General features: G+C 66.0%; 49 protein-coding genes and 5 tRNA genes (2 of these 54 running past the window's edge). 39 read left to right on the top strand and 15 right to left on the bottom strand.

Features of this window, described 5'->3' with window-relative positions:
- From HBF26_RS11190 to HBF26_RS11155, 8 genes are all read left to right on the top strand, one after another.
- Positions 1 to 385, top strand: partial view of a bifunctional aspartate kinase/diaminopimelate decarboxylase gene (locus tag HBF26_RS11190; RefSeq protein WP_167126551.1) — the end only. Its footprint begins 2,177 nt before the window's first position; the window shows 385 of its 2,562 coding nt (coding positions 2,178-2,562); the start codon falls outside the window, past its left edge; its stop codon occupies positions 383 to 385.
- The gene (gene murL, locus HBF26_RS11185; protein WP_167126039.1) at positions 382 to 1,731 is read left to right on the top strand and encodes a UDP-N-acetyl-alpha-D-muramoyl-L-alanyl-L-glutamate epimerase; all 1,350 of its coding nucleotides are present in this window, start codon (positions 382 to 384) and stop codon (positions 1,729 to 1,731) included. Before HBF26_RS11190 ends, murL begins: the two co-directional genes overlap by 4 nt.
- Complete coding sequence (gene murD / locus HBF26_RS11180; protein WP_167126037.1) at positions 1,718 to 3,070, top strand: UDP-N-acetylmuramoyl-L-alanine--D-glutamate ligase; 1,353 nt, start codon at positions 1,718 to 1,720, stop codon at positions 3,068 to 3,070. The genes murL and murD overlap by 14 nt, the downstream gene beginning before the upstream one ends.
- A gap of 776 nt (positions 3,071 to 3,846) precedes the next feature.
- The gene (locus HBF26_RS11175; protein WP_240151315.1) at positions 3,847 to 6,465 is read left to right on the top strand and encodes a TonB-dependent receptor; all 2,619 of its coding nucleotides are present in this window, start codon (positions 3,847 to 3,849) and stop codon (positions 6,463 to 6,465) included.
- Entirely contained in the window at positions 6,465 to 9,089 is a 2,625-nt protein-coding gene (locus HBF26_RS11170; RefSeq protein ID WP_167126034.1) for a beta-mannosidase, read from the top strand. Before HBF26_RS11175 ends, HBF26_RS11170 begins: the two co-directional genes overlap by 1 nt.
- Before the next feature lie 20 nt (positions 9,090 to 9,109).
- The gene (locus HBF26_RS11165) at positions 9,110 to 10,510 is read left to right on the top strand and encodes a glycoside hydrolase family 125 protein (RefSeq protein ID WP_167126545.1); all 1,401 of its coding nucleotides are present in this window, start codon (positions 9,110 to 9,112) and stop codon (positions 10,508 to 10,510) included.
- Positions 10,511 to 10,521: 11 nt separating this feature from the next.
- The gene (locus HBF26_RS11160) at positions 10,522 to 12,957 is read left to right on the top strand and encodes a GH92 family glycosyl hydrolase (RefSeq protein WP_167126031.1); all 2,436 of its coding nucleotides are present in this window, start codon (positions 10,522 to 10,524) and stop codon (positions 12,955 to 12,957) included.
- 109 nt (positions 12,958 to 13,066) lie between these two features.
- The gene (locus HBF26_RS11155) at positions 13,067 to 13,468 is read left to right on the top strand and encodes a hypothetical protein (RefSeq protein WP_167126028.1); all 402 of its coding nucleotides are present in this window, start codon (positions 13,067 to 13,069) and stop codon (positions 13,466 to 13,468) included.
- Here the strand turns inward: HBF26_RS11155 and HBF26_RS11150 are convergent.
- The 4 genes from HBF26_RS11150 to crcB form a co-directional block, all read right to left on the bottom strand.
- Positions 13,443 to 13,652 carry a hypothetical protein gene (locus HBF26_RS11150; RefSeq protein WP_167126025.1) on the bottom strand — a complete coding sequence of 70 codons (210 nt, stop codon included), beginning with the start codon at positions 13,650 to 13,652 and terminating at the stop codon, positions 13,443 to 13,445. The genes HBF26_RS11155 and HBF26_RS11150 overlap by 26 nt on opposite strands.
- 102 nt (positions 13,653 to 13,754) lie before the next feature.
- Positions 13,755 to 15,185: an MFS transporter gene (locus tag HBF26_RS11145; RefSeq protein ID WP_167126022.1), complete on the bottom strand. Its 1,431-nt coding sequence runs from the start codon at positions 15,183 to 15,185 to the stop codon at positions 13,755 to 13,757.
- Between the two features lie 50 nt (positions 15,186 to 15,235).
- Complete coding sequence (gene cfa, locus HBF26_RS11140; RefSeq protein ID WP_167126019.1) at positions 15,236 to 16,360, bottom strand: cyclopropane fatty acyl phospholipid synthase; 1,125 nt, start codon at positions 16,358 to 16,360, stop codon at positions 15,236 to 15,238.
- 23 nt (positions 16,361 to 16,383) lie between these two features.
- Positions 16,384 to 16,773 (bottom strand): fluoride efflux transporter CrcB, encoded by a 390-nt coding sequence (gene crcB, locus HBF26_RS11135; protein ID WP_167126016.1) that lies wholly within the window; start codon positions 16,771 to 16,773, stop codon positions 16,384 to 16,386.
- Between the two features lie 110 nt (positions 16,774 to 16,883).
- Here crcB and HBF26_RS11130 point away from each other — a divergent pair, with 110 nt between their 5' ends.
- Positions 16,884 to 18,152, top strand: coding sequence for a multidrug effflux MFS transporter (locus HBF26_RS11130; RefSeq protein WP_167126013.1), 1,269 nt, complete (start codon positions 16,884 to 16,886; stop codon positions 18,150 to 18,152).
- Entirely contained in the window at positions 18,115 to 20,487 is a 2,373-nt protein-coding gene (locus HBF26_RS11125; RefSeq protein WP_167126010.1) for a hypothetical protein, read from the top strand. The genes HBF26_RS11130 and HBF26_RS11125 overlap by 38 nt, the downstream gene beginning before the upstream one ends.
- A gap of 5 nt (positions 20,488 to 20,492) precedes the next feature.
- On the opposite strand, the gene HBF26_RS11120 is transcribed toward HBF26_RS11125, so the two are convergent.
- The 5 genes from HBF26_RS11120 to HBF26_RS11100 are packed head-to-tail and all read right to left on the bottom strand — an operon-like array spanning position 20,493 to position 23,515.
- Positions 20,493 to 21,032 (bottom strand): hypothetical protein, encoded by a 540-nt coding sequence (locus tag HBF26_RS11120; protein ID WP_240151299.1) that lies wholly within the window; start codon positions 21,030 to 21,032, stop codon positions 20,493 to 20,495.
- Positions 21,033 to 21,036: 4 nt separating this feature from the next.
- A complete protein-coding gene (gene minE / locus HBF26_RS11115; RefSeq protein ID WP_166699420.1) occupies positions 21,037 to 21,309 on the bottom strand; it encodes a cell division topological specificity factor MinE in 273 nt (90 codons plus the stop codon).
- 2 nt (positions 21,310 to 21,311) lie between these two features.
- A complete protein-coding gene (minD, locus tag HBF26_RS11110) occupies positions 21,312 to 22,124 on the bottom strand; it encodes a septum site-determining protein MinD (protein ID WP_167126007.1) in 813 nt (270 codons plus the stop codon).
- Between the two features lie 30 nt (positions 22,125 to 22,154).
- On the bottom strand, positions 22,155 to 22,925 hold the full coding sequence (gene minC / locus HBF26_RS11105; RefSeq protein WP_167126005.1) for a septum site-determining protein MinC: 771 nt from the start codon (positions 22,923 to 22,925) through the stop codon (positions 22,155 to 22,157).
- On the bottom strand, positions 22,922 to 23,515 hold the full coding sequence (locus HBF26_RS11100) for a GNAT family N-acetyltransferase (protein WP_167126003.1): 594 nt from the start codon (positions 23,513 to 23,515) through the stop codon (positions 22,922 to 22,924). The genes minC and HBF26_RS11100 overlap by 4 nt, the downstream gene beginning before the upstream one ends.
- A 191-nt stretch (positions 23,516 to 23,706) precedes the next feature.
- On the opposite strand from HBF26_RS11100, the gene HBF26_RS11095 reads away from it, so the two are divergent.
- The 7 genes from HBF26_RS11095 to HBF26_RS11065 all read left to right on the top strand — a co-directional run bounded on the left by HBF26_RS11095 (position 23,707) and on the right by HBF26_RS11065 (position 31,903).
- Positions 23,707 to 24,987: a sensor histidine kinase gene (locus HBF26_RS11095; RefSeq protein WP_167126000.1), complete on the top strand. Its 1,281-nt coding sequence runs from the start codon at positions 23,707 to 23,709 to the stop codon at positions 24,985 to 24,987.
- A complete protein-coding gene (locus tag HBF26_RS11090; protein ID WP_167125997.1) occupies positions 24,984 to 25,625 on the top strand; it encodes a response regulator in 642 nt (213 codons plus the stop codon). Before HBF26_RS11095 ends, HBF26_RS11090 begins: the two co-directional genes overlap by 4 nt.
- A gap of 251 nt (positions 25,626 to 25,876) precedes the next feature.
- Positions 25,877 to 27,259 carry an SRPBCC family protein gene (locus HBF26_RS11085; protein WP_167125994.1) on the top strand — a complete coding sequence of 461 codons (1,383 nt, stop codon included), beginning with the start codon at positions 25,877 to 25,879 and terminating at the stop codon, positions 27,257 to 27,259.
- 241 nt (positions 27,260 to 27,500) lie between these two features.
- A complete protein-coding gene (locus HBF26_RS11080) occupies positions 27,501 to 28,433 on the top strand; it encodes an ABC transporter ATP-binding protein (RefSeq protein WP_167022040.1) in 933 nt (310 codons plus the stop codon).
- Complete coding sequence (locus HBF26_RS11075; RefSeq protein WP_167125991.1) at positions 28,430 to 29,164, top strand: ABC transporter permease subunit; 735 nt, start codon at positions 28,430 to 28,432, stop codon at positions 29,162 to 29,164. Before HBF26_RS11080 ends, HBF26_RS11075 begins: the two co-directional genes overlap by 4 nt.
- 2 nt (positions 29,165 to 29,166) lie before the next feature.
- Positions 29,167 to 31,020, top strand: coding sequence for a GldG family protein (locus HBF26_RS11070; RefSeq protein WP_167125989.1), 1,854 nt, complete (start codon positions 29,167 to 29,169; stop codon positions 31,018 to 31,020).
- A 4-nt stretch (positions 31,021 to 31,024) separates the two neighbouring features.
- A complete protein-coding gene (locus tag HBF26_RS11065; protein ID WP_167125985.1) occupies positions 31,025 to 31,903 on the top strand; it encodes a cytochrome c oxidase assembly protein in 879 nt (292 codons plus the stop codon).
- Between the two features lie 31 nt (positions 31,904 to 31,934).
- Here the strand turns inward: HBF26_RS11065 and ppk2 are convergent, their stop codons facing one another.
- The 3 genes from ppk2 to hemA all read right to left on the bottom strand — a co-directional run bounded on the left by ppk2 (position 31,935) and on the right by hemA (position 35,256).
- Positions 31,935 to 32,705: a polyphosphate kinase 2 gene (gene ppk2, locus HBF26_RS11060; RefSeq protein WP_167125982.1), complete on the bottom strand. Its 771-nt coding sequence runs from the start codon at positions 32,703 to 32,705 to the stop codon at positions 31,935 to 31,937.
- A gap of 165 nt (positions 32,706 to 32,870) precedes the next feature.
- Positions 32,871 to 33,953 carry a peptide chain release factor 1 gene (gene prfA, locus HBF26_RS11055; RefSeq protein WP_167126540.1) on the bottom strand — a complete coding sequence of 361 codons (1,083 nt, stop codon included), beginning with the start codon at positions 33,951 to 33,953 and terminating at the stop codon, positions 32,871 to 32,873.
- A gap of 31 nt (positions 33,954 to 33,984) precedes the next feature.
- On the bottom strand, positions 33,985 to 35,256 hold the full coding sequence (gene hemA / locus HBF26_RS11050; protein ID WP_167125979.1) for a glutamyl-tRNA reductase: 1,272 nt from the start codon (positions 35,254 to 35,256) through the stop codon (positions 33,985 to 33,987).
- A gap of 101 nt (positions 35,257 to 35,357) precedes the next feature.
- Here hemA and HBF26_RS11045 point away from each other — a divergent pair, with 101 nt between their 5' ends.
- The 8 genes from HBF26_RS11045 (at position 35,358) to ychF (ending at position 43,055) form a co-directional block, all read left to right on the top strand.
- Positions 35,358 to 37,097, top strand: a complete 1,740-nt coding sequence (locus tag HBF26_RS11045) for a tetratricopeptide repeat protein (RefSeq protein WP_167125976.1) — start codon at positions 35,358 to 35,360, stop codon at positions 37,095 to 37,097.
- Positions 37,098 to 37,273: 176 nt separating this feature from the next.
- The gene (lolB, locus tag HBF26_RS11040; RefSeq protein ID WP_167125973.1) at positions 37,274 to 37,903 is read left to right on the top strand and encodes a lipoprotein insertase outer membrane protein LolB; all 630 of its coding nucleotides are present in this window, start codon (positions 37,274 to 37,276) and stop codon (positions 37,901 to 37,903) included.
- A gap of 45 nt (positions 37,904 to 37,948) precedes the next feature.
- On the top strand, positions 37,949 to 39,334 hold the full coding sequence (gene ispE / locus HBF26_RS11035) for a 4-(cytidine 5'-diphospho)-2-C-methyl-D-erythritol kinase (RefSeq protein WP_167125970.1): 1,386 nt from the start codon (positions 37,949 to 37,951) through the stop codon (positions 39,332 to 39,334).
- 65 nt (positions 39,335 to 39,399) lie between these two features.
- Positions 39,400 to 39,476: transfer RNA gene (locus HBF26_RS11030), tRNA-Gln, on the top strand.
- 51 nt (positions 39,477 to 39,527) lie between these two features.
- Positions 39,528 to 40,484, top strand: coding sequence for a ribose-phosphate diphosphokinase (locus tag HBF26_RS11025; RefSeq protein WP_338039667.1), 957 nt, complete (start codon positions 39,528 to 39,530; stop codon positions 40,482 to 40,484).
- Between the two features lie 80 nt (positions 40,485 to 40,564).
- Positions 40,565 to 41,203: a 50S ribosomal protein L25/general stress protein Ctc gene (locus tag HBF26_RS11020; protein WP_167125967.1), complete on the top strand. Its 639-nt coding sequence runs from the start codon at positions 40,565 to 40,567 to the stop codon at positions 41,201 to 41,203.
- 1 nt (position 41,204) lies between these two features.
- Positions 41,205 to 41,783 (top strand): aminoacyl-tRNA hydrolase, encoded by a 579-nt coding sequence (gene pth / locus HBF26_RS11015; RefSeq protein WP_167126533.1) that lies wholly within the window; start codon positions 41,205 to 41,207, stop codon positions 41,781 to 41,783.
- A 180-nt stretch (positions 41,784 to 41,963) separates the two neighbouring features.
- Positions 41,964 to 43,055, top strand: a complete 1,092-nt coding sequence (ychF, locus tag HBF26_RS11010; protein WP_167125964.1) for a redox-regulated ATPase YchF — start codon at positions 41,964 to 41,966, stop codon at positions 43,053 to 43,055.
- Between the two features lie 80 nt (positions 43,056 to 43,135).
- On the opposite strand, the gene HBF26_RS11005 is transcribed toward ychF, so the two are convergent.
- From HBF26_RS11005 to HBF26_RS10995, 3 genes are read right to left on the bottom strand one after another with little or no spacing between them, the layout of a single operon-like run.
- Positions 43,136 to 43,519, bottom strand: a complete 384-nt coding sequence (locus HBF26_RS11005) for an STAS domain-containing protein (RefSeq protein WP_167125961.1) — start codon at positions 43,517 to 43,519, stop codon at positions 43,136 to 43,138.
- Positions 43,516 to 43,935: an ATP-binding protein gene (locus tag HBF26_RS11000; protein WP_167125958.1), complete on the bottom strand. Its 420-nt coding sequence runs from the start codon at positions 43,933 to 43,935 to the stop codon at positions 43,516 to 43,518. The genes HBF26_RS11005 and HBF26_RS11000 overlap by 4 nt, the downstream gene beginning before the upstream one ends.
- Entirely contained in the window at positions 43,916 to 45,829 is a 1,914-nt protein-coding gene (locus HBF26_RS10995) for a SpoIIE family protein phosphatase (protein ID WP_167125955.1), read from the bottom strand. The genes HBF26_RS11000 and HBF26_RS10995 overlap by 20 nt, the downstream gene beginning before the upstream one ends.
- A 102-nt stretch (positions 45,830 to 45,931) precedes the next feature.
- On the opposite strand from HBF26_RS10995, the gene HBF26_RS10990 reads away from it, so the two are divergent.
- The 14 genes from HBF26_RS10990 to rpoC all read left to right on the top strand — a co-directional run.
- On the top strand, positions 45,932 to 46,417 hold the full coding sequence (locus HBF26_RS10990; RefSeq protein WP_167125952.1) for an acyl-CoA thioesterase: 486 nt from the start codon (positions 45,932 to 45,934) through the stop codon (positions 46,415 to 46,417).
- Between the two features lie 167 nt (positions 46,418 to 46,584).
- Positions 46,585 to 46,670, top strand: a tRNA-Tyr gene (locus HBF26_RS10985).
- Between the two features lie 17 nt (positions 46,671 to 46,687).
- Positions 46,688 to 46,761: transfer RNA gene (locus tag HBF26_RS10980), tRNA-Gly, on the top strand.
- 26 nt (positions 46,762 to 46,787) lie between these two features.
- Positions 46,788 to 46,863 (top strand) — tRNA-Thr (locus tag HBF26_RS10975).
- Between the two features lie 63 nt (positions 46,864 to 46,926).
- The gene (gene tuf, locus HBF26_RS10970; RefSeq protein WP_167125949.1) at positions 46,927 to 48,117 is read left to right on the top strand and encodes an elongation factor Tu; all 1,191 of its coding nucleotides are present in this window, start codon (positions 46,927 to 46,929) and stop codon (positions 48,115 to 48,117) included.
- A gap of 90 nt (positions 48,118 to 48,207) precedes the next feature.
- A tRNA-Trp gene (locus HBF26_RS10965) sits at positions 48,208 to 48,283 on the top strand.
- Between the two features lie 13 nt (positions 48,284 to 48,296).
- Complete coding sequence (secE, locus tag HBF26_RS10960) at positions 48,297 to 48,692, top strand: preprotein translocase subunit SecE (RefSeq protein ID WP_167125946.1); 396 nt, start codon at positions 48,297 to 48,299, stop codon at positions 48,690 to 48,692.
- Positions 48,693 to 48,700: 8 nt separating this feature from the next.
- Positions 48,701 to 49,261 carry a transcription termination/antitermination protein NusG gene (nusG, locus tag HBF26_RS10955; RefSeq protein WP_167125943.1) on the top strand — a complete coding sequence of 187 codons (561 nt, stop codon included), beginning with the start codon at positions 48,701 to 48,703 and terminating at the stop codon, positions 49,259 to 49,261.
- 203 nt (positions 49,262 to 49,464) lie between these two features.
- Positions 49,465 to 49,893, top strand: coding sequence for a 50S ribosomal protein L11 (rplK, locus tag HBF26_RS10950; RefSeq protein ID WP_045829444.1), 429 nt, complete (start codon positions 49,465 to 49,467; stop codon positions 49,891 to 49,893).
- Between the two features lie 3 nt (positions 49,894 to 49,896).
- Complete coding sequence (gene rplA / locus HBF26_RS10945) at positions 49,897 to 50,604, top strand: 50S ribosomal protein L1 (protein WP_167125940.1); 708 nt, start codon at positions 49,897 to 49,899, stop codon at positions 50,602 to 50,604.
- 342 nt (positions 50,605 to 50,946) lie between these two features.
- Positions 50,947 to 51,471, top strand: a complete 525-nt coding sequence (rplJ, locus tag HBF26_RS10940) for a 50S ribosomal protein L10 (protein WP_167027509.1) — start codon at positions 50,947 to 50,949, stop codon at positions 51,469 to 51,471.
- Between the two features lie 51 nt (positions 51,472 to 51,522).
- Positions 51,523 to 51,897, top strand: coding sequence for a 50S ribosomal protein L7/L12 (rplL, locus tag HBF26_RS10935; RefSeq protein WP_072324088.1), 375 nt, complete (start codon positions 51,523 to 51,525; stop codon positions 51,895 to 51,897).
- A 297-nt stretch (positions 51,898 to 52,194) separates the two neighbouring features.
- Complete coding sequence (rpoB, locus tag HBF26_RS10930) at positions 52,195 to 56,364, top strand: DNA-directed RNA polymerase subunit beta (protein ID WP_167125937.1); 4,170 nt, start codon at positions 52,195 to 52,197, stop codon at positions 56,362 to 56,364.
- A gap of 25 nt (positions 56,365 to 56,389) precedes the next feature.
- Positions 56,390 to 57,275, top strand: partial view of a DNA-directed RNA polymerase subunit beta' gene (gene rpoC, locus HBF26_RS10925; protein WP_167125934.1) — the 5' portion only. The gene runs 3,326 nt beyond the window's last position; 886 of the gene's 4,212 nt are visible here — the first part of the coding sequence; it begins with the start codon at positions 56,390 to 56,392; the stop codon falls past the right edge of the window.

Here is a 57,275-nt window from a genome sequence, read left to right as displayed (position 1 = left end):
GCAGTTCCAGCTGTGGATGGAGCCCGGCCGCTATCTCGTTGCGGACTGCGGCGTGCTGCTGGCGAAGGTCACGCAGGAGAAGGAAAAGGGCGCGAACACGCGTTACCTCGGGCTCGACACGGGCATGAACAGCCTGATCCGGCCTGCGCTGTACGACGCATGGCACGAGATCGTCAACCTGTCGCGCATGGATGAGCCCGCGACCACGATGTACCAGGTGGTGGGCCCCATCTGCGAATCGGGCGACATCCTTGGCTCCGACCGTCGCCTGCCGGAATCGAAGGAAGACGACGTGATCCTCGTGGCGCAAGGGGGCGCGTACGGTGCAGTCATGTCGTCGCGTTACAACCTGCGCGACGAAGCCGACGAGGTGCTGCTGCCGTGACGGACACCTTCATCGATCCACGCAACAGCCAGCAGTTCCGCTTCGTTCGCAACACGTTCGCCGACGGCGTCGCCGAACTGGTCTACGCCTTCGACGACGGCCCGGAACTGGTGGAACGCGTGACCTTCCCCGGCGCGCCGGCCGTGCCGCCGGAGCGCGAGGCCGCCCTCGCGGCGGCCCTGCGCCTGCTCCACCTCGTTGCCGGCGTCAGCTATTACAAGGCGGGCATTCCGGCAGGCATCGTGGTCGAGGGGCAGCCGCTGGACGAGCCCACGGCACGCCTGCTGGATGCGCTGTATCTGCACGGGCTGGCCGAGTTCGCGTACCGCAACCGGCTGGATCTGCGCGGGCGCATCGCGTTTCCTTTCAAGCGGCATGCCACGGTGCCGGCGACGGCGGCAGGACTTCCGCCGCGGTCGCTGCTGCCGATCGGCGGTGGCAAGGATTCCGTCGTGGCTGTCGAAGCCGTGAAGTCAATCGGCGCCGATGCCACGGCCACCTGGGTGGGCAACTCGCCGCTCATCGCGGAATGCGCCGCGCGCACCGGCCTGCCCACGCTGAACATCTCGCGCGAACTCGCGCCGGGGCTCTTCGAGCTCAACCGGCTGGGCGCATGGAACGGGCATATTCCGGTCACCGCCATCAACTCGGTCATCCTTGCGGTCGCTGCCATCCTCTACGGCTACGATTCCATCGTGTTCGCGAACGAGCGCTCCGCGTCGGTCGCCACGCTGGAATACGACGGGCAGGAAGTGAACCACCAGTGGAGCAAGGGCTTCGGCTTCGAGAAGAGCCTGCACGACTACCTGCATACGCATGTGGCCGCCGACCTCGACTACTGCTCGCTCCTGCGGCCCTGGTCCGAGCTGGCGGTGACGAGCGCGTTCGCGCGCCTCGGCGCGGAATACTTCAATGTGTTTTCCAGCTGCAACCGCAATTTCCGCATCCTCGGGCCCAAGCCCGCGGATCGCTGGTGCGGCCAGTGTCCGAAATGTCACTTCGTGTTCCTGGCGCTGGCGCCGTTCATGGCAAAGCCGCGGCTGCTGTCGATCTTCGGCCGCAACCTGCTCGACGACGACGCGCTCGCCGGCGCGTTCGATGCGTTGCTGGAATACAAGGACCACAAGCCGTTCGAGTGCGTGGGCGAGGGGGCCGAGGCACGTGCCGCGCTTGCCGCGCTGGCCGAGCGCCCCGAATGGCGTGAAGATGCGCTCGTCGCACGCTTCCGCACGGAAATCCTCCCGCAATTGCAGCCCGACGAGCTGGGGCTGGAACCGTGGTTGAAACCCGGCGCATCGCACCTCGTTCCGCAGCGACTGCTTGGAGCGCTGGATGCGCTGGGCTGAGCTGCGCGACAAGCGCGTCGCGGTGTGGGGGTTCGGCCGCGAGGGCCGTGCCGCCCTCGCCGCGCTGGCCCGGCACTTGCCCGGCCAGCCGGTGACGCTGTTCTGCAGCACCAGCGAAGCCGAGGCGGCGCGGGCCGCCTTTCCCTCGGTGGACGTTCGCGACGTGACGCCCGATGCACACGCGCTTGCCGCCTACCAGGTAGTGGTGAAATCGCCCGGCATCTCGGCATACAAGCCCGAGCTGCTCGATGCGCAAGTGCGAGGCACGCGGTTCACGTCGGGCAGCGCGCTGTGGTTTGGCGAACACGTCGATGCGCGCACGGTGGCCGTGACCGGCACCAAGGGCAAGAGCACCACGTCGGCCCTCATTGCCCACCTTGCACGATTCCTCGGCGTGCGCACCGCGCTGGCCGGCAACATCGGGATGCCGATGCTGGAACTCGACGATGCCAGCGCAGACCTCTGGGTCATCGAACTGTCGAGCTTCCAGACGGGCGAGGCCATGGGGGTCCATCTCGGCGTGGTCACCAGTCTGTACGAGGAACACCTCGACTGGCACGGCACGCGCGAGCGCTACGTGGACGACAAGCTCAAGCTTCTCTCGGCGTCGGCGCAGGTGCTGGTCAATGCGACGCAGCCGTTGCTGCTGACGCGCGCCCTGGATCATCCGGGCCTGCATACCTTCGGCGATGCATCGGGATGGCATGTGGCCGACGGCTGGATACGCCGTGGCGACGAGCAGGTCATCGAGGCCGCCCGGGTGGCCGCGCCAGGATTGCACAACGCACTCAACGCCTGCGCGGCGCTGGCGGTCCTGGAGATCATGGGTCTGGACGCCCGCGCGGCGGCGCCTGCGCTGTCCACCTTCGTCCCCCTGCCGCACCGGCTGCAGCCGTTGGGTACGCACGACGGACTCGACTGGATAAACGACTCGATCAGCACGACGCCCTTGGCCAGTCTGGCGGCACTCGAAACGATGGGTGGGAAACGCACCGCGCTCATCGTCGGCGGACACGATCGCGGTCTCGACTGGGTGCCGTTCGTGGAGGCGATGCGCACGGCCGCCCCAGAGGCCATCGTGTGCCAGGGCGCGAACGGCCCGCGTATCGCGGATGCCCTCGAAGAGGCGGGCGTGCCGGGCGTCTATCGCGCCACCGACCTTCCGGCCGCTGTGGCGGCGGCGCGTGCGGCGCTCGCAGGGCAGGGATGCGTTCTCCTCTCTCCCGGCGCACCGAGCTTCGACCAGTTCCACGACTACACCGAGCGCGGAAAGCGCTTCGCCGAACTGGCGGGTTTCCAGGCGAGCACGGCAAGCATCCAGGGCCTCGGCATCGCCTGATCGGCGCGTCGCGGTCGTCCATCTGCTTTTTTGCGCAGTTGGCGAGGCCGAGGCGACGGCGGCGCCAGCCGCTGGCCACACGCATTCGCCTTGGCGAATGAACCGATGCATGCGGCATGCGTCCCCGGCCTTCCGCGATGAACCGGAAAAATCTGTGCCGCGGCCCGACGGCCCGGGATCCCGCAAGCGAGGGGCATTTCACCGAGCATCAATTCGCCAATGCCATGTGAATTTCTCGTTGCAGTGCAACATCGAACGCAAATCGTCCGCTGCACGCACCAGCGGTTTCTGCATCGAGGAAAAAGCCTGCGCCCATAGTCGTTTACGTCCAGCGGCGGATGGCGATCGAACGCATGGATCGATCCAAACGGGACCTGAGAATTTGCGCAGCGCACTATTTTATTCAGGATGAAATATCTAGATAAATTAGCTAGTTAGATGATCGCCGGTAGCTTTAGATCGAGTTAAAAAATTGGTTGACAACGTTGTCAGCGCCCTCGGAGAATCAAGCACGTCATACCACTGCAACGACGACGGAACGCGCGCGGTGGGGCCATGCCCGCGCAGATCGCGGTCGCCGGAGTAAGCAGGGCCAGAACGAATCAACGGAAGCGAAAGACACCAACGCGGGCCCAGGCCGGCGCGGTGGCGTTCGCTTCGAGAAAAACGACATCCCCCAGTGCGGGAGCGAGCGCGCGAGCGCGCGTTTCCGTGCCGTTTCCTCTCCCAGGAGCAAAGAAGTGAATCACCGGATCAGCGCACTTTCCATGGCCATCATGGCCGGCCTGCTCGCCACGGGCAGCGCGATGGCGCAGGACGCGGCTACCCCCGCGCCCGCCACGAGCACCCCGGCGAAGCCTGCCGCCGCGGCGCCCGCCCAGACCGATGCACAGAACGCCGCGAGCCTCGAAGGCATCACCGTCACCGGTATCCGCGCGAGCTTGCAGAAGTCGCTCGACCTGAAGCGGAACTCCGATTCCATCGTCGACGCCATCTCGGCCGAAGACGTGGGCAAGTTCCCGGATACCAACGTGGCCGAATCGCTGTCGCACCTTCCGGGCATCAGCGTGGACCGCAACTTCGGCGAAGGCGACAAGGTCAGCATCCTCGGCACGGATCCGGCGCTGAACCGCCTGCTGCTGAACGGCCAGACGCTCGCCTCCACCAACTGGACCTCTGATCCGAACAATCCGGACAGCCGCTCCTTCGACTACAGCCTGCTGACCTCCGAAATCATCGGCAATGCGCAGGTGTACAAGACCCCGCAGGCGAACATCGACGAAGGTTCGATCGGCGGCACCGTCATCGTGAACACGCGTCGTCCGCTGGACCTCAAGGCCAACACGCTGACCGGCACGGTGAGCTACGGCTACAACGACCGCGCGGACACCGGCAAGCCGAACGCGTCGGTGCTCTACAGCTGGAAGAACAAGGACAACACCTTCGGTGTGCTCGGTTCGCTGATGCACTCCGACCGCATCATCGATCGCCAGGGCACCGAGATCTTCGGCTACCAGCGCGCGAACGATCCGACTGACACGAACCCCAACCACCAGTTCGCCCCGGGCGTCGTGCCGGCGGACCAGCAGCCGGTGTACCCGACCGCGATCAACACTGCGTGGTTCCAGCAGCGCCGCAAGCGCGACGGCGTGTCCACCGGCCTGCAGTGGAAGCCGAACGACAGCTTCGAGCTGAACTTCACCGGCCTCTATGTGACCGAGAAGTTCGACAACTACAACCAGAGCCGCTACGGCGACTGGTCGAGCTCCGCGCCGTATGCCACGTCGGCGAGCGTCAACAACGGCGTGATCACCGGCGCGTCGTACGGTCCGGAAGCGCCGACCTATCTCGACGGCTACGAGCGCGAGTCGAAGGTCAATACCGGTACGGCGCAGTTGCGCGCGGATTGGTATGGCGACGGTTGGCGCGCCTCCAGCCAGATCGGCTACACCGGCTCGACCGGTGGCTCGGAGGGCATCTGGAATGCTCAGGTGAAGAGCCTCGGCGGCTACGACTGGAATCTCGCCGGCGAGCATCCGCAGATCAATTACCACTTCCCGGACAACCCGTCGCAGGCGGTGCTCAACGGCGTGGGCTTCAGCCGGGCGCCCACCTATGATCGCGAGCGCTACTTTCAGGCCGACTTCTCGCACGATGTCACCTGGGGCCCGCTCAACCAGATCGAAGTGGGCGTGAAGGCCACCAACCATTACAACGGTCAGGACGCCTACGCCGCGCGCTTCCCGTCGCTCGCCGACATGGGGCTGGCGGGTAACACCCTGGCCGACTTCGCCGGCGGCCAGACCCCGGACGGCTTCCTCGGTGGCCTGAACGCCACGCCGAGCATGGCCAACTGGACCACCATCAGCAAGGGCGGGCTGAAGGACAGCGTGAACGCGCTCGTCGACCAGTACGGCGCGCCGATCGATCCGAAGGCCACCTACGCCATCCAGGAACAGAACCGCGCGTTCTACATCCAGGGCGATTTCGCAGGTGACAACTACCGCGGCAACCTGGGCGTGCGCTACTTCCGCACGCGCGACACGGTGGACGGTTACAACTCGGTGGGCACCGACACCTACGCGCCGGTGAACAAGCGCAGCGCGTACCACAACTGGCTGCCGTCGCTGAACATCGCGTACGACGTGGCGCAGGACCTGACCTTGCGCTTCGCTTACGCGCAGACGATCGCCCGTCCGCGCTACCAGCAGATGACCCCGTACGTGGCGCTCGACGACCGGAGCCTCACCGGCTCGCGCGGCAATACGGACCTGGGCCCGTACAAGTCGACCAACTACGACTTCTCGGCCGAGTGGTACTTCTCCGAGAACAGCGTGCTGGCTGCGGAACTGTTCTTCCGCCGCATCTCCGGCTACATCCTCAACACCCAGGTGCTGGAAACCCAGTACAACCTGACCAACCAGCGCGACGACGTGTACCAGATGCAGGTGCCGGTCAACGCGGGCGTGGCCAAGGTCAAGGGCGCGTCGATCAGCTACCAGCAGAATTTCGGTCTGGGCTTCGGCATGCTGGCGAACTACACGTACTCGGACGCGGACACCAGCAACGACTTCCCGCTGCCGTACAACTCGAAGAACTCGTTCAACCTGTCGCCGTTCTTCGAGCAGGGCCCGTGGAGCGCGCGCGTGACCTACAGCTGGCGCTCGTCGTACTTCACTTCGATCGCGGCGCTGCAGTCTCAGCAGATCACGGGTATCTTCAGGGAACTCGACGCTTCCGTCGGCTACCAGATCAACGACCACATGCGCATCTCGCTTGACGGCACCAACCTGCTCGACGAGACCTACCAGGTCTACGACGATCGCCCGAGCCAGCCGCTCTATTCGTACAAGAACGGCCGTACGTACACGCTGTCGCTGGGCTTCAAGCTGTGATGCGCCGCGCGTCGCTGGCACTGGCGTTCTGGCTTGCCGCCGGAGCGGCCAGCGCCAGCCCGCCGGGGGAGAAAGACCTTTCCTCCGGCTGGCGCTTCCGTCTCGCGCAAGGGACGGAAGCGGGCGCGCACGCCGAACTGAAGGACTGGCTCCCGGCACAGGTGCCGGGGGTCGTCCAGACCGACCTCCTGGCGCTGAAGCGGATCGAGGATCCGTTCTGGCGCGACAACGAGGCCGGCCTGCAATGGATCGGTCTTTCCGACTGGGATTACCGCCTGGACTTCGACGTGGATGCGGCCACCCTGGCGCGCGGCCACGTCGATCTCGTTTTCGACGGCCTCGACACGTTCGCCGAGGTTTCGCTCAACGGCAAGAAGATGCTGGTGGCGGACAACATGTTCCGCCAGTGGCGCGTGCCGGTGAAGGGCAATCTGCGCAAGGGCACCAACACGCTGGACGTGCATCTGCAGTCGCCCATCGCGCGCCTGCTGCCCTGGCTCATGAAGCAGCCGTACTCGCTGCCGGGCGAATTCGATTCCGCCTTCGGCGACGAGCCCAAGGGCAAGCAAACCTCCAATTACGTGCGCAAGGCCAATTACCAGTACGGTTGGGATTGGGGCCCGCGCTACGTCACCCTCGGCATCTGGCGCCCGGTGCGCCTGGAAAGCTGGGACACGACCCGGCTGGCGGACTTCCACGTGGCCCAGAGCCATGTGGATGCCGACAGCGCCAGCCTCGACGCACAGTTCGACCTCCGCGCGGACAAGGGCGGCCCGGTCACGCTCAAGATCGACTGGACCGCGCCCGACGGCACCCGCGGCCACGAGGAGCACGAGGCGACCCTCGCCAAGGGCGAGAATCACGTGTCGCTGCCCGTGTCGATCGCGCACCCGCAACGCTGGTGGCCGGTCGGTTACGGCGAGCCGAACCTCTACCGGTTCCACGCCGAAGTCACCGCCGACGGTGCCACCGTCGCCAGCGTGGACCGCGAGACGGGCCTGCGCACGGTGGAACTGCGCCGCGAGAGGGACCAGTGGGGCAGGGGCTTCGCCTTCGTCGTAAACGGCGTGCCCATCTTCGCCAAGGGCGCCAACCTCATTCCGTTCGACAGTTTCCCAACGCGCGTGACGCCGCAGCGCATGGAGGCGATCCTTCATTCCGCGAAGGACGCCAACATGAACATGCTGCGCATGTGGGGCGGCGGCACCTACCAGGACGATGCGTTCTACGCGGCCGCCGACCGGCTCGGCATCATGATCTGGCAGGACTTCATGTATGGCGGTGCCATCACGCCCTACGACCCGGCCTTCCGCGAGAACGCGCGCATCGAGGCGGTTGAGCAGGTCACGCGCCTGCGCGACCATCCGTCCATCGTGTTGTGGGCCGGTAACAACGAAGTGCAGACCGGCTGGGACGACTGGCCGGACCGCCAGGACTTCCGCAAGTTCGTCAACGCGGACGAAGTGAAGCGCATCGACGACGGCATGCGCGAGCTCTTCGGCAAGACCCTGCGCAAGGTCGTCAACGACCTCTCCCCGCAGGTGCCGTACTGGGCCAGTTCGCCCAGCACCGACTACGACGGGCCCGCCAACGTCGAGAGCGACGGCGACTTCCACTACTGGAAGGTGTGGTCGGGTTCGGAGCCTATCTCGCACTACCTGGACGTGACGCCCCGCTTCCAGTCGGAATATGGCTTGCAGTCGTTCCCGGTGATGGCGACCATCAAGGCCTTCGCGTCCGAAGGCGACATGCAGCCCGAATCGAAGGTGATGCGTGCGCACCAGAAGTTCGCCAACGGCGACGGCAACCAGCGCCTGCTGCTGTACATCCGTCAGGAGTACGGCGAGCCGAAGGACTTCCCGTCCTTCGTGTACCTGAGCCAGGTGATGCAGGCCGAAGGCATCGAGCTTGCTGCCGAACACCTTCGCAGCGCGCGCCCGCGCAGCATGGGCTCGCTCTACTGGCAGTTGAACGACGTGTGGCCCGGCGCCTCGTGGGCCAGCGTGGATTACTTCAATCGCTGGAAGGCGCTGCAGTTCCATGCGAAGCGCTTCTACGCGCCGGTGGACGTGGTGCCCCTGCGCCGCGACGGCACGACCGAGGTCTTCGCCGTCTCCGATCGCACCGCCGACTTCGCCGCTACCCTCCGCACCCGTGTGTACGACATGGGCGGCAAGCTGCTGCGCGAGTCCAGCCAACCGGTGAACGCGAAAGCGCTGTCGAGCACCAAGGTGACGACCGTAGCCGACGCAGCGCTTCTGAAGGGTGCCGATTCGCGCAAGACCGTGGTGTCGTTCGACCTGCTGGAGCAGGGCAAGGTCGTGGCGCATCACCTGCTGTACTTCGGCGCCGCCCGCACGCTGGCCCTGCCGAAGCCGGAGCTTTCCAGCCGCCTTCGCCAGGGCGCGAACGGCTATGTCCTCACCGTATCGGCAAAGCGTCTTGCCCGCGCTGTCTGGGTGGATACCGGCGATCTCGACGTGCGCCTCGACAACAACGCGTTCGACCTGTTACCGGGCGAAAAGGTCGACATCGCCATCGATGGCAAGGTCGACATCGATACGCTCCGCCGCACTTTGACGTTACGCTCGCTCGTCGACGCCCTGAAGGAGACCACGCCGTGAATCCGAACCGACGCAACCTCATGAAGTGGCTTTCGCTGGTGCCGACCGCGGCCGTGCTGGGCACTGGCGGCATGGCCGCCATGGCGGCCCCGCGCTTTCCGAGCAAGCGTCCGCCCGTGGGCAAACGCAAGTTCACCAGCGAAGCGGTCGAAGCGCTGATCGCGAAGACGAAAAAGAAGATCAAGGATCCCGAACTCGCCTGGCTGTTCGAAAACTGCTTCCCGAACACGCTCGACACCACAGTGGAAGTGGGACGTCTGGACGGTTACGAGGACACCTTCGTCGTTACCGGCGACATCGACGCGATGTGGCTGCGCGATTCATCGGCCCAGGTGTGGCCTTACCTGCCTCTCGTCACCAAGGACGAAGCGCTGCGCAAGCTCTTCCGCGGCCTCATCCGCCGGCAGGCGCGCTGCATCTCGATCGACCCTTACGCCAACGCGTTCCTTCCCGATCCCAAGGGCAGGAGCAAGCTCGACTGGGCCCAGGCGGACCTCCCCATGCTGCCCGGCGTGGGTGAGCGCAAATGGGAGATCGACTCGCTGTGCTACCCCGTTCGGCTGGCCTACGGCTACTGGAAGGCCACCGGCGATCGCGAACCGTTCGACGACGCCTGGCGTGCTGCCACGCGGCGTATCCTGGAGACGTTCCGCGAGCAGCAGCGCAAGGACGGCCACGGTCCATACCGTTTCCTGCGCACCTCGCCGAAGCCCACGGAAAGCCAGTTCCTCGACGGTTACGGCCAGCCCACGCGCCCGGTGGGCATGATCCATGCCATGTTCCGTCCCTCGGACGACGCGACGGTGTACGCGTTCAACATTCCGGGCAACCTGTTCGCCGTGGTGACGCTGCGCCGCCTGGCGGAGATGCACACGGCGCTGTACGGCGACCAGGCGTTCGCGAACGAATGCAAGGCCACCGCCGACGAGGTTGCCGCCGCGGTGGAGAAGTTCGGCACCATCCCGGACGCGGCCGGCGACTACTGGGCCTACGAAGTCGACGGTTACGGCAATCGCCTGTTCATGGACGACGCCAACGTGCCGAGCCTGCTCTCCCTGCCGTATCTGGAGTGCACGCCCCACGATGCGCGCTATGCCCGCACCCGCGCGAAGGTGTGGAGCCTGGACAACCCGTATTTCTTCAAGGGCAGCGCGGGCGAAGGCGTCGGCGGCCCCCATGAGGGCCTGCGCATGATCTGGCCCATGTCCATCATGATGAAGGCCTTCACCACGGACGACACCGCGGAGATTCGCCAGTGCCTGCACTGGTTGAAAACCACCCACGCAGGCACCGGCTTCATGCACGAGGCCTTCGACCAGGACGACCCGAAGCAGTTCACGCGCTCGTGGTTCGCCTGGGCCAACACGTTGTTCGGCGAACTGGTGGTCCACCTCGCCGACAAACATCCCGATACTTTGTAACTGGAGCAGTCATGGTTACCCGTCGACGTTTTCTGCAAGGGATGGCCGCCGTCACGGCCTTCGGTCAGCTCGGCTCCCTCACCGCGCTGGCCGATGGCGTGCAGGAAGGCCTCAAGACGCCCGCACCCGGCGGCGGCACCGCCGGGGCGGGTGTCCTGCGTTACGTCGACGTTTTCGTCGGCACGGGCGGCCACGGTCACACCTACCCGGGTGCGACGCGGCCTTTCGGCATGGTGCAGCTCAGCCCCGATACGTACAACGCGCAATGGGACGGCTCGTCCGGTTATCACCAGGGCGACGGTTCGATCATGGGCTTCTCGCACACCCATCTGTCCGGCACCGGCGCCGCCGATATGCTGGACTTCCTGGTCATGCCCTCGATGGGCCCGGTGCTGCTCCAGCCGGGCGACCGCGACTACGACGGCGTGAACTACGTGTCGCGCTTCGACGCGCAGAAGGTCAGCGGCGACAAGGCGCCGAAGGGCTACAAGACCGGTGTGAAGGGCTACCGCTCGCACTACACCGGCGAGCAGGCCCATCCCGGTTACTACCGCGCCAAGCTCACGCGTTTCGACATCCTCGCCGAGCTGACCGCCACGCTGCGCGCAGGCATGCATCGCTACACCTTCGGCAAGGACGGCGACGCGCACCTGCTCATCGACCTCACGCACGGTTTCGCCGATGCGATGGACAAGCCGGCAAAGGTCACCGACGCCGAACTCACCCTGGTGGGCAACGACACGCTCGTGGGTGGCCGTCGTGTGTGGCAGTGGGCCAGCGGCCGCGTCATCTACTTCGCGATGAAGGTCTCGCGGCCCATCGCAAGCGCCACCTTCTATTCCGAAGACAAGGCGCTGCCGAAGGGCAGCATCACGGCCAAGGGCGATCACCTGAAGGCCGCGCTGCATTTCGACAAGGCCTCGTCGGAGCCGCTCCTGGTGAAGGTGGGCATCTCCGGCGTCGACATCGACGGCGCCATGCGCAACCTCGACGGCGAGATGCCGGCCTGGGACTTCGACGGCATCCGTGCCTCGGCGGAAGCCGAGTGGGAGCGCGAGCTGTCGAAGATCCGTATCGACTCCGGTTCGGACAAGATCAAGCGCACGTTCTACAGCGCGCTGTATCACACGATGCTGGCGCCCACGGTGTTCAGCGACATCGACGGCCGTTATCGCGGCATGGACAAGGCGGTGCACACGCTGCCGGAAGGCCGGCACAACTACAGCACCTACTCGCTGTGGGATACCTATCGCGCCGAGCATCCGCTGCTCACGCTCTACCAGTCCGACCGCGTGCCCGACCTCGTGGACGGCATCGTGCGCAATGCCGTGGAAAGCCCCAGCGGGGCACCCGTATGGCCGCTGCAAGGTATCGAGACGGTCTGCATGATCGGCTACCACTCGGCCGTGGTGGTGGCCGAGGCGCAGGCGAAGGGTTTCAAGGGCATCGACTATGCGAAGGCCTGGCCGGTCTTCCGCCGCCGCGCCCTGCAGGACGATTACTTCGGGCTTCCTTACTACCGCAAGCTGGGCTTCATTCCGAGCGACAAGGAAGGGGAGGCCGTGAGCAAAACGCTCGAATACGCGTACGACGACTGGGCAGTGGCGCATATGGCCAATGCACTGGGTCACGGCGACGATGCCTCGGCGCTGCTGAAGCAGTCGAAGAATTACGCCAACGTGTTCGACAAGCAGACGCAGTTCGTGCGTCCGCGCGCGGCGGACGGTACCTGGATCGAACCGTTCGATCCGGTGTCCATCGGCCATTCGAACCGCTGGCGCGATTTCACGGAATCCAACGCCTGGCAGGCCACGTTCCTGAATCAGCACGACCTGTATAACTACATGGCGCTGTTCGGCGGGGAGCAGGCTTTCGAGAAGAAGCTGGACGGCCTCTTCAACGCCGAGCCCGTCCTGCCGGACAATGCGCCGCCGGATATCGCGGGCCTTGTGGGCCAGTACGCGTTCGGCAACGAGCCCGGGCACCATGTGCCCTATCTCTACGCGTACACGGGCTCGCATCACAAGACGCAGGCGCGCGTGCGCATGCTGCTGGAGACGATGTACCTGCCCGAACCCGACGGGCTTGCCGGCAACGAGGACTGCGGCCAGATGAGCGCCTGGTACGTCATGAGCGCCATGGGCCTCTACGCGGTCGATCCGGTGAGCACGAACTATGTGTTCGGAAGCCCGATCCTCGATCGCGCCGAGGTGCAGGTGGGCGAGGGCCGCACGCTGGTCGTGGAGACGAAGGAGAACGGGCCGGGCCGCGCTTACATCCAGTCGGTCACGTGGAACGGCAAGCCCTGGACGAAGAGCTGGATTCCGCACAAGGAACTCGTGGCCGGCGGCACGCTGAGTTTCGTGATGGGCGACACGCCGAACGAGAACTTCGGCAAGGCCCTGGCGGACCGTCCACCGTCGTTCGGCGAACCGGCCAAGGCCTGAGCCGCATTCACAATCGATAGACCCCCATGACGACAATCTCCCCTCGCCGGGAGGTTCCGGCGGGTATGGGGGGCTCGATATGTCGTATGTGGGACGGATGTATTTTCGGATGTACCTGCCCGCCGGCCTTGCGCTGGCGGCCGGTACCGTCGCCGCCGCCGCGTTGAAGGCCGTGCAGCCGGCGCAGGGCGACCTGGCCATCCTGTCGCTGTATTCGAACCTGCCCGCATGGGCTTTTGCCGGTGGCATCGTCCTGGCGCTGGCGATCGCAGCGATCCAGACGGTCCGGTTACGGTTGTGGGATCGTGGCGCCCTTCCCGGCTGCTACGTCTGCGGGTGCCTGCTTGCCCCGCCGCGCGCGGCAAGGCGTGGGCTGGGGATGGCGCGTCGGTGCCTGGGCTGCGGGAAACTCCATGGCGTGAACCACCACCGTCTGATGCCCCGGGTGGTGCCTCTGGCGGTGGCCGTGAAGGAGACCGGCCCGGTCAGGAGCGTACGTTCGTCACCGTGATGCGATGACCGAGGCGCTCGAACAGCGCGCGCAGCGCTTCGGCGTCTTCCACGGTGGTGTTTTCCTCGAGAGACAGCCACAGGGTGTCGCCCGAGAGGCCGTGGATCTTCTCGTTGAACTCGATCTCGATGGCGACCTTACCGCCGGGCTGGACCACCGACACGGCGAAATTTCGTTGCTGCACGCCTGCAATTCCCTGGTGAACGTTCGAGTGACTGGAGCGGCATTCTAGCCGGCCGCGCAGGAAAGTGCTGTCCCAAGCCTGGAAACGGGGTGAAGACCGGCGTCAGCTGTCGCCCCGGCCGCCGATGTGGCCGAGGGGCGTGGCGACGTCTTCCAGGGAGCGGCGTTCCGCCGCGATGCCGAGCCACCAGGCCGCGGCGGCCCCGACGAGCATGAGCGACGCGCCCAGGACATAGCCGCCGCCGATGGCGCCGCGTTCTCCGGTGCCGATGAGCGTCCCGAAAAGCCACGGGCCGGCGACCCCGCCGAGCGCCGTGCCGAATGCATAGAACAACGCAATGGCAAGGGCGCGCAGCTCAAGCGGGAAGCTCTCGCTCACGGTCAGGTAGGCGGAACTGGCCGCGGCGGAGGCGAAGAAGAACACGAGGCTCCAGGCGAGCGTCTGCGTGCGGGCATCCAGATGTCCATGCACGAAGAGCCACGCGGTGGCGAACAGCAGCAGACCCGAGAGGGCATAGGTGGCCGCGATCATCGGCCGCCGTCCCACTGTGTCGAACAGCCGCCCGAGCAGGAGCGGTCCGAGGAAATTGCCCGCGGCGAAGGGCAGCAGATACAGCCCGACCGCGGCATCGGCCACCCCATAGAAGCGACCCAGCACCAGCGCATAGGTAAAGAAGATGGCGTTGTAGAAGAAGGCCTGCGTCGCCATGAGTACCACGCCCAGCAGGGTGCGTTTCGGGTAGGTACGGAAGAGGGTGACTGCCACGTCGCTAAGCGACAGGCCGCGCGGCCGCAGGCGAAGACGGGGGAGGGCGGTGTCCGGGGGAGGCGCCTGGAGGCGCGTCTCGATGTCCGCCACGATGGCCTCGGCTTCCTCGACCCGCCCGTGCAACATGAGCCAGCGCGGGCTTTCGGGGATCCAGCGGCGCAGGAACAGGATGCCCAGGCCAAGCACGGCCCCGAGGCCGAACGTAAGCCGCCAGCCGATCTCCGGCGGCAGCCACCCGCTGTCGAGCAGCAGCACGGCCCCGAGCGCACCCGCGGCGGCGCCCAGCCAGAAGCTGCCGTTGATCACGAGGTCCGTGTGCCCGCGGTAGCGCGCCGGGATCAGCTCCTGGATCGCCGAGTTGATGGCCGCGTATTCGCCCCCGATGCCCGCGCCCGTCAACAGGCGGAAGAGCGCGAACGTGGCGAAGTCGGGAGACAGTGCGGTAGCGGCCGTGGCGCTGAGATAAAGGCCGAGGGTGACGGTGAATAGCTTCTTTCGTCCCAGGCGGTCGGTGAGCCAGCCGAAAAACAGGGCGCCCGCCACGGCGCCGACAAGATAAAGACTGCCGGCAAGCCCCACCTGCATGTCGCTGAGGCGCAGCACGGGGCTGGACTTCAGGGCACCGGCAATGGCGCCCGTGACAGTGACTTCGAGTCCGTCGAGCACCCAGGTGATGCCGAGCGCCGTGGCGACGAGGGTGTGGAAACGTCCCCAGCGCAGTCGATCGAGCCTTGCGGGGACATCGGTTTCGACGAGTTCGTTCATCGGCCCGAGCCTAGAGGCCCGCGCGAGCAGGTTCCGTCAACGCGGGGCGATCAACGCGGCACGCGGTACCCGCCCGGCACGCCCTCCGCCGAAAGGGTGAGTTGCCAGAGCTGGTCGCGCCGGCTTCGGAAGACGCCCGCCGAACAGCCGAGATAGAAGTGCCACATGCGGCGGAACCGTTCGTCATAGCTCGCCGAGAGGCGCGGCCACGCGGCGTCGAAGTTGTCGCGCCATGCCATCAGCGTACGGTCGTAGTCCGCGCCGAAGTTGTGCCAGTCCTCGACCACGAAGAGGCCCTCCAGCGCCGCGGCCACCTGGCTCATGGCGGGAATGACCGAGTTGGGAAAAATGTACTTCTCGATCCACGGGTCCGGCCTGCCGGGCGCCGCGTTGCTGCCGATGCTGTGAAGCACGACCAGGCCGCCGGGTTGCAGGCAGCGCCGCGCCACCTCGAACCAGCTGCGGTAGTTCTTTCCCCCGACATGCTCGAACATGCCCACGGAAAGGATGGCGTCGAAGCGCTCGTCGAGCTCGTGGTAGTCCTGAAGGCGAATCTCGATGGGCAGACCCTGGCACAGGTCCTGCGCGAAGGCCGACTGTTCGCGCGAAATGGTGACGCCCACACCGCTGACACCGTAACGCTCCGCGGCGAACTTCAGCGCCTCGCCCCAGCCGCAGCCGATGTCGAGGATGCGCTGGCCGGGCTTCAACCGGAGCTTGCGACAGATGAGGTCGAGCTTGGCTTCCTGGGCATCGTCGAGGTTCTGCGCCTGCGCCCAGTAGCCGCACGAATACACCAGTCGCTTGCCGAGCATGGCCTCGAACAGGTCATTGCCCAGGTCGTAATGCTGGCGGCCCACCTCCCAGGCGTGCTCGCCGCGCTGCATGTTGAGAAACCGGGCCTTCAAGTGCGCGATCAACGTGTCGAGCGTGCGCAGCGATTCGTCCAGGTGCGACGACAGAACCTTGGTGAAGAAGCCGGGCATGTCGACCACGTCCCACCAGCCGTCCATGTAGGACTCGCCGAGTCCCAGCGAGCCATGCGCGAAAACGCGGGCGTAGGTGCGTTCGTCGTGGATGACGAGATCGGTGGGGCGGCTGCCGCCGATGGTGACGCCGGCGTGTTCCAGCAGTTCCTGTGCGCGGGCCTTGAGGGAAGAAGAATCGTGGCTCATCGAGTAAAGATTCCTTGTGATCCTCAGAAGTGCCGCAGTACCCCGCGAGTGATCGCCAGGCCGGCGATCGTCATGGCGATGGACCCGGCCAGGTTGACCGATACGTGCGCCGCGAACCAGGCGTACTGCTGACGCAGCAGCAATGCGGAGGCTTCGGCGGAGAAGGTGGAGAACGTGGTCAGGCCGCCGAGGAACCCGGTGGCGACGAGCAGGCGCACCTCGACCGGCAGCGTCTGGAAATGGTCGAACACCCCGAGGGCCACGCCCATCAGCAGACCGCCCGTCAGGTTGGCCGCAAGGGTGCCGAGGGGAAGCGTCGGGAAGAGTGGATTGAAGGCGACCGCCAGCCACCAGCGAAGCCAGCAACCCAGCATGCCGCCCACGCCGACGGCCAGGAACCCGGTGTAGCCCACGATACCCCCACGAACGATCGATGGAACGATTATGCCCCCGCTGCCCGTCCGACGGCGAGCGCCATACCCTGCGGCTATACTGGCCGACCCTCCCACGGCCCAGCCGCGCCATGTCGCTCGCGACCCGCGACCCGCGTCGCCATCTTCCCCTGTTGCTCGCGGCCCTGTCGATGATCGGGCCGTTCTCGATCGATGCGATCTTCCCGGGCTTTCCGGACATTGGCCGCGACTTCGCGGTGGGCGACGTGGCCCTGCAGCAACTGCTCAGCGTGTATCTGCTGGCATACGCGGCGATGAGCCTGTTCCATGGGGCGCTGTCCGATGCGTATGGGCGTAAGCCGGTCATCGTGATCGCCATGGCCATCTACACGATGGCTTCCGTGGGCGCCGCGCTTGCCCCCAGTTTCGCCTTCCTGCTCGGTTGCCGCGTGCTGCAGGGGCTCTGCGGCGGCGCGGGCATCGTGGTGGGGCGCGCCGTCGTCCGCGACACGATGCACGGCGAGGAGGCCCAGCGGATGATGTCGAAGGTGATGATGATCTTCGGTATCGCGCCCGCCATCGCGCCCATCGTGGGCGCCTGGCTGCTGGGGATCGATGGCTGGCGTGGCATCTTCTGGGCCCTGTCGGGCTTCACCCTGGCGCTCACGCTCGGCGTTTCATGGTTCCTCGTGGAGTCGCATCCGGCGGAGAGGCGCACGGTGTTTCGGCCGCGTCCGCTGCTGGCGGGTTACATGCGCATCGGCCGCGACCTGCCGTTCTGGCCGTTGGCGATTTCCAGTTCGGTCAATTTTTCCGGCCTGTTCCTCTACATCGCTTCGGCTCCGCAGGTGATCCGCCATCATCTTCGCCTCGGCGCCGACGGATTTCCCTGGTTGTTCGTGCCTGTCGTGACGGGCATGGTTGCCGGAGCGTTCATTTCGGGCCGGGTGGCCGGGAGGGTGAGTGCCGCGCGGACGGTGAGCTGGGGCTATATGGCCATGTTGTCGTCGTGCGCGATCAGCCTGGTGCTTTCGCTGACGCTGGATACGCCGCGCGTGCCCTGGTCCACGCTGCCGCTGGCCCTCTACGGTTGCGGCGTGCAACTCGCGTTCCCAACGCTCACCCTGCTGCTGCTCGACCGTTTCCCGGAACAGCGCGGCGGTGTGTCCTCGGTGCAGGCTTTCTTCAGTCTGCTGATGACCTCGCTGGTGGCCGGCGTGCTGTCGCCGGCGCTGTCCGGCAGCATGCTCACCCTGGCCGTCGGGGCCACCGCGATGTGCTCGGTCGGACTCGGCGGATGGATCTGGTACGTGAGGCTGGAACGTCGCCGTCTGGCTGCGGCGACAGCTTGCCCGGCGGCAAGTGTCGTGTCGCAGATCGAGGGCAACGAACCGGGCTGAAGTTGCATGCAAAGTACGGCGTCTTTCCTGCAACTCACAGATTTCTTTCGCTTATCGTGTTTTGCCCCGAGAGGACGATCGTCGCTACACTCCGCCTGCGCAGGGCGTAGTGGTCCCACATGGAAGATCATCGCGAATGGAGTTCGCCATGCCGTCGTTCGTCTCGAGGTGCATGCTTGTCTTCGCGATCTGGGCCGTCGCGGGTTGTGGACTCGCACGGCCCCCTCCGTCGGCGCCCGGCGCAGAACGTGTCGGTGCGCCATTGGCGTCAGGCGAAGGGCACATCGCCGGTGCGGGAGAAGAGGCGGCCTCGCAATTGAACGCCTGGTACCAGCGGCGCGACCACGACTGCGGCGGGCCCACACTCCCCGCGTTCCTCTGCAGTGGCGTGACCTTGCGTGGGACCATGACGAGCGCGACCTTTCTTCCTTGGGATCCCAGCCCCGGCGCCGTGGCAAAAGGGGGTATCTCGTTTTCCTGGTTCCGGATCGACGCGAACATCCCGAATACCTTCACCCCCAACGGCTTCATCTTCTACCCCTCCGCCTATGCGCCCGTGGGAAGCGCCACGATCGAGGTTCTTTGTGCGTTTCCCTTCGATGGCTATACGTCCGAGCGGCCCCTGCAAGGTTGCGGGATGTGGCCCAACTTCCCTCGCAGCGCGCCGTGCCAGGACTTGGCTATCCATACGGCGGAAGAGTGGCTGACGAACTACTTCACGCCGGGCCATTCACGGCATTCGCACCAATGTGGCTGGGATGTCCGGGTCGGGAGCCCTGATACCGCCGACCGCTTCGAGCAGAACATACGCGCTCGCGCAGGGTTGCAAGCGGAACAGTGGCAGTTCACCGAGGAAAACATCCTGAGGACGTGGGCTGCGGGCCTCGGCGCGACACTGCCCATCCATTCGTTCTTCTACCGCGCAGGCAACGCGGGGGCGCTGAATAATGCGCGTTACGACCAGGAACGCTATTTCAACCATTATGGGAAAGTATTGCCTGTCCTTGCGTTGAGCCTGCCTACCTCGCAGGAAGGCACGGCCTTGGTCACGTATAGCGCAAGCGACCAGAAAATCCCGTTGCCCGAGCGCGTCACCGGTACCCAGCCACGGGTGTTGGAAGCGTCCGGCGACAACGGAAAGCTGTTGCGGATCGACGACTTCTATGGGCGCGACGACGTGACTGTGCGGGTGCCCCGGTATCTCGGCATGGCGATGGGACAGACGGTAGGTATCCGCTGGCAGGCGGCAGTCGCATACGCAGCTTCCAGGGCCGTCGCGGCAGTGGGCGCCATGGATTTCAGCGTGCCGCGGATGGAGGTCGTCGATGCCATCGGCCGCACGGTGCCGATCACGTTCTACGTCAAGAGCGGCGAGAATCCGGAGGAGGTTTCCGCGCGTCTCGATCTGGCTATCGAGGCGCAGCCGTTCGATTTGCCTGCGCCGACGATCGACGCAACCGCCACCAAGGTGTCGTTCACCTTCACCGGCATCCAGCCGGGGACCCATACGCTGCGCATGCGATGGGCCGGTGTCGCGGTGCGCGACACGCCTGTACAGCAAGTGATCGGGAGCGGCGAGCAGACGTTCACGGTGCCCGCGGCGTGGGTGGATGAAAACCGCGGGCGTACCGTGCTGATCAGCGTCGCAGTCGGCAACAATGCAGGCGGTCGCTACATGTTTTCCCGCGTGCTTCGCTTCCATGTGCCGGGCGAGGAGGTGGGCAATCTCCGGCCACGGGTGCTGGAAGCCTCCGGAAACAACGGACTGCTGCTGCGGATAGACGACTTCTACCGGCGCGACGACGTCACCGTGCGCGTGCCCGAGTACCCCGGCATGGCGCCGGGCCAGGAAGTGGGCATTCGCTGGGTCGGAGCGGTCGCGTATACGGATACCAAGCCGGTCGCGATGGTGGGTCCGACAGATTTCAGCGTGCCTCGTGTGGAGGTCATCGACAACATCGGCAGCACGGTGCCGGTCACGTTCTTTGTCAGGCGCGGTACGAATCCCGAGGAGGAATCGGCCAGCCTCGACCTGGCTATCGAGGCCCAGCCATTCGACTTGCCGGCGCCGGCGATCGATGCGACCCATACCGTGGTGTCCTTCACATTCGCTGGCCTCCTGCCGGGAACGCACACGCTGAGCATGCGCTGGGCCGGCGTCGCGGTGCGCGACACGCCCGTACAGCAGGTGACGCACGGCGGTGCTCAGACGTTCGATGTGCCCGCGGCATGGGTGGCCGAAAACTCGGGACGCACGGTTTTCATCAATGTCGCCGTCGGCACCAATGCGGGTGGTCGATACATGTTCTCCCGCGTGCTTCGGCTGTCGCTGTAACTGCCTTACAGCAACCCGCGTTCGCGCAGGAAGGCCTGCGCCTCGCCCGCATCCTGCTCGAACCAGGCACGCGTCGAACCGAGCCGGTAGGTATAGCCCCAGCGGTCCATGTCTTCCATCAGCCGTGCCGAGCCCACGCCAGGAAGTTCGTCTGCGAGGACGATCTGCAGGTAGCAGGTGGCGTCCTCTTCCTCGATGGAATCGGTGGCGTCCGTGTGCACGAGCGCGCGCTTGTCCTCGGGAAGGACGATGAGGTGGCAGGCTTCGTGCAACAGCGAATGCACCGGCGTGTCGGCGCGGGCATACACCGTCGTGCCGATGATGCCGGCCTCGGTATCGCCCCAGTAGCTACCGGGGATTTCCGTGGCGTCGGCCACGGCGACGAGAGACAGGCCGTACCGGGCGAGCAACGCCCGGGGCGCATCGAAGCCGATCTCGCCGACACGCAACACGGCATCGGCGGGATCGGTGCCGGATGCCGCGGCATTGCACGCAGCCGTCGTCCCTGCGAAAGCAGGGACCCGGTGACTTGCGCTCCCACCCATGGATTCAGCCGGCCGAGGCGGCCGGCTTGCCGTCGGGCAGGGCGACCGAGAGTTCCAGCACCTCGTGGCCGCTGTCGCGCTCGAGGTTGATGTTCACGGCCTCGACGTCGACGTTGACGTACTTGCGGATGACTTCGAGCAGCTCGTTACGCAGCAGCGGCAGGTAGTCGGGGCCGCCGCGCGTCGAGCGCTCCTGGGCGACGATGATGCGCAGGCGTTCCTTGGCGACGCCGGCGCTCGGTTCGGGTTTGCGCTTCAGGAAATCGAGGATACCCATGCTCAACCTCCGAAGACGCGCTTGAGGAAGCCCTTCTTGACCGGCTCGAGGAAACGGAGGGGACGCTCTTCGCCGAGAATGCGGGCTACGGTGTCCTTGTAGGCCGCACCGGCGTTCGAGTCGTCGTCGAGGATCACCGGCACGCCGGCATTCGACGCGGCGAGCACGTTTTCCGATTCCGGAATGACGCCGACGACGGAAATGCCGAGGATTTCCTCGACGTCCTTCACGCTCAGCATCTCGCCGGCTTCGACGCGATTGGGGTTGTAGCGGGTGAGCAGCAGATGCTGCTTGATCGCCGCTTCGCCCTTTTCGGCACGGCGTGTCTTGCTCGCCAGAAGGCCGAGGATGCGGTCGGAGTCGCGCACCGAGGAGACCTCCGGATTGACGACGACGACGGCGTGGTCGGCGAAGTACATGGCGAGGTGCGCACCTTTCTCGATGCCGGCCGGGGAATCGCAGACCACGTAGTCGAAGTTTTCCTTCGTCAGTTCGTCCAGCACCTTCTCCACGCCTTCCTGGGTGAGGGCATCCTTGTCGCGGGTTTGCGACGCGGCGAGCACGAACAGGTTCTCGTGACGCTTGTCCTTGATGAGGGCCTGCTTGAGCGTGGCCTCGCCGTGCACGACGTTCACGAAGTCGTATACCACGCGCCGTTCGCACCCCATGATGAGGTCGAGGTTGCGCAGGCCGACGTCGAAGTCGATGACGGCGACCTTCTTGCCCTGCATGGCGAGGCCGGTCGCGAGGGAGGCGCTGGTGGTGGTCTTGCCGACTCCGCCTTTGCCGGAGGTGACGACGATGATTTCAGTCAAGTGATGTCTCCGAGTGCTGCAATGCGCTGGTTAGAGTCGCGCGATCATGAGTTTTCCATTGTCGAGCCAGCACTGCACGGGCTGGCCTTCGAATTCCCTGGGCATGTCTTCGAACACGCGATAGTGCCCGGCGATCGCCACCAGTTCGGCGCGGAAGTCGGAGCAGAAGATGCGTGCGGATTCGTCACCCTGCGCGCCGGCCATGGCGCGGCCGCGCAGGCTGCCGTAAATGTGGATGGAGCCGTCGGCGATCACTTCGGCACCATTGGCGACACCCGCCGTGACCACGAGGTCGCGGTCGCGCGCGTACACCTGCTGGCCCGAGCGCACGGTGCTGCCCGAATGGTGCTGCGCCGTGACGGTGCCACTCGTTTCGGCCGGCTCGTCGGGAACGGCGGCGGCGCGCACAGGCTCCTGCCGCGCCGGTGCCGGTGCCGGTGCTGCCTCACCCTGGGCGGGTTCGTACTGGGCGCGGAACTTGGCGATGAGGGGAAGGCCCATGCGTTCGGCCAGGGCTTCCGTTTCGCTGGTGCCGTAGGCGATGCCGACGGGCAGCATGCCGGCACTGCGAATGGCCTCGAGCAGGGCATCGACCATGCCGTCGTCGGGCAGCTTGGGCAGGTGCGAAAGGTCGAGCACCACCGCCGCCCGCGAGAACATCTGCGGGGCGGAGCGCACGCGGCGTTCCAGTTCCTCCACCAGCGCGGCGGCGTCCACACGGCGCACGCGCACGCACGCGATGCCGACCTGGCCGAAACGCAGGTCGCACGCGGCTTCGAGGGATTCGGCGCGAGCGTTCATGCGCGGGCTCCCATGCCGTTCACGGGGCGGCGCCGTTCGGCGAGCCACGCCACGTCGGGCAGGCCGCCGTGTTCGAGGTAGCGCTCGCGCACGAATGGAAAGCTGGGAAGCTCGCGGGCCAGGAGGCTCACTTTCGGGCCTTCGTCCATCTTCTGCTGTCCCACTTCCTGGAAACCCATGGTGCCGTGGAAAAGCACGGTCTGGTCGTTGCGGGGTTCGAGGAACACCTCGCAGGTCAAGAGTGGCACGCGTACCTCGGCATAGCTTTGCACGTCGCAATAGAAGATTCGCCCCAGGCCATGGCCGCGCGATTGCGACGCGATGACGATGCGGTCGATGTACACGAAGCTTTCGTAATGGTCCCGGAACCAGCGGAAATTCTGGCTGCCGTACTGGGCGTCCGGGCGCATGGCGATGAGGAAACCGAGGATCTGGCCGTCCTGCTCTGCCACGCGGAAGTAGTGCGCGATGTCGTAAAGGTGGCGCAGGCGGTCGAGATCCGTGGCGAGGATGCCCGTGCCTGCCTCATTGTTGAGTGCCAGCACGGCATCCAGGTCGTGCTCGCGCACGTCGCGGATGGCAAGGGCCATTCAATGCTCCGCTTGTGGTTCGTGGGAAGACGACCCCCAGGCCGTCGCAATGCCCGGCATTATGGCATGCCCCGGTCGCGCGGTGGAGCGATCCTTACATGTAAAACCGTTGTAAAAGCCGACGCTTGCCGCTTGCGCACACGTGACTTCAGTCAGGTGGTGCGGGCCGCGCGAAGGCCTATGATGCGAGCATGTACAAAGCCGAGTTCATCCACGTCCGCCTGGTCCGCCTGCTGCGCTACGCCACGTACTTCGTGTTCCTGTGCGCGGGCCTGCCGTTGTCCATGCAGCGGGCCGGTAGCGGCCCGGGCGCGATCGGCGACATGCCGCTGCTGGCCTGGACCGCCTGCTACCTGGTCTTCGGGCTGGTGTACTGGCTGCTGACCAATCAGATGGGGGCCCGGCTGAACGGCGCCACGCGCGTGGCCGTGCTGGTGATCCTCACCGGTACCGCGCTGGCCATCGGCGTTCTGAGCAAGAGCGGCGTGGGCGCCCTGCTGCTGATCATCGTGGCCACCGCCGTGCCCTGGCTGGTCAGCCTGCCGCTCGGCATCGCCTGGATGGCCGTGGCCCACGTGGCCCTGGTGCCGGTGTTCGCCGAGGTGCCGGGCTGGGGGTTGATCAACGCCCTGATGCAGGCCTGCCTTTATTTCGGCTTTTCCGCCCTCGTCTTCGTGGCCTCGATGGTCGCGAGCCAGCAGGCCGAGGAGCGGGAGGAACTGCGCCGTCTGAACTCGGAACTGCGCGCCACCCGTGCGCTGCTGGCGGAATCCACGCGCATCGCCGAACGCATGCGCATCGCCCGCGACCTGCACGACCTTGTGGGGCACCACCTCACCGCGCTGAGCCTGAACCTCGAAGTGGCCAGCCACCTCACCAACGACGTCGCGCGCGAGCACGTGCTGAAGGCCCAGAGCACGGCGAAACAGTTGCTTTCCGACGTGCGCGAGGTCGTCAGCGAACTGCGCCAGGACGACGCCATCGACCTCACCCAGGCCCTGCGCAGCCTCACCGAGGGCGTGCCGGGCCTGGATGTGCGGCTGACGGTGCCGCCGCGCTTTGGCGTGGAGGACCCGCGCCGGGCCCAGATGCTCCTGCGCTGCGTGCAGGAAATCCTGACCAACACCGTGCGCCACGCCAATGCCCGCCACCTCTGGCTCACCTTCCGCCACACCGGCCCGGACGAGTTGTGCCTGGACGCCCGCGACGACGGGCGCGGTGGCGGTAGCGGCGAATTCCGGCCCGGCAACGGCCTGAACGGCATGCGCGAGCGCCTCGCCGAATTCGGAGGCACGGTGTCGTTCCGGACCGACCCCGCAGGCGGATTCGCGCTGACCGCCCGTCTGCCGCTGGGCGAAGAGCCTTCGCTCGCCCACGCGCCCCCTCGCCAGGTATTCGATCCGGCCCTCGGCGATGAGCCCGAAGCCGCTTCGCGTGCCAAACTCTCCGTTCCTTCCGAGGATCTTCCATGATCTCCGTCTGCCTCGTTGACGATCAGAACCTGGTTCGCCAGGGCATCCGCTCCCTGCTCGACCTGGCCGGCGACATCCGCGTCGTGGCCGAATGCGCCGATGGCGCCCAGGCGGTACAGACCATTCCCCAGGTGCGGCCCGACGTGGTGCTGCTCGATCTGCGCATGCCCAACATGAGCGGCCTGGAAGTGCTCCAGACGCTCGGCGGCCGCAACGAACTGCCCCCCACCATCATCCTGACCACCTTCGACGACGATCAGCTCGTGCTGTCGGGGCTCAAGGCCGGCGCGCGCGGCTACCTGCTGAAGGACGTGTCGCTCGACCAGCTGGTGGAGGCCGTGCGTACCGTCGCGGCGGGCGGCTCACTGGTGGCCCCCATGGTCACCCAGCGACTGCTGGCAGGGGTGGGGCGCATCCAGAACCAGTTCTCGAGCCTGGAGCAGCCGGACCCGCTCACCGAGCGTGAGACGGAAATCCTCCGTCTGTTGTCGGGGGGCTACAGCAACAAGGAGATCGCCAATTCCCTTCGCGTGGCCGAGGGCACGGTGAAGAACCACGTCTCCAACATCCTCTCGAAGCTCGGCGTCCGCGATCGTACCCGTGCGGTGCTCAAGGCCCTTGAATTGGGCATTGTCTGAGGGAAGAGGCCCCTTGAGGCTAACCCCTGGCTGACCGGACGGCGAGACGCCGCCGACTCTGGCCGAAAATCCGCTTGTGCACCCGTGAAAAAAAGGGCAGGCGACCCAATGGCGTTCGCCGCCGCGAGCAAGTACCATCGGCTCTTTCGGCGCGGGCGAACCCCTGCCACGGGCCGATTCTTCAGGGGTGACCGCCCGGCGTCCATGGCCGGGCGTGGAGCCTGTTCGTAAGACGTTCGGAGATCCGTGGAATGACGCGTCTGTTAGAATTTATTGTCGCCATCGTCATCGTTGCCGTACTCGGCGTCGTGGTCGGCGTGGCCATGCCCTCGACCGGACACGTCGAGCGCGAAATGCTCATCAGCAAGAATCTGCGCCAGGTTTACGACGTTTTCAGCAACTTCCGTCGGTTCCCGGACTACACCGTTCTGCGCTCGTTCGACCCGAAGGTGCAGTTCGAACTCTCGGGCAAGGCGTATGGTCCGGGCGCGAAGATCGCCTGGAAGGCCTCCGATCCGAAGGTGGGCGACGGCTCGCTGGAAATCGCCTCCATCGATCCGGGCTTTGCCCAGATCTCCGACGCCGGCAAGGGCACCATCGTCTGGAACCTCGACAACAGCTGGCGTGGCGAAGACAAGAAGTTCACGATCAAGCTCGAGCGCGCTGGCCGTAGCCAGAAGCTCGTGAAGGTGAACTGGTCGTACGACGTCAACTACGGCTTCAACCTCATCAGCCGCTTCTCGAACCTCTACATCCACGGCGATCCGGACGCGCTGATCCAGTTCAGCCTGTCGAACCTCCAGAACCTGATGGCGTCGATCCCCAACATCGACTACAGCAACATGGTTCCGTCGATCGTCGATCAGCCCGCCAAGCCGGTGCTGTTCGTCTCCACCACCGCACCCCGTACCCTTGACGACGTCGACACCGCGTCCGACAAGGCCATGGCCGAGATCCAGGCGGCGGCGAAGAAGCTGGGCGTGAACATCGTCAGCCCGCGCATCACCTTCACCACCAACTGGGGCGACCAGAACTACACGTTCGACGTGGCCGCCGAAATCGACAGCACCACGCTGAAGATCAACGGCCAGGACGTGGAAATCACCCCGGCCCAGCGTCCGTCGCTGGATGCCGCCGCGCCGGCTTCGTCCTCGACCGCCGCCGCTCCCGCCGACACCGCTTCCGCTTCCCCGGGTAGCAAGGACAAGCTTGGCCGCGTGATCGTCGACGGCAACGTCAAGGCCGTGCTCGCCTTCGGTGGCAAGGCCCTCAAGGCCGAGTGGAACGGTACCGGCGCGGGCCTGCCGCAGACGCGCCAGATGCTGGCCGCGTATTCGCAGACGCACGGTTACAAGTTCGACGACGTGACCTACCGCGCGTACGACATCCAGGTGAAGGCCCCGGTGAACAACAAGGGCACCATCGAGGGTTACGACGAGCAGAAGTTCGAGATCTACCTGCCGCTCCAGGGCGACAACATTCCGGACCAGACGCCGGAACAGGAAGCCGGCATGAAGCAGCCGGGTCTCGAGGAAGGCGCCCCGGCCGGCTCGTCGTCGGCTCCGGCCCCGGCAGGCACCGCGCCCGCTCCGGCCGGCACCGCCCCGACCCCGGCGAGCACCACCGCGCAGTAAGTCGCGCGCGTACCGCCTTGAAAGAAGCCTCGCCGGAAACGGCGGGGCTTTTTCTTTTGGTTCATCGCGTATTTCCGGGGGCGTGGCGTGACTGCGTATATGGAGTCGGTATGGGGTTCGCTTCGTAGGGTGGGCTCGCCTGTTCGGCCCACACTACGAAGCAAACCCTCAAGCGAACCTCGCAGCGAGGCAACGGTCCCTATCTCCGCCCCCGCAACCAATCCCGCTACACTCCATCGAGATGATCGAAACCGACCGCCTTACCCGCTGCTACGGACCGCTGACCGCGGTCGATGCGCTGAGCCTGCGCGCCGAGCCCGGCCAGGTGCTGGGTCTGCTGGGGCCCAACGGCGCCGGCAAGTCCACCGCGATGCGCATGATCGCGGGATTCCTCACGCCTACCTCAGGCACGGCATGGGTATGCGGCCACGACGTGCGCAAGGAACCGCTGGCGGCGAAACGCGCCCTTGGCTACCTGCCGGAAGGCGCCCCCAGCTACGGCGAGATGACCATCCGCGAGTTCCTCGTGTTCATGGTCCGCGTGCGCGGGCTGGAACGCGACGTGGCCTTCCGGCGCTTCGACGAAGTGGTGATGCGGCTCGAACTGGACGAAGTGCTCGACCAGACCATCGGCACCCTCTCGAAGGGCCTGCGCCGACGCGTCGGCCTGGCGCAGGCGATCCTGCACGACCCGCCGGTGCTCATGCTCGACGAGCCCACCGACGGTCTCGATCCCAACCAGAAGCATTCGGTACGCATGCTGATAGACGCCATGGCCAGGGAGCGCACGATCCTCATCTCCACGCATCTGCTCGAAGAGGTGCACGCGTTGTGCAATCGCGTGGCCATCATCGCGAACGGCCGTCTGCTCGCCGACGCGACGCCCGCGGAGCTGGAAGCGCGTTCGCGCTATCACGGCGCGGTGTCGTTCAGCGCGCCGGGCAGTGGCGTGTCGCGGGAGATGCTGGCGCGCATACCGAACGTGTCGATGGTGGAAGTGGATCCGCTCGACGGACGGGTGACGGTATTCCCCCGCGCCGGCCAGCCCATCCTCGACGACGTGCAGGCACTGTTGCGCACGCAGAACCTCGAGGTCTCGGAAATTCAGCTGGAACGCGGCCGCCTCGACGAGGTGTTCCGGCAGATCACGACGCAGCGGGGAGGACAGGCATGACGCCGGTGCTGGCCATTGCGCGCCGCGAACTGCGCGGTTATTTCGTGACGCCGGTGGCGTACGTCTTCATGGTGATCTTCCTGGTCCTGGCTGGGCTGCTCACGTTCTACACCGGCGATTTCTACGATCGCGGCCTTGCCGACCTGCAGCCTTTCTTCGACATGCATCCGTGGCTCTACCTCGTGCTGGTGCCCGCGGTCACGATGTCCACGTGGGCCGAGGAGCGCGCCTCTGGCACGCTGGAACTGCTGTTCTCCCTGCCGGTGACGATCTCCCAGGCCGTACTCGGCAAGTTCCTTGCGGCGTGGGGTTTCATCGGTATCTGCCTCGCGCTCACCTTTCCCATCTGGATCACGGTGAACTACCTGGGGGATCCGGACAACGGTGTGGTACTGGCGGGTTACGTCGGCAGCTGGTTGATGGCGGGCGCATTCATCGCGATCGGCACCTGCATGTCCACCAGCACGCGCAGCCAGATCATCGCCTTCATCCTCACCGCGGCGGTCTGCTTCCTGCTGTTGCTGGTGGGCCAGCCGCAGGTGCTCGATTTCTTTCAGGACGCGGTGCCGCCCAAGCTCATCGGTGCAATGGGCCAACTTAGTATCACGCGCCATGCCAACGCCATTGCCCGCGGTGTGCTCGACCTGCGCGATCTGGTGTACTTCTTCGCCACGATCGTTGCCTGGCTCGCGGCCAGCGTCGTGATGCTCGACCTCAAGCGGACGCGTTGACGATGCGGCACTTGCAGGTTTCCCGCTCGTTCCTGCTGCGTCTTGCCCTCGCCGGCATCGCGCTGCTCTTCCTCCTTACGATCGCCGTCAGCTCCATGTCGCTGCGTACCGCGCGCATGGACCTCACCGCCGACCGCATCTACACGCTGACGCCCGGTACCCAGCAGATCGTGGACGGGCTACGCAAGCCGCTCACGCTCACGCTGTACTTTTCCGAGCACGCCACCCGCGACCTGCCGCAGCTGCGCAGTTACGAGCAGCGCGTGCACGAGATGCTGCGCGAGATCGCCGTGCGGGCGCACGGACGGATCCGCTTCAGGGTCATCGATCCCGTGCCTTATTCCGACGACGAGGACGCGGCGGAAAGCTATGGCCTTTCGCCGGCCAGCGGCGGCAGCAATGGCGAGCGTGTGTTTTTCGGGCTGGTGGGCATGAGTGCCTCCGGTGACGTGCCGCCCCAGGCCATCCCGTTCTTCGATCCGGCGCGCGAGTCGTTCGTCGAATACGACATCGCGAAACTGCTCTACGAGCTCGGCATGCCGACGAAGCCGCGTCTGGGTGTCGTGAGTTCGCTGCCGGTGGAAGGGAACCTCGTGATCGGCGAGCCGGCCTGGACCGTCCTGCGCCAGCTGGACCAGCTCGCCGACGTGACCAACATCGATCCGGACGGCCTCACGCACATCGATCCGGCCATCAAGGTGCTTCTGCTGATCCACCCCAAGCACCTGTCCGACGATGCGCTCTACGCCATCGACCAGTACGTGCTTCATGGCGGACACCTGGTGGTGTATGTCGACCCGGATGCCGAAATGGACAATGCGCCGCTGGTGGATTCCCACGGCGTGGTGGACGATCACGATTCGGACCTCCGCCGTCTTTTCGAAGCATGGGGCGTGGTCTACGACCCCACCAAGGTGGTGCTCGACAGATCGCAGGCGCTCACCATCGAATTGAACGGCAACAGCATCGCGCACCCCGCCATGCTCGGCCTGGGGGCACAGGACCTGAATCATGACGACGTGGTCACGGCCAGCCTGCAGCGCGTGAATTTCTCCACCGCCGGGTTCTTCGAACTCGCGCCCGATACGAAGGCGCGGCTCATTCCGCTCGTGCAGACCTCGGACGAGGCCACGGTCGTGCCCGCCCAGCGTGTGCGCGACGCGGCGTCCGATCCGTCCGTCCTGCTGGACAACTACGAACCCTCGCACGAGCGCTACGTGCTCGCTGCACGGCTGCGCGACACGTTCCGCACGGCCTTCCCGGAACGTCACGACAAGGGACACCTGGCCCAGGCGGCGGGGCCCGGGGAAGTGGTGCTCGTGGCCGATACCGACCTGCTCTCCGATCGTCTGTGGATCGACGTGCAGCCGCTGCTCGGGCAGCAGCAGCTCACGCCTTTCGCGAACAATGGTGATTTCGTGGCGAACATCGTCGACAACCTCGGCGGTTCCACCGCGCTGCTGTCGATTCGCGGCCGGGTGAACTCGCAGCGGCCCTTCACCAAGGTGCGCGCCCTGCAGGCCGCCGCCGACCGCAAGTTCCTGGTGAAGAAGAAGGAGCTGGAAAACGAACTGTACGAGACGCAGCGCCGCCTCGCCGAGCTGCAGCCGGCCAAGAACGGCGCGACGCCCGCCGCGGCGACGGGCGAGCAGCGCCGCGAGGTGGAGCAATACCTGCAACGCAAGCTCGCCATCGGCAAGGAGCTTCGCGAGGTGCAGCACCAGCTCAATGCGGAGATCGACGCCCTTGGGCTGCGCCTGAAGTTCATCAATATCGTGCTGGTGCCCGGCCTGGTGGCCTTGTTCGGCCTGATCTACGGCTGGCGCCGCACGCGGCGCAGCCGGCGCGTGGTCTGAAGCGATGCTCGACGGCTTGTTGAAGTGGATCGTTCCCTGGGAGTTTTCCTGGGTGTTCCTGCTCACCTTCGTCGGCGTGGCATGGTTGTACGTCAGGGGAACGCGGCGATTGCGCGTGCCGTTCGGGCGGCAGGTGGCGTTCTGGGTCGGCATGTCGATGGTGTACGTGTCCCTGCACACCTACTTCGATTACTTCGCCGAGCATGAATTCTTCATGCACCGCATCCAGCAGGTGCTGTTGCACCACCTCGCGCCCTTGCTGCTGATCGCGGCCTATCCGGGCACCGCGCTGCGCGCCGGTCTGCCGCTGGCCTGGCGCGTGCACGTGCGCAGGGCAGGGCAGTCGATGGCGTGGCGCGTCTTCGCTTCGGCGGCCTTCAACCCCGCCTTCGTCACGCTGTTCTTCGTGGCGTTGATCCTGGTCTGGCTGATACCGGACATGCAGACGCTGGCGATGCTGGACTGGCGCATCTACAGGGCGATGAACTGGTCGATGGTGCTTTCCGGCCTATCCTACTGGTGGCTGGTGCTGGATCACCGCCCCAAGCCGCCGGGCCGCATGTCGCCCGGCTGGCGCGTGCTGTCGCCCGCGATCACGATGACGCCGCAGATCGTGGCGGGCGCCATCGTCACCTTCTCGAAGACCGACCTCTACCCGATCTTCGAAATCTGCGGCCGCGCCTTCACCATGAATGTGCTAACCGGCCAGCTCATCGGCGGCGTGATCATGTGGGTACCGGCGGCGATGATCGAATCGATCGGCGGGTTGCTGGCGTTACAGCAGTGGTTGCGTCTCTCCCGCCGACGCCCCGTGAGAGCCGCCATGGCGGCGAGAAGCCAACAGCGCCGTGAGGCCGTGCGGCGGGTTTCCTCGCCGCTTTAGCGGCTCCTGCGGGCCAGCCGCGTGCCTCGTCTCAATAGACCTCCGGCACCCGCTGCGCCTTGGCAGTGACCTTGTCCTTCTTCGGCTTGCCCTTCAGCGGCGGCAGGTCGAATTCCGTTTCCGGGCAAAGCTTGTCCGGAATCTGGTCGAGCAGGTGGCGAATCAGGTTCAGGCGGCCCTTCTTCTGGTCGTCGAAATCCGCCACGAACCAGGGGGCATCGTCGGTGTGCGTCTTCTGGATCATCGCATCGCGCAGGTCGCCCATCTCGGCGTATTTCTCGCGTGCCTTCAGGTCCACGGGCGACAGTTTCCAGCGCTTGAGCGGATCGGCCGCGCGCTCGGCGAAGCGTTGCTCCTGTTCTTCCTGGTCGACCGAGAGCCAGTACTTCAAGAGGATGATGCCGTCGTCGACGAGCATCTTCTCGAACACCGGGCAGGCCTTCATGAAGTGCTGGTACTGGTCGTCGGTGCAGAAGCCCATCGCCGGCTCGACCACGGCGCGGTTGTACCAGCTGCGGTCGAACAGCACGAGCTCGCCGGCCGACGGCAGGTGCGCCACGTAACGCTGGAAGTACCACTGCGATTCCTCGGTGGCGCTGGGTTTTCCCAGCGCCACGACGCGGGCGGCCCGGGTGTCGAGCTTGTCGGTGATGGCCTTGATGGTGCCGCCCTTGCCGGCGGCGTCGCGGCCCTCGAAAAGCACCACCATGCGCCTGCCGGTGAGTCGCAGCCAGCGGGTGAGGCCGACCAGTTCGATCTGCAGATCTTCCAGTGCTTTTTCGTATTCTTTCTTCTTGCCCATGAGACAGTTCCTCGCGGCGAAGGCCTGAGTTTGCCTCATCGGCGTATAGGGAGCGTGCTTGCGGGCGACGGGGCTCTTTGTGGGAGCCGCTTCAGCGGCGATGGGTGCTTGCCCCAAGCTTGCCCGCTGCCGCGGGATCGCCGGCGCAGCCGGCTCCCACAGGGATCAGCCGGCGGCCGTCAGGGTCTGCAATTCGTCCGCCTGGTGCTCGCGGGTGAGGGTGTCGACCAACTCGTCGAGGTCGCCCTGCATCACCTCGGTCAGGCGGTAAAGCGTGAGGTTGATGCGGTGGTCGGTAATGCGGCCCTGCGGGAAGTTGTACGTGCGAATGCGCTGGCTGCGGTCGCCGGAACCCACCTGGAGGCGGCGCGATTCGGCCTGCGCCGCGCTCTGCTTGCTCCGCTCGGCGTCGAGCAGGCGCGCCTTCAGCAGGCTCATGGCGCGGGCCCGGTTCTTGTGCTGGCTGCGTTCGTCCTGGCATTCCACCACCGTGCCCGTGGGCAGGTGGGTGATGCGGATGGCGGAGTCGGTCTTGTTGACGTGCTGCCCGCCCGCGCCGGACGCGCGGAAGGTATCCACCTTGAGGTCGGCGTCGCGCAGTTCGATGTCGCCCACTTCGTCCTGCTCAGGCAGGATGGCGACCGTGGCGGCGGAGGTATGGATGCGGCCCTGCGATTCGGTTTCCGGAACGCGCTGCACGCGATGCGTGCCGGATTCGAATTTCAGTTTCGAATAGGCGCCGCGGCCCTCGATGCGCGCCACGATTTCCTTGTAGCCGCCGTGCTCGCCTTCGCTGGCGCTCAATATCTCGAGGGTCCAGCGCTGGCGCTCGGCATAGCGCGCGTACATGCGGAAGAGGTCGCCGGCGAAGATGGCGGCCTCGTCGCCCCCGGTGCCGGCGCGCACTTCGAGGAACAGGTTGCCCTCGTCGCGAGGATCCTTCGGCAGGAGCAGCACCTGCAATTCGCTGTCGAGCGTTGCCAGATGCGCTTCGATGCGCTCGACGTCGTCCGCGGCCATGTCACGCATTTCCGGGTCGTCGAGCATGGCGCGGGTGTCGGCCAGCTCGCGTTCGGCCAGGTCGTGCTCCTTCAGCGAAGCCGCCACGGGCTCCAGCTGGGCGTATTCACGGGAGAGTTCGCGAAAGCGCTGGCTGTCTGCAAGCACGTCCGGCTGCGCGAGCAGGAGCCCGATCTCCTCATGGCGTTCGGCAAGGGCTTCGAGTTTGCGGCGGATCGAGGGGGTCATTCGGGGCATGATGTCCGGCTGTAGCCGCACATCATGCGGAAACGTCGTCGTCCGGGTCCAGCCCGTAGAGGCGGCCGGCGGCGTGGAGGAGGTCGAGGTCGCCCGCCATGGCCGCATCGCGCAGGCGCGCGCTGGGCGTGTGCAACAACTTGTTGGTGAGCGTGTTCGCCAGGAAGGCGAGGGCTTCCTCTGCCGGCCGGCCCTTCGCCAGCATGGCCTGGGCCTTTGCCAGCACTTCGTCGCGCTGTGCCTCGGCGGCCTGGCGAAGATCGACGGCGGGGTTTCGCAGGTTCAGGGCGCGACGCCAGGACATGTACCGCTCGACCTGGAGATCGATGATGGCGTCGGCCTCGCGCGCAGCCAGTTCGCGCGAGCGGCGGTTTTCGTCGATGACCTGCTTCAGGTCGTCGATGCCGTAGAGGTAGACGTCGTCGAGCGCGGCGACCTCGGGCTCGATGTCGCGCGGAACGGCGATGTCCACCATGAACATCGGCCGGCGACGACGCGCGGCGATCGCATCGGCCACCATCGTACGCGTCACCACCGGCTGCCGCGACGCGGTGGACGTGATGACGATGTCGGCCTCGGCGAGGTGGCGCGGCAGGTCGGCCAGCGAAATGGCATAGCCGGCGTAGCGGCCGGCCAGTTCCTGCGCGTTCTCGAGCGTGCGGTTCGCGACGATCAGGCGGCGCACGTTCTTGTCGGCGAGATGGCGGGCAGCGAGTTCGATCGTCTCGCCCGCGCCGATCAGCAGCACGCAGGCCTGGCGCAGGTCGGTGAAGACCTGCTCCGCCAGGCGGACCGCCGTGTACGCGACCGAGACGGTATGCGCGCCGATGCGGGTGTCCGTGCGCACGCGCTTCGCCACCGCGAAGGTGTGCTGCAGAAGGCGCTCCATGGGGGCGCGCAGGCTCTGCGCCGAGCGGGCCTGCTGATAGGCCTCCTTCACCTGGCCCAGGATCTGCGGTTCACCCAGCACCATGGAGTCGAGCCCCGTGGCCACGCGGAACATGTGGCGCACGGCATCCTGTTCGTCATGCCGGTACAGGAACTCGTCGAGGCGTTGTGGGGTCAATCGGTGCTGACGCGTCAGCCACTGTCCCGGCACCGTCTCGAAACCCTCCGCCACGCTGCAGTACAGCTCGGTGCGGTTGCAGGTGGAGAGGATCATGGCTTCCTCGACGCCCGGCTGGCGGGTGAGGTCGCCCAGCGCCTCGGGTGCCACCGCGGCGTCGAACGCCACCTGCTCGCGCAGGCTGACCGGCGCGGTGAGGTGATTGAGCCCGAGGGCGATGAGTGGCATGACGGGTCGGCTTGGGTGGCGTCGGCTAAGCTAAGGGCGCATTGTGCCCCTACCAAGGCGCCGGCGCTTGCAGGTGCCTATCGGGAAAGACGGAGAGTAGTGTGCTGAGCGGTCGGTTCAAGTTCAAGCAAGTGCGTCAATTTGCGGTGCTGCTGGCGCTGGCGGCATTGGCCGGCTGTGCCACCACGCGCCCGGCGGAGGCGCCCAAGGCAACGCGCACCGGCGTCCAGCCGCTCGACCGGCTGACGGTGGCGATTGTGCCGCCCGAGCGGGACCTGGAAGCCCAGCTGATGGCGGGCGACTTCGCCCTGGCCGCGAACGATCTGAAGGCGGCATCCGAGGCCTACGGCCACGCGGCTTCCCTTGGCGACGATCCCAAGGTGGCCGCCCGCGCCGCGGAACTGGCGCTGGCTGTGCACGACCAGGCGGCCGCGGCGAAGGCGGTCGAGCGCTGGGCAGCCCTTGGCGCGAAACCGGCCGAGCTGGCCTCGGCCCGCGCCCGGATGGCGCTGGACCGCGGCGACACGGCGGAGGCGCAGCGCCAGCTGGACGCCCTGATCGCCACCGGCGATCCCGACGCATGGCGCGAATTCGGCCGCATCCTGGCCAGCGGTCGAGACGCCGCCCAGGCCGGCGTGTTGCTGGAACGGATCGCCACGCCGCAGCGGCTTCCGAACGATTCCACGGCATGGCTCGCCATGAGCGAGCTTGGCGAGAGCCTGGGCCGGCACGATTACGCCACGTCCATCGGCGATGCCGCGCTCGCCCGTTTCCATAACGGAACCACCTACGCCTGGGCGGGGCAGCGCGCGTTCCAGGCCGGCGACAAGGCCGGTGCGAAGAAGCTGTTCGCCAAGGCGGTGGAGCGCGACCCGAAGAATCCGCGCCTGCGGATGGCCTACGCCAGCCTGTTGGTGCAACTGGGCGACAGCAAGGCCGCGACGAAGCTGCTCGCCACCGGTGCGCAGAATGCCGACACCTACACCATGCGTCTCAGCCTGGCGGCGAAGGCCGAAGACAAGGCCGCCATCGCGCGCCTGTACGGCGAGATCCGCCGTCAGTCCGACGACGTGCAGACCGAGAACGCCTTCATCCTGGGCCAGATGGCAGAACTGCTGGGCAAGCAGGAAGACGCGCTCGACTGGTATGCCGCCGTCGGCGACGACGACCCGCGCATCTTCGACGCGTCCGTGCGCAGCGCGGTGATCCTCCATCAGCAGGGCAAGGACGACGACGCGCACGAGATCGTCGCGGAACTCCAGACCAACTTCGCGGAGCACCCCGAGCAACTCCTCAAGGCCTTCGCGGTGGACGGCGAACTCTACATGGATGCCGGGCGCTTCAACGAGGCGGCCGAGGCCTTCGACAAGGCGCTGCGAGTAAAGGCCGACGACACCGACATGCTGTACGGCCGCGGCCTGGCTTATGCGGAAGCCGGTCGGATCGACGACGCCGTGGCCGATTTCCGCAAGGTGCTCTCGCTGAAACCCGGGGATATCGAGGCGAGCAACGCCCTCGGCTACACGCTGGCCGACAGCGGCCGCGATCTGGGCGAAGCGCAAAGCCTTATCCAGACCGCGCGCGAGGCGCGTCCGAACGATCCGTCCGTCGCCGACTCCTGGGGCTGGCTGAAGTACCGGCAGGGCGAGCTCGACCAGGCGGAGAGCACCTTGCGCGGCGCATGGGCGCAGCGCAAGGACGCGGAGATCGGCGTGCACCTCGCGGAAGTGCTGTGGACCCGTGGTCATCGTGACGAAGCTCGCAAGCTGCTCAACGACGTGCGCAGGATCGACCCGAAAAACGCCGCGCTGCTGAAAACCGAGCAGAAGTTCAAACCTTGAGCGTTGCTCCCTCTGCCCCTTGCAGGAGCGCGCCCTGCGCGCGACCGCTCTTCGCGCCTGTCTCCGATCTGGCGCGCCAGCGCCAAGGCTTGGCCTCAAGACATGTCGTACCCGACACGGGCATAAACGCGCACGGCGCGCTCCTACAGTTGCTCCATCCATCTTTCGAGTGCGACATGACCCTGATTGTTTCGCTGTCCCACAGAGCCTCGTTCGTCGCGCTGGCCACGCTTCTCCTTGCCGCCTGCGCCACCACCCGCGCGCCGGTTCGCCAGCCCGGCGACGCCCTCACGCTCGGCCTGCAAGAGCAACGCGAGAAGGCGCTCGGCGATACCGACCACTGGACGCTCGAAGGCCGCCTGTCCGTGTCCAACGGCAAGGACTCCGGCTCCGGCAGCCTCACCTGGCGCCAGGACGGCGCGCGCTATGAATTCACCGTACGCGCCCCGGTCACCGGGCGCAGCTTCCGCCTCACCGGCGGCCCCGATGGCGCGGAGCTGGAGGGCCTGGATGGAGGCCCCCGGCGCGGTCCGGATGCCGAATCGCTGATGGCGAGCGCCGTCGGCTGGCAGATCCCGATGGTCGAGCTGAAGCGCTGGGTGCTTGGCCTCCGTGCGGACGGCGGCGCGGCGGACATCGCCTTCGGCGCGGATCGTCTGCCGTCGCGGATCGTGCAGGACGGCTGGACGGTGGACTACAAGCAGTGGGACGCCGGTCGCCAGCCGCCGATGCCGTCGAAGGTGTTCGCCGAAAGGGCGCCGTACAAGGTTCGCCTCTCCATCGAAGACTGGACCTTCGGCCAGTAGGAGCGCGCCTTATACTTCGGCGTTTCAGCACCCTTGGCTCGCTCGATGCACTACACCATCTCCCGCGCGCGCGACGACGACGCCGCGCGCCTGTGCGCCATCGAGCGCGCCGCGGTGGAGCTCTTCCGCGGACACGAGGCATGGTCGTCCTACGCCGGTCTGGCCTTGCCGGTGGACACCGTTCGCGAGCTGATCGCCCGCGGCTTCGTATGGGTTGCCGTGGTCGACGGCGAGGTAGTCGGCTTCGTTTGCCTTGCGCCCGAAGGCGACGACACGATCGGCATCGCCGAAATCGACGTGTTGCCGGCTTTCGGCGGCAGGGGCATCGGGGCGGCGCTGCTGGAACACGCCTGCACCTGGGCCCGCGAGGCCGGCTATGCCGCGGTGACGCTGGGCACGCTGGCAGACGTGCCGTGGAACGCGCCGTTCTATGCGAAGCACGGTTTCTCAGCCGTCGACAAACGCGCGCCCGAATTTGCCGAGGCACTGGAACGCGACCGGGCGAACGGCTTTCCCGACCACCTGCGGGTGTTCATGCGGCGCGAGCTGGCGCCGCTCTCTCGCGAGGACTGGACCGTCTGGCCGGCACCGGCCAAGCTCAACCTGTTCCTGCGTATCCTCGGCCGCCGCGACGACGGCTACCACGACCTGCAGACGGTGTTCCGCCTGCTCGACTGGGGCGATGAGGTCCGCCTGCGGGTCCGGACGGACGGTGCGATCCTGCGGCCCACCCCCGTACCGGGCGTTCCCGAGGACGCCGATTTGACGGTCCGCGCGGCCCGGCTGCTCGCCGCTGAAACAGGAACGGCGCTGGGCGCGGAGATCGCGGTGGCGAAGCGCATTCCCATGGGCGGCGGGCTGGGGGGCGGCAGTTCCGACGCCGCCAGCGTCCTGGTTGGCCTGAACGCGCTGTGGGGAACCGGCCTGGACGAGGATGCGCTGGCCGCGTTGGGCGCCAGGCTCGGCGCCGACGTGGCCGTCTTCGTGCGGGGCCGTTCCGCCTGGGCGGAGGGCGTGGGCGAGCGGCTCACCGCCATGCGCCTTCCCCGCCGCTGGTACGTGGTGGTCGATCCGCACGAACACGTGCCCACCGCGGCCCTTTTCGCGGCTCCCGAATTGACACGTCGTGCCCCTCCGGCGACAATTTCGTCCTTTGTTTCCGGGGATTCGGCGGAAAACGCCTTCGAACCGGTGGTCCGCGCGCGCCACCCGCGGGTGGCCGCGGCGCTGGACTGGCTGGCGGGCTTCGGCCACGCCCGCCTCTCCGGCAGCGGCGGCTGCGTGTTCCTGGAAACGAGAACCCACGAGGCGGCGCTTGGCGTCGCCTCGCGCTGTCCCGGGGACTTCACGGCCCACGTGGCGGCGGGTGTCGATCCTTCGCCGCTGCTGTTGGCGCGGAGCCGGATCGAGGCAAGGGGCATCGTGTCGTAAGAACGGGTAGGGCCGCGGGCTGCGGCAAAGCCATGGCGGGCCGTTGGTTCGCCGGAACGAATTGTTGGGGCGTCGCCAAGCTGGTTAAGGCACGGGATTTTGATTCCCGCATGCGCAGGTTCGAATCCTGCCGCCCCAGCCACCGCTCGCGGTGGCATAGCCGAACCAACCCACTCACGCCAGGAGTTCCTTCGTGGATACGTCCACCCCGATGCTGTTCAGCGGCAACGCGCACCGCGCGCTCGCCGACGATGTCGCCGCCCGCCTCGGCATTCCCCTGGGCAAGGCCCTCGTCGGCCGGTTCAGCGATGGCGAGGCGCAGATCGAAATCGAGGAGAACGTACGCAAGCAGGAAGTGTTCGTCATCCAGCCGACGGGCGCACCCAGCGCGGAAAACCTGTTCGATCTGCTGGTGCTGATCGATGCGCTGAAGCGCGCCTCGGCCGGCACGGTGACCGCGGTGATGCCGTATTTCGGCTATGCGCGGCAGGACCGCCGCCCGCGCTCGGCCCGCGTGCCGATCACGGCCAAGCTGGCCGCGAAGATGATCGCCACGGCCGGTGCGGACCGCGTGCTCACGATCGACCTGCATGCCGACCAGATCCAGGGCTTCTTCGACATTCCGGTCGACAACGTGTACGCCTCGCCGGTGCTCCTGGCCGACATCTGGCGTCACCACAGCATGGACGACCTGATCGTGGTCAGCCCCGACGTCGGCGGCGTGGTGCGTGCGCGTGCGCTCGCCAAGCGCCTGGACGACGCGGACCTGGCCATCATCGACAAGCGCCGCCCGAAGGCGAACGTGGCCACGGTCATGAACATCATCGGCGACGTGGAAGGCAAGACCTGCGTGCTGGTGGACGACATCGTCGACACGGCCGGCACGCTTTGCGCCGCGGCCGCGGCGCTGAAGGAAAAGGGCGCCCGCAAGGTGGTCGCCTACTGCGTCCACCCGGTGCTTTCGGGGGCCGCGATCGACAACCTGGAGCACTCCCAGCTCGATCAGCTGGTGGTGACCAATACGCTGCCGTTGCGCGACAACGCCCGTAACTGTGCGAAAATCCGCCAGTTGTCGGTCGCGGAACTGCTCGCGGAGACGATCCGCCGCATCGCCTTCGGCGAATCGGTGAGCTCGCTCTACATCGACTGATCCACCGTTTTTCGGACTCCCCTGGTCGCGGGGGAGTCCTTTACCCACCGCCGCGAGGCGGTTTACTTGAGGCAACACCAATGGCTACCAATCATCAGCTCACGGCCACGAGCCGCAGTGTGGAAGGGAAGGGTGCGAGCCGCCGCCTTCGCACCGCGGGCTACGTGCCGGCGATCGTGTACGGCGCGGGCGAAGCCCCGCAGGCGATCCAGGTCCTCCACAACGACGTGCTGCTCGGCTCGCGCTACGAGTCGTTCTACTCGTCGGTGATCGACCTGACGGTCGACGGCAAGCTCCAGAAGGTCCTCATCAAGGACTGGCAGAAGCACCCGTTCAAGCAGCTCATGCTGCACATGGACTTCCAGCGCGTGAACGAGAACGAAGCCGTGCGCGTGGCCGTTCCGGTGCACTTCCTGAACCAGGAGAAGTCCCCGGCCGGCAAGACCGCGGGTCTCGTGATCTCGCACAACCTGACGGAAGTGACGGTCTCCTGCCTGCCGAAGGATCTGCCGGAGTTCATCGAACTCGACCTCGCCAACCTGAAGTCGGGCGACATCATCCACCTGTCCGACCTCAAGCTGCCGGCCGGTGTGGAAATCCCGGAACTGGGTCTCGGCAAGGAGCACGACGTGGCCGTGGTCACCGTGGCTTCCATCCAGGAAGAAGTCGACCCGGCGGCCGCCGAGGGCGGCGAAGCCCCGACCGAAGAGAAGAAGTAAGCTGGCGGCACTGCGGCTTATCGTCGGCCTCGGTAACCCCGGGGCCGAGTACGTCAGGACCCGGCATAACGCCGGGTTCTGGTGTGTCGACGCCCTCGCCATGGAGCACGGCGAGCGCTGGGCCTTCGACGGCAAGCTGCATGGCGAGACCTGCAAGCTGCGCATCGGGGGCGAAACGGTCTGGCTGCTCAAGCCGGCCACGTTCATGAACAAGAGCGGCATCGCCGTCGCCTCGGCGCTGCGCTACTACAAGATCGCGCCGGAGGAGTGCCTCGTCGCCCACGACGAGCTGGATCTCCCGCCCGGCACCGTCCGCATGAAGTTCGACGGCGGCCACGGCGGCCAGAACGGATTGCGCGACATCATGGCCCACCTGGGCCACGGCAAATTCCATCGCCTTCGGGTCGGCATCGGCCACCCGGGGCACAAGGACAAGGTCACCCCGTGGGTACTCGGCCGGCCGAGCGCGGCCGACGAGGATGCCATCATGATCGGCCTGGGACGTGCCTTCGACGTGCTGCCGCTGGCGCTGTCAGGCAAGTTCGAGGAAGCGATGAAGCGGCTGCATACGGCCGCGTAAAGAGTGAAGAGTGAACCGTAAGGGAGTGGCGCAAAGGGTACTTGCGACGCTTACGGTTCACAGGCCGCGCAGCGGCCGACTTACAGGACCGACGGTCCGACTCACAGGGCCCTTGGGCCCGACTTACGGGGCGATGCTCCGTAAGCCCCACTATTGCGACAAAGCTGAGAGCATCGCCCCATGGGTATCAAATGCGGCATCGTCGGCCTGCCTAACGTCGGCAAGTCCACCCTTTTCAATGCGCTGACCAAGGCCGGCATCGCCGCCGCGAACTTCCCGTTCTGCACGATCGAGCCGAACACCGGCATCGTGCCGGTGCCGGATCCGCGCCTGGACGAGCTGGCGGCCATCGTGAAGCCGCAGCGCATCATTCCCACCACCATGGAATTCGTCGACATCGCGGGCCTCGTGGCCGGCGCGTCGAAGGGTGAGGGCCTGGGCAACAAGTTCCTCGCGCACATCCGCGAGACCGACGCCATCGCGCACGTCGTGCGCTGCTTCGAGGACGGCAACGTCATCCACGTGGCGAACAAGGTCGACCCGATTGCCGACATCGAAACCATCGACACCGAGCTGGCGTTGGCCGACCTGGAGTCCGTGCTGAAGGCGCTCGACCGCGCCACGCGCTCGGCGAAGGCGAACGACAAGGACGCGCTGGCGCGCAAGCCGGTGCTCGAGAAGCTCGCCAAGGCGCTCGACCAGGGCAAGTCGGCGCGTGCCGCCGGCCTCGACGCCGAAGAAAAGGCGCTGGTCCGCGACATGTTCCTCATCACCATGAAGCCGCTGATGTACATCGCGAATGTCGCGGAAGACGGCTTCGAGAACAATCCGCACCTCGACGCCGTGCGCGCTCGCGCGGTGGAAGAGGGCGCCGAGGTGGTGCCGGTGTGCGCGGCCATCGAGGAAGAACTCTCGCAGCTCGACGACGCCGACCGCGATGAATTCCTCAAGGACCTCGGCCTTGAAGAGCCCGGCCTCAATCGCGTCATCCGTGCCGGCTACAAGCTGCTCGGCCTGCAGACCTACTTCACCGCCGGCGTGCAGGAAGTGCGCGCATGGCAGGTTCGCGCCGGTTCCACGGCACCGCAGGCCGCGGGCGTCATCCACACCGACTTCGAGCGCGGCTTCATCCGCGCCGAAACGGTTGCCTACGACGACTACATCAAGTTCAAGGGCGAGCAGGGCGCGAAGGAAGCCGGCCGCCTGCGCCTGGAAGGCAAGGATTACCTCGTCAAGGAAGGCGACGTGCTGCACTTCCGGTTCAACGTCTGACGAAAAGCCCCGGTCCTCCGGGGCTCTTTTTTCAGAGCCCTTCACTCATTCCTGGGGGCGAGGTTCCACGATGTGTGGCTTCACCCACCCGGCGCAGTCATCTGCCGCTGCATGTGATCCAGGTACTGGTCCAGTTCCCCCACGCTGGCGAACACTTCCGCCACCGGCACCGCCTTCACGATATCGAAAACCTTCTTGACCTGCGGCTGCGGGTTGAGAAGAAGCGTGCGGCCATCGCGGTCGTGCAGTTGCTTGCGTAACTGGGCGAGGCTGCGCAGTCCGGCGCTGCTGATGTATTCAAGGCCCGAAAGATCGATCACCAGCGTGCCGCCGTTGTCCAGGAGCGGGGTGACGTCGCGCAGTGCCTCGTCGAACGCCGCATAGGTCGCTGCGTCGAGGCGGCCTTCGAGCCACACGGTGCTGCGGTCGGGGCTGGGGCTTTCGCTGCGGACGATGAGAGTCATAGGGCAGGCTCGTCGGAGGGATCGAAACGGATGACGACACGGTTGCCGTGTGCGTCGCGTGCATAGTGGAATTCGCTGGCGATGCTCCGGGCCAGGTGCAGGCCCAGTCCGCCGATCTCGCGTCGTGCGATGTCGCCGGGTAGGTCGGGTGGTTCGTGTTGCAGCGGATCGAACGGCATGGCGTCATCGCGCAGTTCGAGATGCACCACGTCGGCCTCGACTTCCAGGCGGATATCGATGTTGCCGTCGCGGCCGTCCGGATAGCCGTGGCGAACGGTGTTCACGAGCAGCTCTTCGAGAACCAGGCGCACGTCGGCGCGGCAGGACGCATCCACCTCGGCGCGATCCAGCGCGCCTTCGGCCCGGTCCAGCGCGAGGAAGACGTCCTCCAGCCGGTTAGGAATGCGCAACCGCATCGAGGCGGGCTCCCACGGCACCGCTGTCGTGCCAGGTCAGCGCGAGCAGTGCGATATCGTCGTAAGCAGGCGCGCCGTCGACGTAGGCATCGACGTCGCCCAGTACTTGTTGCACGTAAGCTTCCGGCGTGGCGCCGTCCTCGACGCGAGCGATGCTGTCCAGGATGGCGTGTGTGCCATACAGGCGCTGATTGGCGGCATGCGCCTCGCTGACGCCGTCGGTGTACATGAGCAAGGTATCGCCCCCCAGCAACGTGAGTACGCGTACAGGGTAGCGCGCTTCGGCGTCCAGGCCGAGTGCGGGCCCGGTTTCCACATCGACGAAGGTGGCGCTGCCGCCCGCGTGCAGCACCGGCTGCTCGTGCCCGGCACTGGCAAGCGAGAGCAGGCCGGTCTCGGTTTCCACCACGCCGCAGAGCAGGGTGACGAACATGCAGGTGTCGTTGCCCTTGCACAGTTCGCGATTGAGCGCGCCCAGGATTTCGCTGGGCGACCGGGCGTGCGTCGCGAGCGTGCGTGCGAGCGTGATGGTGCGCGCCATGAACAGCGCGGCGGGAATGCCCTTGTCCGATACGTCTCCGACCATGACGCAGACGTGCCTGGCCCCGAGGGTGAAATAGGTATACAGGTCGCCGCCCACGGCACTCGCCGGGCGCAACGCCGCGTGGACCTCGACGCGGCCGTCGGCGGCCAGCCAATGCGGTTCGGGAATCAGGGCCAACTGGATCTGGCGGGCGATCTCCAGCTCGCTCGCCATGCGTTCCTGCTCGCGGGCGACCTGTTTCGCACTGTCGATGTGGCCCGCCAGCTGGCGGCGCATGTGATCGAAGGCACGGGTCAGGCGCCCGACCTCGTCCTTGCGGCGAACATGGGGCAGGGGGAAATCGAGCTCGCCGCGTGCGACGTCGTCGGCGCGGTCGGAAAGGATCACCAGCGGCGCCATCAGGCGCCGGGTAATGACCAGGGCGATGAGCGATACCCCGGCCAGGGCGAGGAGGCCGAGAAGGATGTCGACGTAGTAGGTGCGGCGAAGGTCGGCCAACACCGTGCGTTCCGGCATGTTCAGGCCGAAGGTCCAGCTCGTGCCGGGGATGGCGACGAAATAGACCCACACCGGCTCGCTCACGCGGCTGCCCATCTCGGGAGTGAGCCGTACCGGGTTCTCCCCCGCGGCAAGGGCGGCACGGAAGGGCTTGCTGCCCCGGGTGCCGATGTAGGACGTCCAGTCGTGGGCAAGGAAATCGCCGTTCGCATCGACGACGAAGGCCGAGGCGTGTTCGGGCTTGTGCAGCTCGCCCAGCAGCCGTTGCAGCCAGCCCAGGCTGATGGTGACGTCCGCGACACCCGCAACGGGCACCTTCTGGCCCGGAATGGCCACCGAATAGCCGACAAGGGTGTCGCTGCGACCTACTGAGTGAAAGGGCTTCTGCCAGCAGCCGTCGTCGCAATTGAGGCCGTGGATGAACCACGAGGAGGTCCAGTAGACCCCCGGGTCCTCCAGCCGGCTGCCCATGCTGAGGGCGCCGTCGAGCGCGCGCCGCGCGATCGGCGCGTCGACGGGCCGTGGCGCCGCCGTGTCGCGAGGAATGAACGCGGCCGTGATGTCCACCAGTTCGGGGTTCACGGCGAGCGTGTCCCGGATGAGTGCGGGGGCTTCGTCGCGGCGCGTGGCAAGGATCCCGGCCATCACGCGCGCCACCCGGGACACGTTGTCGAGACGCCCCTGGATGCGTGTCGCAGCCCACCCTGAGACCGCCGAGGCCTCCTGTTCCGTCTGCTTGAGGATCTGGTCGCGCGTGTGCGACAGCAGCAGGCCGCCCGTGACGACGAGCACGAGCGCCGAGCCCAGCAGGACGCCCAGGGCGAGTCGCGTGGCGACGCTGCGAAAGACCATCGGGGCGCTCCCGGGGGATATGCTCGGAATCTATGCTGCGGGAAGCGGCCCGGCAAGCCGCCGTCCCGGTCATAATCCGGTTTTTCCAAACAAGGTCACGCCATGCCCGGCACCCAGCGCGAAGTCGAATTCCGTTTCCTGGCCCAGCCCACCGATGTGAACTTCGGCGGCAAAGTGCATGGCGGCATGGCCATGAAATGGCTGGACCAGGCCGGCTACGCCTGCGCGGTGGGCTGGAGCGGTGCGTACTGCGTCACGGCCTCGGTGAGCGGCATCCAGTTCCTCGCGCCCATCCTGATCGGCGACCTGGTGACCGTGCGGGCTCGACTCATCCACACGGGCACCTCCAGCATGCACCTGGCGGTGGACGTGCTGGCTCGGGATCTGCGCAGCGGCGAAGAGCGCCTGGCGACGAGCTGCGTCATGGTGTTCGTGGCCCTGGACAAGCCCGATGGCGGCAAGCCCACGCCCGTTCCCCCATGGAAGCCGGTGGAGGAGAAGGATCTGCGCCTGCAGGAGTACGCGATGAAGCTGATGGAGATGTCTCGCGCGATGGAGCCGCTGGTGTTGGCGACTCGCGAGGCCTGATCGCGCTTCCCATTCGAACGGCCCGCCGCTACACTTCGCGGCCCGCTCGCCGCGCACCCGTCCCGGCGGGCTGTCGCAGCGTTTCGGAGCCGTCGCCGCGCGTGATTTTCCCGTGCGGAAGTTGTTGACAGTTTCCCGGACGCTCGCGACAATAGGCGTTCTTTGTTGGAGGAATACCCAAGCGGCCAACGGGGGCAGACTGTAAATCTGCTGGCTTACGCCTTCGGTGGTTCGAATCCACCTTCCTCCACCAGACGAGTTCCGCGCAGTGCGGGAGTAGTTCAATGGTAGAACTTCAGCCTTCCAAGCTGATTGTGCGGGTTCGATTCCCGTCTCCCGCTCCATTGTTCATACGCGCATTGCGTCATGTGCTCATGTAGCTCAGTCGGTAGAGCACTTCCTTGGTAAGGAAGAGGTCGCTGGTTCGATTCCAGTCATGAGCACCATCTTCGTCGTCCGCGGCGGTTCCTTTTTTACTATCTCATTGGCTCCAGCGGAGTTTAACGCTCATGGCAAAGGGTAAGTTCGAACGCACCAAGCCGCACGTCAACGTCGGCACCATCGGTCACGTCGATCACGGCAAGACCACGCTGACGGCCGCGCTGACGAAGGTCGGTGCCGAGCGCTTCGGTGGCGAATTCAAGGACTACGGTTCGATCGACGCGGCGCCGGAAGAAAAGGCGCGCGGCATCACGATCTCCACGGCCCACGTGGAATACGAATCGCCGACCCGTCACTACGGTCACGTCGACTGCCCGGGGCATGCCGACTACGTCAAGAACATGATCACCGGTGCCGCCCAGATGGACGGCGCGATCCTGGTGTGCTCGGCCGCTGACGGCCCGATGCCGCAGACCCGCGAGCACATCCTGCTCTCGCGTCAGGTCGGCGTGCCGTACATCGTGGTGTTCCTGAACAAGGCCGACATGGTCGACGACGCCGAGCTCCTCGAGCTCGTCGAGATGGAAGTCCGCGAACTGCTGTCGAAGTACGACTTCCCGGGCGACGACACCCCGATCATCGCGGGTTCGGCCCGTCTCGCCCTCGACGGCGACCAGTCCGACATCGGTGTGCCGGCGATCATCAAGCTCGTCGACGCTCTCGACAGCTGGATCCCGGAACCGCAGCGCGAAATCGACAAGCCGTTCCTGCTGCCGGTGGAAGACGTGTTCTCCATCTCGGGTCGCGGTACGGTGGTCACGGGTCGCGTCGAGCGCGGCATCATCAAGGTGGGCGACGCGGCGGAAGTCGTGGGCCTGCGTGACACCCAGACCACCACGGTCACGGGCGTCGAGATGTTCCGCAAGCTTCTCGACCAGGGTCAGGCGGGCGACAACGTCGGCGTGCTGGTCCGCGGCCTGAAGCGTGAAGACGTCGAGCGCGGCCAGGTGCTGGCCAAGCCGGGTTCGGTCACGCCGCACACCAACTTCGAAGGCGAAGTGTACGTGCTGTCGAAGGACGAGGGCGGCCGTCACACCCCGTTCTTCAGCAACTACCGTCCGCAGTTCTACTTCCGCACCACGGACGTCACGGGCTCCATCAAGCTGCCGGAAGGCACCGAGATGGTGATGCCGGGCGACAACGTGAAGATCACCGTCGAGCTCGGCTTCCCGATCGCGATGGACGAAGGTCTCCGCTTCGCCATCCGTGAAGGCGGTCGTACCGTCGGCGCGGGCGTGGTCTCGAAGATCATCAAGTAAGAACGATGCCGACCCTTCGGGGCCGGCAGCCAGTCGCGAGGCGGGTGGGTCGTCGACCGCCCGCCTTCGCGGTTCCACTGTTTCACCTGTACGCCAGTAGCTCAATTGGCAGAGCAGCGGTCTCCAAAACCGCAGGTTGGGGGTTCGAGTCCCTCCTGGCGTGCCACTCCCGAGTCCGCATGAATACGAAGGCACAAGAAGCCAAGGGTATGGGCCCGGCCGATCTCGGCAAGCTGGCGCTTGCGCTGGTCGTGCTCGTCGCCGGCATCGTCGGTTTCTACTATTTCAGCGATAACCCGAACGTGCCGTCCTTCGCGCGCGTCGCGGGCGTTATCGTCGCCGTGGTAGCCGCCATGGCCATTGCCGCCTTCACGGTCCCGGGTCGCAAGCTGCGTGGCTTCGTTGCCGAATCGCAGTTCGAAATGCGCAAGGTCGTCTGGCCGACGCGCGACGAAACGTTGAAGACTACTGGCGTCATCCTGGTGGTCGTGGTCATTCTTTCGCTGCTGATGGGGCTCATCGACTGGTTGTTGAAGTCGATCGTGCTCGATTGGCTGCTTAAGCTCGGACATTGAGGTAAGGCATGAGCAAGCGCTGGTACGTGGTTCACGCCTATTCGGGGTTCGAGCAGCAGGTTCGCAAGGCCCTGGAAGAGCGCGTCAAGCGCGAGGGCATGGAAGAAAAGTTCGGTGAGATCCTGGTTCCGACCGAGGAAGTCATCGAGATGCGCGGCGGCCAGAAGCGTCGCAGCGAGCGCAAGTTCTTCCCCGGTTACGTCCTGGTCCAAATCGAAACCGATACGAGCGGCAAGACGCCCCGCATCGACGACGAGTGCTGGCACCTGGTCAAGGAAACCCCGAAAGTCATGGGCTTCATCGGCGGCACCGCCGATCGTCCCCACCCGATCCGCGACAGCGAGGCCGACGCCATCCTGAGCCGCGTGCGCGAGGGTGTCGAAAAGCCCCGCCCGAAGGTCCTCTTCGAGCCGGGCGAGATGGTCCGCGTCACCGACGGCCCGTTCAACGACTTCAACGGCGTGGTGGAGGAAGTCAACTACGAAAAGAGCCGCCTCCGCGTCGCGGTGCTCATTTTCGGCCGTTCTACCCCGGTCGAGCTCGAGTTCGGCCAGGTGGAGAAGGCCTGACCAGGCCCTCTGGCTGGCCCCGCCAGCCCTCCGGCACAGCGTTTGCATAGCCTGTGTGAGGAGCCTATAATGTTCGGTTCACGCTGGAGCCTTGTGCTCCGGCGTGTCCGTGTTTCAGGGGTTCGCAGGCGCGAACCCACCACACTCCATGGACGGTTTACAGCGAGGAGCCGCAAGGCGTCCGCACTCGCGAGGAAAGATAAATGGCAAAGAAAGTCATTGGTTACATCAAGTTGCAGGTGAAGGCCGGTCAGGCCAACCCGTCGCCGCCGGTCGGTCCGGCGCTCGGTCAGCGCGGCCTGAACATCATGGAGTTCTGCAAGGCGTTCAATGCCGCCACGCAGAAGCTCGAGCCGGGTCTTCCGATCCCGGTCGTGATCACGGCCTACTCGGACCGTACCTTCACCTTCATCACGAAGACCCCGCCGGCCTCGATCCTCCTCAAGAAGATCACGGGCGTGGCCAAGGGCTCGCAGAAGCCGAACACCGACAAGGTGGGCAAGGTCACCCGCGCCCAGCTCGAGGAAATCGCGAAGCAGAAGGAGCCGGATCTCACGGCTGCCGATCTCGATGCCGCCGTGCGCACCATCGCCGGCAGCGCGCGTTCCATGGGTCTGGTGGTGGAGGGTTAAGACATGGCAAAGCTCACCAAGCGTATGAAGGCCGCCACGGCCGCCGTGCAGCCCGGCAAGACCTACGGTCTCGACGAGGCGCTGAAGATCGTCAAGGACAACGCCAAGGCGAAGTTCGCCGAGTCCGTGGACGTCGCCGTCCGCCTCGGTATCGACGCCAAGAAGTCCGACCAGGGCGTTCGCGGTTCCTCGCTGCTGCCGCACGGCACCGGCAAGACCGTTCGCGTTGCCGTGTTCGTTCCGCCGGGTGAAAAGGCCGAGGCCGCGCTCGCGGCCGGCGCCGACGCCGTCGGTATGGACGACCTCGCCGAGAAGATGCAGGCGGGCGACCTGAACTACGGTCGCGTCATCGCCACGCCGGACGCCATGCGCGTCGTCGGTAAGCTCGGCCAGGTGCTCGGTCCCCGCGGCCTCATGCCGAATCCGAAGGACGGCTCGGTCACCGCCGACGTCGCCACGGCCGTCAAGAACGCCAAGGCCGGTCAGGTCAAGTTCCGTAACGACAAGGGTGGCATCATCCACGCCACCATCGGCAAGGCGAGCTTCGACGCCGCCCAGCTGGCCGACAACCTCAATGCGCTGATCGCCGATCTGCTGAAGGCCAAGCCGGCCGCAGCGAAGGGTCAGTACATCCAGAAGGTGTCGCTGTCGAGCACGATGGGCGTGGGCGTGCCGGTCGATACGTCGACCGTGAACACCTCGACCAAGTAAGTGTTACGACCCTCTGCCGGCCATGCCGGCGGAGGGCACGTTTTTGAGGGCAGCCCCGGTTGCAATGCCGGGGCAGCCGTCAAAGACCGTAGGCGCGGGCAGCGCGCGACGACGACGAGCAGGGAGCTCGTGTTGGCAAGGAATCGCCGTCGTCGGCAGCGGGTTCGCTTAATCGGAGGCCTCGAAGGCTCCAGCCTGCGTAGATGGTGCAGCCCCTTCTGGTATTCGTTTCGAATCTGGAAAGGCCACCACCCGGGATGCGCGCATCCCCGACGTCAGGACGATGTCGCCCAGGACCGCAAGCGGCAGGAGTCGTGAGCGGAGTCAAATTGGAGGAGTGCAATGGCTCTCAATCTGTCCCAGAAGCAAGAAGTAGTCGCCGAGCTGGCAGAAGTCGCCGCGAAGGCTCACTCCTTGGTCGCCGCCGAATACGCGGGCACCACGGTCTCTCAGATGACCGAGATGCGCAAGAAGGCCCGCCAGTCGGGTGTGTTCCTGAAAGTCGTCAAGAACACGCTCGCTGCCCGCGCCGTGGCCGGTACCGAATTCGAGGTCGTCAAGGACGCCCTGGTCGGTCCGCTGCTCTATGCGTTCTCGACCGAGGAACCGGGCGCCGCTGGCCGCCTGATCAAGGAATTCGCGAAGACCAACGACAAGCTCAAGCCGAAGGTCGTCTCCATCGAGGGCAAGCTGTTCGATGCCGCGCACGTTGACGTGCTGGCTTCGCTGCCGACCCGCGAAGAGGCCCTGGCCATGCTGGCCCGCGTGCTGGCCGAGCCGGTCACGATGTTCGCGCGCGCCGTCAAGGCCGTGGCGGACAAGCAGGGTGGTGGCGAAGTCGCCGCCGAAGCCCCGGCCGAAGCCTGATCTACGTCTCGACTTTTTCATTCGAAACCCCATTTCAGAAGGTAAGAAACAATGTCCACCCTGACCACCGAACAGATCGTTGAAGCCATCAAGGCCAAGTCCCTGACGGAAATCATGGAACTGGTGAAGTCGATCGAAGACACCTTCGGCGTCTCCGCCGCCGCTCCGGTCGCCGTCGCTGGCCCGGCTGCTGCTGCTGGCCCGGCTGCCGAAGCGCAGACCGAGTTCGACGTGATCCTGAAGTCCGCCGGCGACAAGAAGGTCGACGTGATCAAGGCCGTCCGCGCCATCACCGGCCTGGGCCTGAAGGAAGCCAAGGACCTCACCGAGGCCGGCGGCGTCGTGAAGGAAGCGGCCTCGAAGGAAGATGCCGAGAAGTTCAAGAAGGACCTCGAAGCTGCCGGCGCCACGGTCGAACTCAAGTAATCGGCGCCTTGCGCGCCAGTTGTTCGACATAGCGTCAAGCGAGCCTGGGGGCGTAAGCCCCCGGGCTTTGCCCGTTGAACGGGCAGTGAAGAGTGAACCGTAAACAGTAAGTTCTCACGGTTCACGGTTCACGGTTCACTGATTCACTGTTTCACGTGTCCCGTCGGAAATGGGACATCGCGATTCGAGAGCGCCGGCTCGGGCTCCGCGGTTCGAATCCCGATCTCCGATTTTCGATTCATTAACTGTTAGCCGGCGCTCCCTGGCCGGCATCATGAAACCGAGGCGGTACCCACCATGACCTACTCGTTTACCGAGAAGAAGCGCATCCGTAAGGACTTCGGCAAGCGGCCCCCCGTCCTGGGCGTGCCCAACCTGCTGACGATCCAGACCGACTCGTACAAGGAATTCCTGCAGGAGCAGGTGAACCCCAAGGCGCGCGAGGACAAGGGCCTGCACGCCGCCCTGAAGTCGGTGTTCCCGATTTCCAGCTACTCCGGCAACGCCGCCCTCGAATACGTCGACTATCGCCTCGGCGAGCCGGCGTTCGACGAGCGCGAGTGCCGCAACCGCGGCATGACTTTCGGCGCGCCGCTGCGCACCACCGTCCGCCTGGTCATCTACGACAAGGACAGCCCGGCCTCGAAGAAGGCCGTGAAGTACGTGAAGGAGCAGGAGGTCTACATGGGCGAGATCCCGCTCATGACCGAGACCGGCACCTTCATCATCAACGGCACCGAGCGCGTCATCGTCTCGCAGCTGCACCGTTCGCCGGGCGTGTTCTTCGACCACGACCGCGGCAAGACGCACAGCTCGGGCAAGCTGCTGTTCTCGGCCCGCGTCATTCCTTACCGTGGCTCGTGGCTCGACTTCGAGTTTGACCCGAAGGACGCGCTGTTCACGCGTATCGATCGTCGCCGCAAGCTGCCGGTGACGGTGCTGCTGCGCGCGCTCGGCTACACCAACGAAGAGATGCTGAGCATCTTCTTCGAGCACAACGTTTTCCACCTGGGCAAGAAGGGCGGGGTCACCCTCGACCTCGTCGCCGAGCGCCTGCGCGGTGAAACGCTCTCGTTCGACCTCGTGGTCGACGGCAAGGTGCTGGTCGAGGCCGGCAAGCGCATCACCGCGCGCCACGTTCGTCAGCTCGCCAATGAGAAGATCGCCACGCTCGAAGTGCCGGATGACTACCCGGTGGGCCGCATCGTGGCCATCGACATGGTCGACAAGGACACGGGCGAGATCATCGCCGCGGCCAATGACGAACTGACCCTCGAGCACCTCGAGCGCTTCCGCAAGGCAGGCATCGAAACGGTGCCGACGCTCTACGTGAACGACCTCGACCGCGGTGCGTACATCTCGAACACGCTGCGCATCGACAACACGCGCACGCAGCTCGAGGCCCTGGTCGAAATCTACCGGATGATGCGTCCGGGCGAGCCGCCGACCAAGGACGCCGCGCAGAACCTGTTCTTCAACCTGTTCTTCACCTTCGACCGCTACGACCTCTCGGCCGTCGGCCGCATGAAGTTCAACCGTCGCGTCGGCCGCAAGGACGTGATCGGTCCGGGCGTGCTGTACGACTACAAGTACTTCGCCGAGCGCAAGGAAGAAGAATCCCAGCGCCTGGTGGCCGAGCAGGGCGAGACGTCGGACATCCTCGACGTGCTGCGCGTGCTCATCGACATCCGTAACGGTACCGGCACGGTGGACGACATCGACCACCTGGGCAACCGTCGCGTGCGCTCGGTCGGCGAAATGGCGGAGAACACCTTCCGCATCGGTCTCGTCCGCGTCGAGCGCGCGGTTCGCGAGCGCCTGTCGCTGGCCGAATCCGAGGGCCTGACCCCGCAGGAACTGATCAACGCCAAGCCGGTCGCGGCGGCGGTGAAGGAGTTCTTCGGTTCGTCGCAGCTCTCGCAGTTCATGGACCAGAACAACCCGCTGTCCGAAGTGACCCACAAGCGCCGCGTGTCGGCGCTCGGACCGGGCGGCCTGACCCGTGAGCGCGCCGGCTTCGAAGTGCGCGACGTGCATCCCACGCATTACGGTCGTGTCTGCACCATCGAGACCCCGGAAGGCCCGAACATCGGCCTGATCAACTCGCTGGCCGTGTACGCCCGCACCAATGCCTACGGCTTCCTCGAGACGCCGTACCGCAAGGTCGAGAACGGCAAGGTCACCGACAAGGTCGACTACCTCTCCGCGATCGAAGAGGGCGACCACGTCATCGCGCAGGCGAACTCGCCGCTCACGAAGGACGGCAAGTTCATCGAAGACTTCGTGTCCTGCCGTTTCCGTGGCGAGTCGGAGCTGCGTCCGTCGGCCGAGATCAACTACATGGACGTCTCGCCGATGCAGACCGTGTCGGTCGCGGCGGCGCTCGTGCCGTTCCTCGAGCACGACGACGCGAACCGCGCGCTCATGGGCGCGAACATGCAGCGCCAGGCCGTTCCCACCCTGCGCAGCCAGAAGCCGCTGGTCGGCACCGGCATCGAGCGTGCCGTGGCGCGCGACTCCGGCGTCACCGTGTCGGCCCGTCGTGGCGGCGTGATCGACCAGGTGGACGCGGCGCGTATCGTCGTGCGCGTGAACGAGGCCGAGGTTGGCGACGATGACGCCGGCGTCGACATCTACACGCTCACGAAGTACACCCGCTCCAACCAGAACACCAACCTCAACCAGCGCCCGCTGGTGAACGTGGGCGACGTGGTGGCGGTGGGCGACACGCTGGCGGACGGTTCCTCGACCGACCTCGGCGAGCTCGCGCTCGGCCAGAACATGCTCGTCGCGTTCATGCCGTGGAACGGCTACAACTTCGAAGACTCGATCCTGATCTCCGAACGCGTGGTGCAGGAAGACCGCTACACCTCGATCCACATCGAGGAACTAACCTGCATCGCCCGCGACACCAAGCTCGGTGCCGAGGAAATCACGGCCGACATCCCGAACGTGGGCGAGCAGGCGCTCGCGCGCCTCGACGAGTCCGGCATCGTGTACATCGGTGCGGAAGTGAAGGCCGGCGACATCCTCGTGGGCAAGGTCACGCCGAAGGGCGAGAGCCAGCTCACGCCGGAAGAGAAGCTGCTCCGCGCGATCTTCGGCGAGAAGGCCTCCGACGTGAAGGACAGCTCGCTGCGCGTGCCCCCGGGCATGGACGGCAACGTCATCGACGTGCAGGTCTTCACCCGCGACGGCATCGAGAAGGACAAGCGTGCCAAGCAGATCGAAGAGACCGAACTGAAGCGTATCCGCAAGGATCTCGACGACCAGTTCCGCATCCTCGAGGGCGCGATCTACGCGCGTATGCGTTCGCAGCTCGTCGGCAAGACCGCCATGAGCGGCCCGGCCGGCCTGAAGCGTGGCGCCACCATCGACGACGCCTACCTCGACGGCCTGAAGAAGGACGACTGGTTCAAGATCAACGTCAAGGAAGAGGAAGTCTCCGAGTTCCTGGAGCGTGCGGCCGAGCAGGTCAAGCGCCACCGGGAGAACTTCGACAAGCGCTTCAAGGAGAAGCAGGGCAAGATCACCCAGGGCGACGACCTCGCGCCGGGCGTGCTCAAGATGGTCAAGGTCTACCTGGCCGTCAAGCGCCGCATCCAGCCGGGCGACAAGATGGCCGGCCGCCACGGCAACAAGGGTGTCGTGTCGATGATCGTGCCGGTCGAGGACATGCCGTTCTCCGCCGACGGTCGTCCGGTCGACATCGTGCTGAACCCGCTGGGCGTGCCTTCGCGTATGAACATCGGCCAGATCCTCGAGGTTCACCTCGGCTGGGCGGCGAAGGGTCTTGGCCACAAGATCGAAGTCATGATCGAGGCCAACGAGAAGCCGGCGAAGCTGCGCGAGTTCCTCGACGAGGTCTACAACCACGGCAATGCCGGTGCGGAAGGCGCAGTGCGTCACGTCGACTTGAAGTCGATGTCCGACCAGGAGATCGTCGCGCTCGCGGACAACCTCCGCGACGGCGTGCCGATGGCCACGCCGGTGTTCGACGGTGCCGAGGAGTCCGAGATCAAGCACATGCTGAAGCTCGCGGGCCTGCCGGAATCCGGCCAGACCGTGCTCTTCGACGGCCGTACCGGCGAGGCGTTCGATCGCCCGGTCACCGTCGGCTACATGCACATGCTGAAGCTGAACCACCTCGTCGACGACAAGATGCATGCGCGTTCGACGGGTCCGTACTCGCTCGTCACCCAGCAGCCGCTGGGCGGCAAGGCGCAGTTCGGCGGCCAGCGCTTCGGCGAAATGGAAGTCTGGGCGCTCGAGGCCTACGGCGCGGCGTACACCCTGCAGGAAATGCTGACCGTCAAGTCGGACGACGTGCAGGGCCGCAACCAGATGTACAAGAACATTGTGGACGGCAACCACGAGATGGCCGCGGGCATGCCGGAATCCTTCAACGTGCTCGTGAAGGAAATCCGCTCGCTCGGCATCGACATCGAGCTCGAAGAGATCAAGTGATCGTCGCGGCTACCGGAGATTACGCATGAAAGACCTGCTCAATCTGTTCAACCAGCAGCGACAGACGCTGGACTTCGACGCGATCAAGATCGCTCTGGCTTCGCCGGAGCTGATCCGTTCGTGGTCGTACGGCGAAGTGAAGAAGCCGGAAACGATCAACTACCGCACGTTCAAGCCTGAGCGTGACGGCCTGTTCTGCGCGGCCATTTTCGGTCCCATCAAGGACTACGAATGCCTGTGCGGCAAGTACAAGCGCATGAAGCATCGCGGCGTGGTGTGCGAGAAGTGCGGTACCGAGGTCACCCTGGCCAAGGTCCGTCGCGAGCGCATGGGCCACATCGAGCTGGCCAGCCCGACCGCGCACATCTGGTTCCTGAAGTCGCTGCCGTCGCGCATCGGCCTCATGCTGGACATGACGCTGCGCGACATCGAGCGCATCCTGTACTTCGAGGCCTTCGTGGTGATCGATCCGGGCCTGACCGCGCTCGAGCGCGGCCAGTTGCTCAGCGAAGACCAGTACCTGGAAGCCACCGAGGAGCACGGTGACGAGTTCGACGCCCGCATGGGTGCCGAGGCCGTCTACGAGCTGCTGAAGAGCCTCGACCTCCCGGGCGAAGTCATTCGCCTGAAGGAAGAGATCGCTTCCACCAACTCCGAGACCAAGCTGAAGCGCCTCACCAAGCGCGTGAAGCTGATCGAGGCGTTCCTGGAGTCGGGCAACAAGCCGGAATGGATGGTCCTGACCGTCCTGCCGGTGCTGCCGCCCGACCTGCGCCCGCTCGTTCCGCTGGACGGCGGCCGCTTCGCCACGTCCGACCTCAACGACCTGTACCGCCGCGTCATCAACCGCAACAACCGCCTGAAGCGTCTGCTCGAACTCGCCGCGCCCGACATCATCGTGCGCAACGAGA

The organism is Luteibacter jiangsuensis (genome assembly GCF_011742555.1).
Taxonomy (GTDB): Bacteria; Pseudomonadota; Gammaproteobacteria; order Xanthomonadales; family Rhodanobacteraceae; genus Luteibacter; species Luteibacter jiangsuensis.
This window is presented reverse-complemented; position numbering and strand designations above follow the sequence as displayed.

What these genes read in the sequence shown, in the direction of transcription:
- murD (WP_167126037.1), top strand. Translation starts at nt 1,718, where the DNA reads ATGCGCTGGGCTGAGCTGCGCGACAAGCGCGTCGCGGTGTGGGGGTTC.
- HBF26_RS11175 (WP_240151315.1), top strand. Translation starts at nt 3,847, where the DNA reads ATGGCCGGCCTGCTCGCCACGGGCAGCGCGATGGCGCAGGACGCGGCT.
- HBF26_RS11170 (WP_167126034.1), top strand. Translation starts at nt 6,465, where the DNA reads ATGCGCCGCGCGTCGCTGGCACTGGCGTTCTGGCTTGCCGCCGGAGCG.
- HBF26_RS11165 (WP_167126545.1), top strand. Translation starts at nt 9,110, where the DNA reads ATGAAGTGGCTTTCGCTGGTGCCGACCGCGGCCGTGCTGGGCACTGGC.
- HBF26_RS11160 (WP_167126031.1), top strand. Translation starts at nt 10,522, where the DNA reads ATGGTTACCCGTCGACGTTTTCTGCAAGGGATGGCCGCCGTCACGGCC.
- HBF26_RS11155 (WP_167126028.1), top strand. Translation starts at nt 13,067, where the DNA reads ATGTACCTGCCCGCCGGCCTTGCGCTGGCGGCCGGTACCGTCGCCGCC.
- HBF26_RS11145 (WP_167126022.1), bottom strand. Translation starts at nt 15,185, where the DNA reads ATGAACGAACTCGTCGAAACCGATGTCCCCGCAAGGCTCGATCGACTG.
- cfa (WP_167126019.1), bottom strand. Translation starts at nt 16,360, where the DNA reads ATGAGCCACGATTCTTCTTCCCTCAAGGCCCGCGCACAGGAACTGCTG.
- HBF26_RS11130 (WP_167126013.1), top strand. Translation starts at nt 16,884, where the DNA reads ATGTCGCTCGCGACCCGCGACCCGCGTCGCCATCTTCCCCTGTTGCTC.
- HBF26_RS11120 (WP_240151299.1), bottom strand. Translation starts at nt 21,032, where the DNA reads ATGGGTGGGAGCGCAAGTCACCGGGTCCCTGCTTTCGCAGGGACGACG.
- minE (WP_166699420.1), bottom strand. Translation starts at nt 21,309, where the DNA reads ATGGGTATCCTCGATTTCCTGAAGCGCAAACCCGAACCGAGCGCCGGC.
- minC (WP_167126005.1), bottom strand. Translation starts at nt 22,925, where the DNA reads ATGAACGCTCGCGCCGAATCCCTCGAAGCCGCGTGCGACCTGCGTTTC.
- HBF26_RS11100 (WP_167126003.1), bottom strand. Translation starts at nt 23,515, where the DNA reads ATGGCCCTTGCCATCCGCGACGTGCGCGAGCACGACCTGGATGCCGTG.
- HBF26_RS11095 (WP_167126000.1), top strand. Translation starts at nt 23,707, where the DNA reads ATGTACAAAGCCGAGTTCATCCACGTCCGCCTGGTCCGCCTGCTGCGC.
- HBF26_RS11090 (WP_167125997.1), top strand. Translation starts at nt 24,984, where the DNA reads ATGATCTCCGTCTGCCTCGTTGACGATCAGAACCTGGTTCGCCAGGGC.
- HBF26_RS11085 (WP_167125994.1), top strand. Translation starts at nt 25,877, where the DNA reads ATGACGCGTCTGTTAGAATTTATTGTCGCCATCGTCATCGTTGCCGTA.
- HBF26_RS11080 (WP_167022040.1), top strand. Translation starts at nt 27,501, where the DNA reads ATGATCGAAACCGACCGCCTTACCCGCTGCTACGGACCGCTGACCGCG.
- HBF26_RS11075 (WP_167125991.1), top strand. Translation starts at nt 28,430, where the DNA reads ATGACGCCGGTGCTGGCCATTGCGCGCCGCGAACTGCGCGGTTATTTC.
- HBF26_RS11070 (WP_167125989.1), top strand. Translation starts at nt 29,167, where the DNA reads ATGCGGCACTTGCAGGTTTCCCGCTCGTTCCTGCTGCGTCTTGCCCTC.
- HBF26_RS11065 (WP_167125985.1), top strand. Translation starts at nt 31,025, where the DNA reads ATGCTCGACGGCTTGTTGAAGTGGATCGTTCCCTGGGAGTTTTCCTGG.
- ppk2 (WP_167125982.1), bottom strand. Translation starts at nt 32,705, where the DNA reads ATGGGCAAGAAGAAAGAATACGAAAAAGCACTGGAAGATCTGCAGATC.
- prfA (WP_167126540.1), bottom strand. Translation starts at nt 33,953, where the DNA reads ATGACCCCCTCGATCCGCCGCAAACTCGAAGCCCTTGCCGAACGCCAT.
- hemA (WP_167125979.1), bottom strand. Translation starts at nt 35,256, where the DNA reads ATGCCACTCATCGCCCTCGGGCTCAATCACCTCACCGCGCCGGTCAGC.
- lolB (WP_167125973.1), top strand. Translation starts at nt 37,274, where the DNA reads ATGACCCTGATTGTTTCGCTGTCCCACAGAGCCTCGTTCGTCGCGCTG.
- ispE (WP_167125970.1), top strand. Translation starts at nt 37,949, where the DNA reads ATGCACTACACCATCTCCCGCGCGCGCGACGACGACGCCGCGCGCCTG.
- HBF26_RS11020 (WP_167125967.1), top strand. Translation starts at nt 40,565, where the DNA reads ATGGCTACCAATCATCAGCTCACGGCCACGAGCCGCAGTGTGGAAGGG.
- ychF (WP_167125964.1), top strand. Translation starts at nt 41,964, where the DNA reads ATGGGTATCAAATGCGGCATCGTCGGCCTGCCTAACGTCGGCAAGTCC.
- HBF26_RS11005 (WP_167125961.1), bottom strand. Translation starts at nt 43,519, where the DNA reads ATGACTCTCATCGTCCGCAGCGAAAGCCCCAGCCCCGACCGCAGCACC.
- HBF26_RS11000 (WP_167125958.1), bottom strand. Translation starts at nt 43,935, where the DNA reads ATGCGGTTGCGCATTCCTAACCGGCTGGAGGACGTCTTCCTCGCGCTG.
- HBF26_RS10995 (WP_167125955.1), bottom strand. Translation starts at nt 45,829, where the DNA reads ATGGTCTTTCGCAGCGTCGCCACGCGACTCGCCCTGGGCGTCCTGCTG.
- HBF26_RS10990 (WP_167125952.1), top strand. Translation starts at nt 45,932, where the DNA reads ATGCCCGGCACCCAGCGCGAAGTCGAATTCCGTTTCCTGGCCCAGCCC.
- tuf (WP_167125949.1), top strand. Translation starts at nt 46,927, where the DNA reads ATGGCAAAGGGTAAGTTCGAACGCACCAAGCCGCACGTCAACGTCGGC.
- secE (WP_167125946.1), top strand. Translation starts at nt 48,297, where the DNA reads ATGAATACGAAGGCACAAGAAGCCAAGGGTATGGGCCCGGCCGATCTC.
- nusG (WP_167125943.1), top strand. Translation starts at nt 48,701, where the DNA reads ATGAGCAAGCGCTGGTACGTGGTTCACGCCTATTCGGGGTTCGAGCAG.
- rplK (WP_045829444.1), top strand. Translation starts at nt 49,465, where the DNA reads ATGGCAAAGAAAGTCATTGGTTACATCAAGTTGCAGGTGAAGGCCGGT.
- rplA (WP_167125940.1), top strand. Translation starts at nt 49,897, where the DNA reads ATGGCAAAGCTCACCAAGCGTATGAAGGCCGCCACGGCCGCCGTGCAG.
- rplJ (WP_167027509.1), top strand. Translation starts at nt 50,947, where the DNA reads ATGGCTCTCAATCTGTCCCAGAAGCAAGAAGTAGTCGCCGAGCTGGCA.
- rplL (WP_072324088.1), top strand. Translation starts at nt 51,523, where the DNA reads ATGTCCACCCTGACCACCGAACAGATCGTTGAAGCCATCAAGGCCAAG.
- rpoB (WP_167125937.1), top strand. Translation starts at nt 52,195, where the DNA reads ATGACCTACTCGTTTACCGAGAAGAAGCGCATCCGTAAGGACTTCGGC.